Genomic DNA, 56702 nt, shown 5'->3' with positions numbered 1-56702 from the left:
ATACTGGATCATGTCCCAGTAAGGAGGGTGCCACCAGATCAGGTGTGCAGGCTCTCCGAGGAACGAAAGGAAGTCATCCCGCAACAGGTTGAACCCCTGATGCAAGTCTGTCCCTTTGAAACGGACACCAAGTTCATTGGCAACGTCGATGCTAGAGCCACCCCCAACACTTGGGTCTGCCACCAGCCCGTTCGGCTTTCTCATGTAAGACTCAATGAAGTCTTTAACGATAAAGCCCGAGCAGTTGCCTCGGTACTTGTTGTTTCCGTAAGGCCCCCTGTTTTCGTAGGAGCATACTGATGATTTGAACATGGCGTCCTCCATCATAGATGGGGCGCACCATGCTCCCATCAGGGGCCGGTTCGCCCCTGGTTAGGGATTAAGATCAAGCGTTATCTGCATACCACCAGCTAAGGCGATTGCAATCACGAAAGAAGGTTGCTTCATCAGGAGCCTTCATCATGACCACATCACCTTCGCAGTAGGTGCATAGCTCAAGCGTTGCTTCATTTTTCCAAAAGGCACTGCACCCCGATTCTTGATACACAACCTCCCATTTGGGATGTCGCAAGTACCGATGGAAGAAATCGAGAGTGTCACCATAAGGGAAGTTGAAGCGCTCCATCACTGAACCATTTTCTGTCAGTTCAGGTTTAACCTTGCCGGTTTTCAAGCGCTTCTTGATGATGCGCTGAACCCAACGAAGTCGTGCAAACAGCCGATTGGTGTCTTTCTCGTACCACTGGGGATTACGCTTGCTCCAGTAGAGCTTGGCGAAGATTTCCCCGGACAAATCCTTCATCTGGTTTTCGTTGAGCTCATCAAGAAAACGTCGAGAAGGTTTGTCGTAGTCAAGAACTGCTTCCAAAGCTGATAGGTTTTTCATAGGGACTCCTTATTGCGATTGCGGAGCCCCGTCCCCTCAGGGCTATCGGAGCCCCATAGGGTTAATTAGGGTTAATGGTTGAACGGCGATTTATCGAGGGTTGGTGAATCGAATGGCTTTACCAACGAAATCGGCCATCAGTCGATTCCCAGTAGAGCTGAAATAGCTCTGCCACTCTTTCCAACCACCAACGGATTCCACCGAGCTTGGAGACTCGAAGATACCCCAGATACGCATTTCACAACCTCGTTGCAACACTCGGTTTACCTGGTCAACCAAGTATTCCTTGTTCTGCAATGAAGAGAGGTTGCAAGGCATCTGCATGATCAGCTTTTCAGCTTGCTCGAAGTCGATTTTTTCAATCAACCCCGTGCGGGTATCCACAGAGAATGGAACCACCTGTTGACCGTGGTTAGACCACAACCAATGGGTGATATAGATCGGATTAACGCCAACTTCCGCTGGCACCAATACGCTGCCGCAAGACCGCAACAGCCAGACCAGACGTAAACCATCGAATCGATCCAGAGACTCCACATCGGTAGTGATGTCATCCTGGTAGATTTCAGGCAGCTTATGTTCGGCGGCGAGAGAGATCATTACGGATTTGAGATTGTTCAGATGAGACATGTGTGCTCCTTAAAGTAACTTGGGCACACAGAGCCTGTCAGGCGCAGTGCGCCCTTAGGCTGAGGTTGAATGCTGTTTGTTTTTGGCGACCAGCTATCGCACGTTTCGCCCTCAGAGAGGACAAAATTCACTTTCTCAGCAACCCTCAATGAAGGCCTCTGAGAAAGTGGGAGGGTATTCCCTCCTCACTTTGATTGTTCCACGAGAGCTGTGTGAACAGGAACGCTCAAACTGCCCTTTTCGGGTGCAAAGCTCAAAGACGCATCAACTGCCCCGTCTTTTCAGTTCTTCGACCAGATGTTCAGGCACCTTACTCGCAGTACAGGCCAGCAATACATCGAGGCCTACCGGCTTGTGAAAGCGCTTATTTGACCAGGAATCGCCAACTGATGACTTTGCCCAGTCGATTGCTTGCCCAAGACTGTGGAACTGCCGCCTGCCTGTGTATCCCATACGACTATCCAAAGTAACACCCTGGAACAGTCTCCAGTACATCGGAGGAATGCGCTTAGCAAGCAGTAAAAAAGGCGTCTCCGGCACTGTAGCCCTTCTACCTTTGTTCCGATGATACAAATCCAAAGATGAATGGAATTGGTTCATAGACTCTCCAAATAAAAACGGCCACCCCCGAAGGGATAGCCGTTTGTCGTTTCACTTCCTGTTAAGCTGCAAAAGCAGTCAATGACCGCTCCATCAACTTAAACAGTGTGCGTTGCAGAGCTGCCGCATCATCAATGACAATGTTCTTTTGGAACAGTCCTGACACTGCGGTAGTCTCTACCCCTATGCCGATCACCTCAACATCGCTTCGTTCACAGAGGTCAATCACTGAGCGACATGCCGGGGCGCTTTGAGGCTGCCCGTCAGTCACTACGATCAACATTTTTCGCTCTTCACGGGTCTTGGTGAGTTCAAAAGCTGCATACCACATAGCTTCCGCCATAGGCGTACCGCCAGTTGCTTTGAACCCAAACCGACCGGCCCGATTCTGAACCGTATCTCCATGCTTCACGACACTGAACACTGGCTGGTTCCGGTTGCCACCAAAAAAGGTGACTGCCGGGTTTACGCCGGGTATTGCTTCCAGAGCCATCGAAATAGCCAAGGACGCTTCCCGCGCAATGTCTTGACGCTCCTTTCCATTGGCGGCCTTGTAGGCCATCGAGGAGCTCATATCAACCAGGATGTGAACCGCCGTATTAGGGCGTTTCTTGGCTTCCGGCTTGAGGAATACGCGGGTATCACCCGTCACTACACGATGTAGTTTCCGAGCATCCACACGCTTCCCTGATCGTTGGTTACGGTGAGCAACTCGCTGGCTGGCCTGGACCAATCCGTAGAGCTGCGTTCTTATCTTTGAAGTGGTGCTCTTCACATCCCCTACCAGGCTTTTGCCAACAGCAGGGTTGTCCTGGGTGTTCACAGCAGAGCGAACAGTCATATAGCTACTGTCCCCCTTATCTTGAGCCACCCGGTTGAGCTCGGCTTTAAGTGCATCATGCGCGTCACCACGCAAATCACCGGCACCGGCATTCAGAACCTGCTGGAGCATTTTGGCCGCGTCTTGTTTCGCCGCGTCAGAATTGCCACCAGCCTGGCTTTGTCCTGCCTTGCTGCCACCATCAGTATCCGACTTGCCTTGGTCGCCCTGTCCTTTCGGATCAGATTTCCCGTTAGCATCGTCTTGCTTCTGGTCTTTACCTTGCTGATCACCACTATTGGCATCAGGCCCTTGGTTTTGATCGTTACCACTTCCGCCCTGACTGTTCTGAGGTTGGTTGCCACCAGCATTCTGCTGGTTGTTACCATCCTGACCATTCAGGGGCTTTTGCTCTTCTTTCTCCTTTTCCTCCTCGATCATCTTGATGATTTGGTCGGCCAAGGATGTCACCTCTGCGGTTGACTTAGTGTTCACAGCCTTACGCAGTAAAGCGTTCAGCCGAACAACAACACCCTGAGGGAACACGCGCTCGAATACGGGGGTAGCCGAATCGAGATAGGGTTGAAGGACGGATTGCCCTACAGCCTTGGTTTGCAACCAGTACAAACAAAACCCTGTCAGAATGGAGGCAGGGGCCTCTTTGTCTGTGACGTGCTCGTAATGACCAGCTTGAGCCATATAGCGAGCAACCTCATTCAGGGTCTGCGACGTACCGGGGAAGAGTTCCATCATGGCCCGTTCTATGCGGCAGTCCTCCAAAACGTTGGACAACTCAGCATGAAGACCTCTGCGGCGCTCAACACCAAAGTCCGTAAACCGGACATGGGCTGCTTCATGGGCCAAATACCCCCAGACAGCATCCATGTGAGGATAGTCGTCGGGGATATTCGGAACCACGATGGTCTTACCATCGGTGTATGCGTCATCGTTACCGATGGCGACTTTGACACCGAGTTTTTCACCATAGGCTGCGGCCACGATTGGTAGAGCGCTGTAAATGGTGCGTTTTTTGGACATATCTTTTCTCCTGGTAGGGAAGGAGATAGTCCACCCCTGGAGGGAATGGCTATCCCCTCCGGGTCGGTTTAGTTGAAGTGACTATTAGAAGAAATAGTCGCCATCGTCGTCAGTTTTAGGCAGCTCCTGGTTGAGAGGCTCCTCTGTCGGCTCCTCTTGGACAGGCTCTTGCTCTACCGGAGTTTCCTCAGGCAAAACCGGCTCATCCTCAACATCAACGCGCTCTTCTCGAACCACATCACCGGCATTGGATTCATCTTCCGATTCACCCTCGCCTCGTTCTGCAAAACTCTTGAAGAAGTTGTCGATGTCTTCATCCAGGTCAACAGCGTTACCACCGCTGTTAGTCTGTTCTGATTGAACAGATTCAGTACCACCTACCTGTTGCTGCTTGGTTTCGCCACCCTCTGTTGCAGGGATAAGCTCACCGGCTTTATCGCTTTTCTGTTCGGCCTTTTCATCTTTAGAACGGTCCCCCATCTGGGCTCCCGAACCGCCAATGTCATTAGCCATGCCCTCTACAGTAATCGAGCCATTGGCATACTGCTCGATGCGGTCCCTCTCGCTCATGATCAGCACTGCGGCCACGACCTGATAAAAGAAAGGCGCAACGATGTTTCGGCCATCGGCATGTTGCTCGTATCCCCGGAGGGTTTGGTCGAGCAGCTTGACCAGAGGGTTAAAAGCGCTGTTCAGGAAGCTAAGCCCATCCACCTTGTCGCGGATGTTACGGAGTGTCTGCCGAGTAGTGACCGCACATTGGTCTCGACCGGCCAAACGTTCCATATAGAACTTATTCGCTTCCTGAACCACTTCGGAGATGAGATCGTCACCCAAGCGCTCAACCTTGCGGTTAAGGCGTTTGGCGTTGGCCTCATCTTCGTTCACAGGCTGGATCATGAACACCTGGTACTCAAAGCCAATCCGCTCCTCGACCGTTTCCTTTGGAAGGGCTCCGGCACGGATAGCTCGTTCATACTCAGGGTTCTCCTGACACCATTCATCCACGGCTTTGTTGTAACCTTTGATGAAATCCTGTTTCAGTTGGTTAAACTGAAAGTTTATGTCATTCAGCTTGTTACAGATTTCATCGGTCTTGCTGACGGGTACGGCAAATCCGTTCATGAACGGCATACCGAATTTCAGCAGGAGGCGACGAGTTTCTGTTTTCAGGCGATGAAAGCCTTTCAGCTTAGCCGGATCACAGATCTTCTTACTTCCCAGTTGAGCTACTTTCTCAGGTGGAATTTCACCACCCTCGCCCAGCTTGAGATCAGATGCAGACAAACGGGTTTGTCCACTCCAGATGTCAAAGTCTACGTGGATAACACAGAGGCTTTGTAGATGGTTCACTTTAGTCATGATGCACTCCAAAAAGTTGGGGGCGCACCACGTCCCGAACCGGGCGGATGCGCCCGGTTGGGCTAGTAAATTAACGTTAATTTGCTGTTTGTTTTTGGCGACCAGCTATCGCACTTTTCGCTCTCCGAAGAGAACAAAATCTTGCTTTCCGTTGGAGACTCCCAGAATCCCCAAGGGAAAGCGGGGGAAAATCCCCCACTCACCAGTAGAACGTCTCTACTTCTTCCGGCAAATCATCAAGAGGAGCAAGCACGTCCTCATCAACAATGTACCGTGGCTTCACAGAGCCAGTAACCGTTACACGGCACCGCTCTGATGACTTCTCTCTGTACTGGTCAACATCCTCAGGCTTCACGCCTGACGCCTTATCAGCCAACAGCTTTTTGTAGTCTACCCGGCCAGCCGCTTTGTATCTCGTTACCATCACACCGCAGTAGTCGGCATGGAAGTATTCCCCCATGAGGGACTTCATGGTGTCGAGATGAGGCTTTTGCCTTTCTTGAAGCTCAGACAGTCGCTGTTTCAGCTCCTGAATCTCAGCATCATAGAGGCGGTATTCCTCAGCAGCAGCAATCCAACGGTTGACCTCTTCACCTTGCGGTATGTACAGGTCTCTCTCTGGATCTTTGTCGGGCTCCTTCTTGTCTACTACCTGTTGCCAGAACTTTTTAGCCTCGGCCAAGATTTCTTGAATCATGGCTTCGTCTCGGAGTATTGGAAACTCCTGAATCTGACCTTCAAAGTAGAAGACTAACCAGCCTTGCTTGGCCCCCGTTACCAGGAGCTGGTGTTGCACCTGCGGGTAATAAAGCTGGTATGCCTTGCTGTTTGCTTTCTCAGCACAAACATCTTCCCAGACAGTCGCACTCGGGCTTTTCAGCTCGACGGGCTCCCCGTTATCTCTCAGGCCATCCAGGGAGGCCCTCATGAGCGGGTATTGAACCGATTCGACACAGGCGGGGAGCAGCATGTCATCATACTTCTCCTCGAAAGCGCGTCTTGCAGCATCTTCGTTTTCTATCCCCCGGCGAACCAGCGGATTAAGACTCAGATCGACTTCACGCGCATACCCAGTCTTCTCGGCCCACAGTCTCCATCGTGTTTTGTACGGAGACCGATTGAGCAGGATAGCGGCGTCAGTGGCTGTTACACCTTGACGCCGCCAATCAAGCCAATCTTCCTCTCGTTGCGATAGGTTGACTATTTTCATGGACCTCTCTCCAATGGTTAGGAGGGAGATCTCCCCCAGCGGGGGAGTCCCCCCCGTTGGGGTTAGTAGTAACTGCCTTCCGCGCCCTCCTCTTCTGTAACAGGGATCATGTCCTCGTCACTCAAAGGCGGCATTTCTTCGGCACCAGGTTCAGCATTTGCAGAACCACCAGCGGCGGACTCTTGCTCGTGCGCTTCCTGGTAGTCAGGTTTCGGAGGCTCCATTTGATCCATCTCCTTGTCACGAAGGAATTGAGTCGCATATTGCAGTTCCGAACCTTCATACCGTCCCTTCACATACTCATGCGCCGCAGACCATGCGTTTTCAGCAATGGCGCGATTTGCGAGTTTGGTTAGGATCGGGTCAAGCTCTTTGTGCTCAATAGCCAAAGGCTCTTGGCTTTGAACTTGAGATGGTGAAGGGAGATTGGCAATAGCCGGGTTAATGGCCGATGCCTGCTCCATTTCACGGATGCGTTCAGCTTCATCCTGGTCATAAATACCAGAGAAACCAAATGCGACACGAGAACACTGGATCAGCGACTTGTGCCGGAGTTGACGCTTGGTGTGCGTTTGCCAGGGGCCATCAACAGTGTAAGCACCATTGCGACCTTGACCCTGAAACGGTTCACGGTACACCTCATCAATGAACTCCTTGATGCGGATAGGGCGAGATCTGTCCTTACGGTAAATCACGCATTCAATCCACTCAGGGCAGTCAACTTTCGCCCCCTGCATTCTGACCATCTTGTCCGAATACACGAACTCGACGCCATCATACTGGGGATGCTCGTTGATGATGCGGCTCCAACCATCAACACCTACTACCGGAATGATCCCATTTTGCTTGTCAGGAAACGCATAGATTTCCCGAGTGAAAGGGTTCAAACCGTACTGTTCAGCCACGATCAGGAGCGTCATCATCTGCTCATCGGTCGGGGCACTTCCATCTCGCTGCTTGAATGCGGTCGCCTTCAAAGTTTCATAGAACTTTCGGGTGTCCACGCCAAACCGGCTTGCGATACGGGTTACAAGAGATTTGTTATCAGACATGGTGTTTCTCCAATTCACGAATGAACGGTTTGAGGACACCATGACCCCCTCGGGGCATGAGTGCCCCCGTGGGGTTTAGTAAGAGTTGGCGGTGTTACCCGCCAGCCAAGTGGTGCAGCCGCATGAACGGGATGTCATCATCCCAGCCATCAGGAGCGGGACCATAGCCTCCGCCCATACCACCTTGCGGTGCTGATTGCTGCACAGGAGCAGATTGCGTACCGGCTCCTGTACGTTGCCCTTTTTGGGGCGCTGCACGTTGAGAGTTGTCCTGAGGTGCATTTCCACGACCACCAAGCATCTGCATTTCAACGCAGTGTACTTCGGTGGTGTAGCGCTCGATTTGTTGGCTGTCAGTCCACTTCCGGGTGCGGTTGCTCCCTTCGAGATAGACTTGGGAGCCCTTTTTCAGGTACTCACCAGCGACTTCTGCCAAACGACCTTTAAGCACAATACGGTGCCACTCAGTATGCTCTCTTTGCTCGCCAGACTGCTTATCGCGCCACGTATCCGTTGTTGCAACGTTGAAGTTGGCAACGGCAGTTCCGCTTGGCATGTAGCGAATTTCCGGGTCAGAACCGAGATTACCGACCAGAATTACTTTGTTGACGCCTTTAGACATCATGACCTCCAAGTTATTTGGAGAGGGCCAACGCCCCTTTCGGGGAGCAAGCCCCCGTAAGGGTTAAAAAAAGTGATCCTCTTGTTCGGCGTCGATCTCTGCCAGGCGAATCAGCTCAGATACAAGGCCAAGCCTTTCTGCATCTGCTCTTACTTCGTCGTAGCTGAAACCAAACCGTTCAATGAGGGGTTTTAGTGAATCAAAACGCTCGTAGTCGAAGGTATCACCCTGTTCATCACAGAATGCCACCAGCGGCTTCTCTACGTTTGAAAAGTCATCCGCGAAACGCTGTTGCAGGTAAACCAACATCAGCAGGGGTTTGTGACCATGTTCCGGGCGGAGTTCACCAGCGCCTTCCAGCGTAGCTGGATGGATAGTGTTTTCGCCTAGTCCAGTGCTAACCCCAAGCTCATAACCGCTGTCAGTACGCATCAGCACACTGGGTAGCAAGTCATTTGAGCCTTCGCTCCGAGCAACCTCAAAGCCGATTAAACCGGCTCCTTTGGCAAAAACCCCAGCAACAAAACCTTTGAAGAGGTTTATGTCACCTGGAGGTAACTCAGAGGGCGGAGATAACAGCCAGTTGAGAGATCCCAAGCTGGCTGTTTGTCCGGCTGAAACATTCCCCCCTTCCAGCACCGTCTGTGTCTCTGCGTTTACCAGCACCTCATCCAGAAAGGTGTACCCCTGGCTGAGAAACTGTGACACATACTGGCTTTCTTTGTCCTTGTAGGACATTGGGATCGTGTCTGGGCCGTTAGCTTCAAAAGGTCCTTCGAGCTTTGTCTCAGACCAATTTTCAGCTTTCCCATCAGTGACGGTTCGGCGTAGCTCGACCATCGTGAATTGGCCTGGCTCCGAGGAGCTGGGCTCCCGGAGCAACTTGTAGCCAATGAAGACTTCTATTGTGGTTTCGTCATTGCCCCACTCTTTAGCAGTGTAACGACGGCACAAACAGTCATTTTTCTTCATGCGTCACCCCTTAGCGCCATTGGTCCCCGAACACATCCTTCGCAACACGCAGGATGGCTTCACGCTCCTCTTTGGCCGCACGGATAAGCAGAGCTTGATCCAGGGCGTATTCAAGAGCATTTGGGGCACCACGGAACGCTAGAGACAGTTTCGCCCAACGCACCAACGTCCGAGTGGACATGGTGACGCTGATCTGACCATCTTCACCGTTTTCGCCAAGAAACAGTTTGCGGACCTGATTAGCAATCCGAACCATTCCCTTCCGCACATTTTCCGGAAGTTTCGGAGTAACACGGCCAAGAATGCTGAGTTCAGCTTCCTCATCCGCATACCCTACTTTGGTGAAACGATAGCGATCCATAGCTGCGAGGTTCTGCATCATCACCCCCTGGTACAAACCAGAAGCATCACCGGACCCCGTAGAGTTACCAGTAACGACCACACGAAACATCGGGTGCGGCTTGATGATTTCCCCGCCATTCTGAGCGATCACAAGGGGACGCCCTTCAAGGACATCGTTGAGACCAGCCAGCTCGGCAGGGTCGGCCAAATCCACCTCGTTGATGAGGAGCAGATGACCTTCACGCATAGCGACTGCCAGAGGTCCATACATGAACTTCATGACAGGTGGTTGACCAGGCTTTTCCGCGACCAGAGCGTGATGTCCAATCAGATCTGTCAGCTCCATCCGCCCGTGGGCAGTGATTTGCTGAACAGGCCAGTTGAGACGACCAGCGATCTCGGTGATACCTGAGGTTTTGCCAGACCCGGTAGGGCCGGTTACGAACAATGCGTCACCGCCAGGCTCTTTGAGATAGGCCAAGACCTCTCGCAGAAACTCTTTGCGGAAAACGTAGTTGGTATCAGTGGCAGGGATGAAAGGGTTTGAACCGTCAGCGTAGCCGATGGCCGTTACCTTCTCCGGAATGCTGGGCATACCGAAAACCTTGCTTACTGAGAATTGAGAGTATTGAGACATAGGTGCGCTCCTATTGTGACAGGCGCACCACGTCCCGAACCGGGCGGATGCGCCCGGTTGGGCTAGTAAATTAACGTTAATTTGCTGTTTGTTTTTGGCGACCAGCTATCGCACTTTTCGCTCTCCGAAGAGAACAAAATCTGCTTACTGATGGTATTCACCATGAGTAAGAAGACTTTTAAGGAGCGAGGAGAGTAGCCTCTCCTGGAGGCCACTCCCTCAATGGACGAACATCACCACATCGTCGTTTTGACCAATGACCCCGGTTTCTTTGGCCCACTTCACTGCTTCACTGTGCGCCTGGTAGGAGCTGGAATACAGTTTCGGATCAAATTTCACCTCGCGTCCATCAGCCAGATAGATGATGCCTGCGTGATCGTCGTAAACATGAAGATTCTGTTGCATTCGACATTCCCCCTGTAGCTTGTCGTCAAAGCCAACTGACACCAGAAGACTTTGAGGACAAGCCACAGAGGCTTGACCAGAAAGAGAGGGGTTGCCCCCTCCCTTTGCGTTGACTATCAGCAGTAACCGAACGATTCAGCGATTCTCACGAAAGGACGAGAGATTGCCCAACCAGTAGGGATACACAAAGCGATGATAGCGATTTCCATGATGTTGCTCCTAAGCAAAAAGGGGCAACATCCCCGTCGGGGTATGGTTGCCCCGATGGGTTTGAAAGTGTCGAAGATTACTCAGCGACAGTTATTACCAAACAAGTTCCTTGCCCTTACGAAGGTAAGTCGGGATTTCGAGATAATCCCAGTCAGGTTCTTGTTTAGCGACTTCTTGAACTTGAGTTACCTCAGGTTCAACGACTGCTTTGGCTTGTTCAGCCTTGGCAGCACGTTCTTTGATGACGGCCTGTACAGACCGCATTGCAGGAACTGCGAATTTGTTCCAAAGGAACAAACCGATACGCTGGAACACTTTAGCGAGAACGATGAAGGAAAAAGCAAATGCCTTCGCGCCTACGTACAGTGCGCCCAGAGATGCAAGCAGAACTACAATGAAAGTGATGATGTGCATGGTGTTGCTCCTATGTAAAAAAACAGGGGCAACACCCGAAAACCGGGAGAAGCCCCCGGCTTGGGGTTAAGTAATGCCATACGGCATAAGACTAGATGCTGTTTGTTTTCGGAGACCAGCTATCTCACCTATAGCCGCAGAGCGACTAAGATGATTCAAATATAGCTCACCTTTGCTAAACAGAAAACGCTGTAACTGTCCATTTTGGGCACTTCGAGAGGTCAGGTTACAGATTGACCGCATTTATCCTTTCCAGTGCGTTTATCTGTACCTCAAATTTAGGAGTATCTCTAATGGCAGAAGCACAAGTAGCACTGGACACAAACAACGACCGCAGCAACCACTACTCTCGCCCTGTTTTCAAGCAAGTTCTGAAAGTAAACAGCCTCCAAGCTCAGCGCGTCATGGAACGCAGCTTTGAGCGAGTTTCCAACTCCCTGTTCTCCATCGACGTGATCCTTCGCATCATCGGTGAGCAGGACGAAATCGACCAGGTTGAAACCGTCATCCTGGAACACATTTCCAAGGTCTCCGAAGACCTGGACAAAGCTACCGCCCAGCTCAACAAGCTGATGGAAGACAACGGCATCGACATGATGCCCGGCTACACCAACCCGAATGAATACACCATCGAGATCAACTCTCCTCAGGTTGCTCAGTTTGCACACCTGATCCGCAAACTGGATACCCTGATGGGGATCGTTGACACTCTCTGGCTGAACACCGTACTGACCAGCAAGCAGCGCACCGACGCCACTTACCAATGGCAGCAACGCCTCATCAAGCTGGCCGGTCGAATCATCGGCATCGAGAAACGGGCTCGCATTTCCGCCCACAGCAAAGGCAAAGAAGGTGAAGTGGCCGAAGCCGCTCCGGAATCTGCAACCGGCGACAAGGAAATCGCAGACGAAGCCGAGAAAACAAAAGCAGCATAACCCAGCCCAAACCTTTGCCCCTCGCCCGAGGGGCTTTTTTTTGTCTTTTATGGTTGCATTTTTTGATGCTGTGATATTATCGAAGTAAATCAGATTCAACTCAGGTAAGAACGGAGAACAACATGAAAAAGGCTTTAATCACCACCGTGGCTCTGGCTGTAGCAGCTCTATCTGGCTGTGCATCCACCAGCAGTTACGAACCCACAGCGTACAAAACCAATCACAGTCGCGCTTACAACATCGCGGAGGCCGGTGGCCTGGTAACAGGCATCCAAGACGCTTCTGTTCCGCGTGACAAGCTGGAGCGTCTGACCGACACCAAAACGTTTGGGGCAGCCTACGTGCTGTCTGGCTACATGTCCCCTCAGCTCGGAATGACCGACTGGCAAGGTGGCTTGGTCAACCTTGCGAACTGGGCTATCGGCCCCAAACAGCATGGCGCTCGCAATAGCTTGATCGCTTGGATGCCTGCTAACGAAGCAGTTTCACCGGCAGACGCTCAGGCCAAATTTCTTTCACATGTGAAAGTTTCCATTGAGTCAGCGCTGACTGATTTGGGTGCCAATTTCACGCTTCTGTATGACAAAGATGGTCGCCTAACCTATCAGTTCTACAAGAATGAATGGGGTTGCCCGACGTGGGTGAACGGACAAAGTAAGGTAGCTGACATGTGTTCCGTTAAGGTGAAAATCGTGGAGCCTCGCCTAGGGTCAGCTCCTAATTTTGTCTCTGGCGTTCAAGGTACAGCGTATGCCTTCACATCAGGCCATGAGACCGCATACAACTTTGTGAATGTCGGTAATGGGGCAGCAAGCCATGCTCCTCAGCAAGCGATCTACGCAGCTATTAGCAAACAGCTACCAGCTTGGGCCTACCTCTACCTTGCTCCAAAATCGGTTGAGCTGGATAATGGCGAAAAAGTTGCTTTCCCTTACCTTCTTGATCAGGGAAAAGCAGAGTTATTTGTTTACCCAGAAGCGTAATCAATCTACATGAGAAAGGGGCCGAAAGGCCCCTTTTTTTATCCACCACCACCAGTTGGCGCGCCTGTTTGAGGGTCTATGCTGTTTGTCGCCTCTTTTCGCTTCGCGTCAATATCAATCCCTTCCAACCGCTCCAACGCCCTTTCCTGAGCATTCTTCCGCGTCCCGTCAATATTGAAGTCATTCCCTGCTCCAGTCAGCGAGTCGAGATTTATTGAGGCCGGATCAGGGAATTTACCGTTCTGCTGTAATATCCCAAGCCACTCATCCAAATTAATTTTGCTCCAATCAATTTCGGCAATTTTATCTAGTGGAATCCCTTCACACTGAGGATTTTTGGGGTCTCCAAAGTTCTGCCCCAATTGAGGGCGAACCTGTTCTTGTATAATACGAGAGAGCGGAGAATTGAAGCAGCAATACGCTTCTCTTTTTTCAATACAAGCGCCCAACACCTTAGATTTACAATAAGAGCCTACATAGGTGCAATTCTTGAGCGCTCTTTTGGCGTTCATAGTGAACTCTTCTTCCTCGCACTTATAAATCATCTGGATCATCACCATCGCAACGACATAGACGGTATATATCGTCATGGCAGTGCTAAGCCATGTTGTCGCAGTCTCCATCATTGCTTCGGCAGCTTGTTCAGATGCTGCGGCAGCCGCCTGCTCTGTTGCTGCATCTTGGCCTGCTGATTTCATGACATCCATCATCACTTCTTTGACTTGCTCTTTGAGCTGGTCAATGAGTTGATCAACAAACTGCTCTACAGGCTGGAAGAACGAATCAACAGCACCTGAAACGTTCTCTATATAACTTGTGAACGGTTTTGTGACTTCTGTCCACCCTTGAAGGGCAGGTTCCCTAAGTACCTGATAAGCACCTTTAAGCGCATTACCATCAGTCAGCCCCATCACTGCGCCATCGAGCTTTGGAACGGCCATTATTAGGTTCAGATAATCGGCAAGAGATATATTGGTTGGCTTTTCACAGCAATCAGAAACTCCCCCAACAGCTATCTTGCATTCGCCAGCTTCCCCTGCAAAAGCAGAGCAAATAACGTTTTCATCCCCGGTAGGATTGTCATCCCCATCTTGGCCTGTGCAGCTCATATCCTGCGTCATGAATTGGGCTGCATTGAGCAACGCAGTAGCGCGAGCAAAATCAGTGCTTTGTGTTTTGGTCAAATCAAGGCAGTCATCTCCCATGCAGCGTATAGGCCCACCGCACTGGTACTCAGTTTCCTTTTCCAAGGTCGGAACAGAAACATCTGTACCACAGTCATAAGTATCCTCGTGGACGTAGCACGTACCAGAACTTCCCTGAGCACCATCAACACATTTGGAACTGATGAAGCCGCACTGAGGGTTTTCTTCATATTTCTGACAGCTATCGAGATTCCCGCCCGTGTTTACCGGACAGTGCGTTTCACCTTGAGGGTCTGTCCAGCAGTCCATTTGCCCCTTATAAAAGTCATAGTCAGCTTTAACTCGAACCTTTTTGCATAGTTTTGGAATACCAGGCAAAGGTGACGGCTTGAGTTGAGATTCGCAAACTTTGATCCCATTGATGACTGTGCAGCCCGTAGCATCAGTCGGGTCATCTATACATGTGATCTCGCCTTCCGCAAAACCATCTACAACCCCTTTGGCTGAATCCATGCAGCTCTGTGGAGCCCACTCATCCTTGGTAATGGCTTTTGATGGGTCATAGCGTAGCTTTATGCGGCCAAAACCCTCACCTGCGCCAGTTACTGAAACGCGGATCTTAAACGTAACAACATCACCATCTTTCACATTCTTGAAATAGGGAGTGACATCAATATTAGGGTTTCGCTCCCAACTTGTTGACAATTCACATCGGCCAGCCGTTTCTGGAGGGAAATTGCCGTCAGGGCCGGACCATACTTTAGTTTCCTGACCTGATTTACCAACCCAAACTTGCATGTAGTCATCCCACTTGGCGTACTCAAGAGTTGCAGACACTATGGCGTCTGGATTACTGACTTGGACCCGCGTGTATTCCTCATAAATCGAACAGTTGCCACTCCAGTAGTCGTTACCAACTCGGCCAATCCACAACTCAGTACAGCCTTCTCCACAAGATTTGAGGTTATATGGACCATCATAGTGCTTCACCACAGAGGCATCGTAGTCATGGACAACCTCACAGTCCGCGCTTTGATCTACAACACGCTGACACCGTTCATACTCTGGAATGTGGGCGTTGATAGTATTCTGATTGATGGTTGTTTCGGCAGAACAATCCCCAAAGCCACCTGCGATGAGGTCCATATCCTCATAGGTCTTTTTGCTTAGATTTAGTACAGGGTCATTACTGAAATCAGGGCGTGATCGATTAGAGGCATCGAGAAGAACCTTGTATGCCGCACCAGAGATTGATGGATTAGCACTATTGGCATCACTCCACAGCGACCCTTTTGCATTATTCCCCACGCTGTCCATGTCATCGCCAGAGTCGTAAATGCCTTGCAGACCGCCCACATCAGGTTTATTGGCATCAGGGAAGTAATAACTATCAGGTTTATTGTTGGTCCCGCTCGTTCCGGGGAATAGATCATTGACATTAATCTGACTCCCCCCGTTCATTTGGAATTGACCGTCTTTCAACGTCGGCATAGAGATTGTGCCATCTTGCACAGTCCCCGAGCTCGACTTGAATGAGTTTGAGAGGTTTTGTCCGAAAGCCTGGGCCTCTTTACCCACCGCTGTGATGTCCTGGTCTTGGCTACCGTTAGCGTAGGAATGTATCGGCAGCGCAGACATGGTTACTGTCAACAGCGAGGCCACAGCTTTCATAAAGTAATTATGACTTCGCATTGTGTTCTCCATTTCAACCTTCCCATGCTATCTGAGAAGACAAGGGCCACCTGTACGTGTAGTGGCCCTTTTGGGGCATAATCTAAAATGCCCGTGCAAATTCGTTAGGGTCTGCTCAATTGTTACAGCAATCATTCCATCGCCAGATGGTGTAAATAGGGTCTTGCCCAATTGCCGGTATAGTTCGCGCCAGACCCCACGTAAGAGTGGATTCGCCAATTACGTGAGATGAGTTTGTCTCTGGAACCGGATGCAATAGCGTGAATTTGTACTGCGTTTTGGGTAGTGTTGGGCTAATAACACCTCTACACATAGCCTCAGAACCCATTGTCTTCCACGCTAACCCCCGGCGATGCAAAGCAGCCAGAACCCTTGTGCTAAGAAGACTGCTATCGCGGATAACACCTTTTCCACCATTCTGGTTGCCACTAAATGGATACAGGGTGCCCCATGAACCAGCACACCAGAAAAGCTGTTTTAAAGGTTTTCCAGCGGTTGATGAGACAGCATCAGCAGTACACGCAGCCGCCGCAATTGGGTTTGCTACTGCCGCCGCCTCTGGATTGGTAAAAAAAGCGAGCTCATCATTGTTCCAGGTCGGGTCGAGCTCCGACATGTACATGATGTCGAGATCCATATACCCATCAGCATTACAGGTCTGCTTAATAAATAAATCGAGCATCACCAACAGAGGAAACGCATAGTAGTGATAGTGCATAAAAGAACCATCACCACCATCCATGTCTCCCATGCCATGATGCCCTTGGTTAGTCCTATCAAACGGGAACCTGACACCATTCAAGACAGATGAGCAGCCAGGCACTCTCTGAAATTCAACAAGCCGTGCTGGCTCCCACATAGAAGTGGTGACTCCAGGCCGAGGGACCCCTAGATTATCCTCGCACATACACAGAGGGTTGCTTACGGCTTCACTCGGGAATGATCCGCCTCCACCACTTATAGGAACCCCTGCTACTTTGATGGGAAAAATACAGCTCCAGCAGATGTCAGTAATCAGTTTTCCGCCGATTACTTCCGCATTCTGGCACCCAGGGTCAGCCGATACCGAACGAACCCAAAAGACCGCGCTAACGGCAATGACCCGTAGAATTTTTTGCATCATGGTAAGGCCTTTACGTAATTCAAGTGTTTCTCCATGACAGCAGGCTTCCCGTGATAGAAACCTTGTTGCCATGACAGTCCAAGTAATTTGGCGCTCTCCCCCAATGGGAAGCTCTCCACCTGCTCAGCAATGAGCTGTATGCCTTTTCGGCGGCAGTGGAGGATGGCCGAGTAGTCTTCAAGCGACCGCAGTCTTCTCGCGTCAAACTTGCAATAGTGCCAGTCATAACGACTCAGGCGCTCCAGCGAAGAGTTTTTGTCTCCATAGTCATCCAGCGCCAGCTCAACCCCTATTTCGGTAAGAGCCTCCCATCTCAATGCGAGAGAGGCATCCTGAATGCCCTCGGTAATCTCGATGACAAGCCGTGATGAGTGATTCTTAGCAATGTCGCGGACAACCCTCCACCACGCTTTGAAAATGACGTCTGATTGCAAAGTATGTTCAGAGACATTCAGAAAAAGAGCTGGGTACAGATCCAAGCAATAATGAAGGTTGTCCTGAATGAACCGTGCCATCTCCATATCCACCAGCCCCCAATAAGGAGGTGATGACAGAGAGGATGGTGTAAGAACCCGGCCTTCGTCGTACCAACGAGCCAGTACCTCAGCAGCGACAAACGAACCTGTGCCGACGTCTTTAATTGGTTGGAAAGCCGGGGCAAAAATCATTCACCGCCCTCCTCAGCAAGTTCGCGGACAACAAACTTCTTGCCTCTGGCAGTAATGACGCTCGGTGTGTGCTCCAGCTCGAACCGGGTAATCAGATCTGGCGTCAGCAGATATACCGGCGCGTCAAAGTTGTCGGTGACACTCTTGTAGGAATCCCAGCCTTTGTCTTTGTCGAACTCTGTGGCGATATAGGTAATCCGTTGTACGCCAGGTTCCTGCTTAATTTCAGGCAGCTTCTTGGCGAGCAGCTCCATTTGCTTTTTGTCCAGCGGGTCGAAAACTACGACCGCTTGGGTAAATGGCCGCGTTCCAGGCTTGCAAACTTCCTTCGGATCGCACAATGGGTTGATCACGTCACCCGCGTGAGCGAACACAGTGCCATCCGGAGTGCTGATGTCACTGGTGATCATGACGCTAGGGTCAATTTCTCGTGTTCGAGATTTTGGCGCTCTGGGCAGCTCATTGAAATTCTGCTTGGTCCAGAAGCGCTCTATAGCCTGTTTCTTCTTCTCTTCCCAGTCGATATTGGCAAGGCGTTTCTTGGCAACATCAATAAGGTCTGGCTCACTGATTTTCTCCACCGGCCCCTTAACGCCGAGATCGCCTTTTTCTCCGTTATCCACTTCCCGAGCCAACCATACCGGGTCGGACAACCCGGAGACCTGGGCGACGACGTTTGGTTGTTCGCCAGGCAGCGGCTCATCCTCCAGCATCACAATCGTGGGAACGGCTGTGATGTTGTACGTTTTGAACAACGTAGGGTTGATGATGATGTTCGGCACTGGGTCTTTTTTGGCCGCGAGCGCCTGAATAGCTTTAACTCCCTGCCCCAAGTTCATTCCTTCCGGGATGCCACGGAACACAATTACAGAATCAGGCTGGCCTGACACCGCCGTTAGGACGTCATCTAACCCCTGTTCGCCAAGAGACAACGAGGCGAAAACCAGTATCCGATGGTCAGAGTAGATACCCTTTTCAGCCTGTTTCCGGTGCATCTCCTTGAGCGTTGGGTTAGTAGTTTGGAGCTGCTTGAAAAATGCCTTGGCTTCGGCCTGAGCCTCGTCCATGTGTTGGTTTTGCAACAGAGATGGCATTTCCATCTTCTGGGCCTTTTGGGCAATTTGCTTTCCTTTCTCAATAAGCGCCTTATCCTGCTCTGTGAGCGGAGACTCTTGAGCGTATGCCCCGCCAGCCACAGAGAATATCAACGCCACCAGAACGCTCTTAGAACAGGGGATATGCGCGGCCAATGATCTGATCATTTTTCACAGTCCCCCAGTAACGTGAGTCGAAGCTGAATGGGCTTTTGCCCATAAACCAGTAGTTATTCTCTTTCAGCGTGGTCTTGCCGTAAAAGTGGCTCTCTGGCAGATGTAGTTTCCCTGCGAGCTGGAGCCCCTCTCCGACGACATCACCATTGACGGTGATCTTCCACTTATCGTTGATCTCGACTTTATCCCCCGGCATACCGGTGAGGATTTTGACCATGCGAGTCCCGTCCTTGTAGAAAGGCTGCATGTTCTTGGCTTGGAAGGCGTAAACAGCTCCCCTCTCCAGAGTTTGGTCGTTCAGATCAATGAGGAAGAAGGTGTAACCCGGCAGGCACTTCTCCTGTTGTGGATCAATGCCAATACGGTAGCGGCTGGCAAAGGCCGCACCAGCAGCCCAAAGAACCAGTAGTGTCACACCGGCCTTAACCCCGAAGCGCTTCCAGGATTCCTTTTTGACGAAATACTTCTTGAGTGGAAAATTCATTTCAGCACCTCATCAGGGAGGTACACGTCACTTGGAGCACCGACGACAGCACTTGCGTCAAGGACCAAATAACCTGCGTCTTTCAACTTCAAAATTGCGTCATTGGTCTTGACCATCAGTCTTTCAACTTCCTCCTGAGAGGCACCAGCGGGATACGCCGACGCCACTTTAGCGAAGTCAACCACGACCACTGGCGGGGTTTGATTCAAACGCTGATGGATGCTTGCCGTTTGTTCGCTCATCACGTAGTAGCTACCGCCGAAGCCACCAGCGGCACCGAGAATGGCGGCGATTGCGATTGATTTAATGTCCATTACTGTCTCCCTGGTTATGCAGCCTGCTGACGGCTTCGCATCACGGCCTTGATTGCCTCAGGAATGCTCATGCCTTGTTTCACAAACTGGTCGATGGCGTTAACGTCCACCGGATCGGTCGAATAAAGCAGCTTCTGGAAGTCGCCCACTATCAAGCGTCCGACGCCCATGCCGCTCTTCGATTTGATAAAGATTTCTGAGTACACGCCCTGGATGGTGTGTACCGTCTTGAGGGTGTGGAACCCGCCCTCTGAAAGGGTCAGACGACCGCTACGTTTAACAGATTCCACGGTTTCTTCGGTTTGGCCGAGCAAGTACATGCTGGCCGAGTTCTCCGCGATGGCGCGGCCCACTGCGTTCTCATAGAGGTCGTTGATGGACTGCGTTGCAATGACAACGGAGCCACCGTACTTACGGAATTTGCGGTAGGCATGTTCCATGAAGACCGAGACCTCGCCCTCTTTGAGCAGGTCCCAGGCCTCATCCACGATGACGACTTTCTTGCGGTTACGTTCACCCAGGAATACTTCTTGCTGGATCTGGTAAATAAGCTGGAGCAGTACAACCTGACGCAAGTGCTTACGCCCTTGCAGTTCATCGAGCTCCAGTACAGTGAACTGGTTCTGGAAGCTGACGTTGTTCTTGCGAGAGAAGTATTTCCCGTAGCTACCTTTCGACGTAAAGGCGTAGAGCTGCTGACCAATATCCTTGAGGCGCTGGTCGTTTTCTTCTTCCAGACAGCGCTCAGCGATGTCGTCAACCTTCATCTCTTTACCTTTCTCTTCCCACAGGCGAGAAAGGACCTGTTTCAGCGCAGAGATTTGCCATTCATCCAGCAAGCCTTTGGCCGACGCCATTGCACAAACGAGGCTGACAATCGCGTCTTCTTCGTCCTCGTAGTTCTGTATGAGCTCGAACGGGTTGAGGCAGACGTGCGTTCCTTCTTCAAAGTGAACGAAGTCGCCATTGAGCATTTCCGACAGCTTCTGGTAGGACTTACCGGCATCAATAACCCAGACCTGAGCACCCTCGGACAAGTAGGAAAAAATCAGTTCGTTGGTAAGGAACGATTTACCCGAGCCGGATTCGGCTGCGATCACCAGGTTTTTGTTGGTATTACTGTCGTGAAGAGACAGACTCATGAGCTGGCCGTTGCGGGAAATCAGCGCTGCATGATAGGTCCCGGTCCCCTTCCATTCCCCAAACACCGGCAGGACCACAGCCGCCTGCTCGGTTGTCATGGTCTTGTAGCGGAATAGGTCTCGCACTGCATCCCGGTCTGTACAGAATGGCAGGCAGTTGAGGAACATCGGCAGAGCAACGAACTTATCCTCCATCAGCTCGAACCGAGATTCACGCCAGATGTTTCGTGCGGCCATCGCCGCCGCTTCAACACGTTCTTTGGTTGGAGCAAATAAAACCACCGAGTAGGTGATCTTGACTGGCTTAGCCCCCTCTTTCATGGACTCATAGAGAGTGTCGAAGCTCTCCTTTTTGTCCGCCAGCACCGGCACGAATTTGAGCATCGGCCCGTAGGCTTGGTTTACAGTGAACTGGCGTTTGCGCTCCAGAGTGTTTTTCGTGCTTTCTGCCTCAGGGAAAAACACATTGGTCACAACCATGTAGTTTTCTTTGATGCTGGAGTTGCCGCCGCTGAGATCCCCGGCATAGGTCAACGCATCACCAAAGTAGAAAACGTCAGGCAGCTTTTTCGCTGACATGACTTTCGCGTGGTAGTCCCCCAGCCTGATGCCGTTCTTGCTGACTTCCACATCAGTGCCGTAATCGAAGATTTGCTCGCAGATGGGCTTATCCATCTCCCAATCCACAGAGTCATGTCGCCATGAAGCATCCGGCCCCCAATTCAGGATGGTGCTCATGATCCGGATGTAGTTCACCGCCGTCATTGTGCGGGGACGCAGACCAACGGTTTGAAGCGATGATTCGACCTTCGTGCGAAGCTGTGCGAGCTGCTGGAGTTCGCTTTCAGTCGGGTTATTGTTCTTGATGGGGACTTTGCACGTAACGAACAGCTTGAGGTCTTGGATCAAGCCATTGTCGTAGATACCTTTGTTGGTCTTGGCAAATATGCGTTCTGTCGTGTGGTGCTGGAGGAAGTTAATCCGTTCCTTGATGACAGATGTCAGCAGCTCGTGACGGAAGCCATCACGCAACCCCATCATCCGGTACATCTCCTGATTGATGTCCGGGGAGCGGAACAGAACAAACTGGAGCGTAGTCTTCGACGGGAACTCCTGATTCAGGAAACCGTTCATTCGCTCCTGAACTTTTTCATCGGCACCACACAGGGGCTCACACATGAAACCAAAGCCTGCACTGTGGTCATCCATAAGGAAGACATGATCGTCTTCGTCATAGGCCAGGACAGGAATAATCCCGGCAGCTCGCAAGTGCTCCGGGATCAACGTTTCTTCGAGTTTCTTTTTGATGGTTACGATCATTCAACACTCTCCAACCATGATTTCAGGTTCTTCGGACGTCCTTTGCTGACACGACCATCCGGAGCAACCACGAACGGAACGCCCTCAATCCCAATGAAATGAGCTGTCAGCAGCGTTTGATCGTATTGGCCGGGGTCGCAGGTTTCTTTTGAAGGAAGGGAACCCAAGGTGTTGTTCATCAGCGCATCGAGCGCGTGGGTTTTGTCTTTCGCGCAGTACAAGTTCTTTGCCAAGCGGTTGGACTCAGCACCCAGAGCAGGAATCACGATAAATTTAAAGGTGTAATCATCCACCAGCGATTTGGCATCACCCATGAGCTGATGGCAAACCGCGCATCTAGGATCGACAAAGACCACCACCTCTTTGTCACCACGCCCCATCGAAACGGTGTTCAGCGTGTCCACATCCATGCCCATGCTCTTGAAGTGGATACGCTCCGCTACATCCCTCATTTGGGACATCGTGTTGAGGGGCTTCTTGCTCCACAGGTCGTAGATTTGTCCTGAAATAACAAATCGCCCGTTTTCAGAGAGGAACATGATCTGCCCATCACTTTGGACGGCTCGAACCCCTTTGATGGGTAGCTCTACGATGTCCTCTATCTTCGCCGCTCTGGGATCGGTGATTTCCAATTTCGATGACGCATGAGCCGTGCCGGTAATAATCCCGAACACCATCAGCGCCCCGAGTAATTTTGTCCGCATGTCTATCCCCTAAGATTGGATTACTGGATGCTGGGCAGTGTATCCGGGGGAGGGAAATAGACTCGCCTCTGTAATAGCCCAATTTGGACAATTCCAGCGCGATACAAAAAAAAGCCCGGTCTGAACCGGGCTTTGAGAGGAATGAACCTTAGTTCATGGTAACAGCTTCGGATTTGCCACCAGAGTCATCGACCCCAACCAGAGAGATGGTCGGCATCGTTTCATAGGTGCCCTTGCTGATAGTCACTCGATCAGAGCTGATGCTCTGCAACTCACCGGCAATGGTCCATTCGTAGGACTTCATGCGGCCATCGGTATCTTCGCAGTTCGCATAAACGATCCACGACCCAACGGTCTCTCGTGAGCTCAGGCTACATGCAGGCAACTTGTTCTCTGCCACATTGATGTTCACCTCGCCCTCAGCTTCATGCCCCATTTCTGAGGTTATTTTCAGCTTGATGCTGTGCTCACCAGCGCCCAGAGTTGCTCTGCCGTAGTAACCGCTGCTTTCCAACGGCGTACCATCTACCGAGTAGACGCGAGTCGAAATACGGTCGCGTGGGTGGCCGCCAGAAATGTACGGTCGCAACAGCACATCCAGAGGCTCACGCTCGTATTTGTTCGAGCCAGAGTATTGCAGGTCGATAGCATAGGGCTCTGCCTGGCCGATCTTGAGCGGTTGCTCGATCACGGTTTCATGGCCGCGAGCATCACGGACAGTCACCTTGATGTTGTAATCGCCCGGCTCATTGATCACAAAGGACCGGACAATATCCTGCCGCTGATCCTGAATCACTGCGTCTTCCGGCAACTCCCACTCGTAGGTCGGTTCTTCCAGCTTGCCGTTGAAGGCAATTGGCCGCACTGACGCGGTGATCGTCGCAGGAGCCACGTCAGCGTTCTTCCTGACCTGCATTCCGAAGCTCGGCCATACATACTGCCACACGCGGGAGCGTAGGCTATGCGAGGCTTCTGCACCCTGATCTCGGTATCCTTCGATCCAGGTGGTGTACTTCGTTTCTACAGTAGCCTGGTTGAGGTCAGTGTCCGAAGGCACGTACTCAGCAGTATCACCCTGCACAATTGAGCCATCAGGCAGCGTGAAGAACCCGTTCAGCTTCACGTCCATCCCACGGTAAGGCAGGCTGGTTTCGGCTTTGAACACATACTTCTTACCGGTCTCAATGACTCGCGGCCCTGTCACGTAAGGACGGGGGGCCTTCACTGCTCGGAAGTCAACTGCCGTTTTCGCAACTTCATAGGCATAGCCGTCATCAGCCGGTGCAGTGGCAGAGCGCACACGAGCCCACAGGCGGTATCGGGTTTCTTCATCGCTCGAAAGCGTGATGCTATCCCCTGTCTGCGCGTAGGTTTTGCCACCGTCAGTAGACCACTCAACAATGGCATTGCCACCGGAGATTGGCTCATCGTTCAACGTCAGGTTCGCTGTGTACTTGCCTTCACTTCCGACAAACAACGTGGTCGGGCCGATAACAGCAATATCAGGTTTGTCGTAAGCGACAACACTGACCGCTTCGGTGTACTTTTCCGCACCTGAGTTGACGTTCACCACCTTGGCCCGAACCTGGTACTCCCCCTTGTCGAAGGTCTTCACAAGCTGATACTTGTATCGATCTTCTGGGATGAACTGCTCCCAGGTTTTACCGTCGTCCTTACTGGTTTCCCACACAACCTGGCCGGTAGCCCGGAGATCCTGACGGTCGTCCAAAGATAGCTTGAACACAGCAGTGAACGGAGCTTCACCAGACAACTTGCGAGCCTCCACGCCAGCACCGATGGCACCACCACGAAGCACTGTCAAGAAGGCAGGTCTGATAGACAACTCTGTGCGGTTGTAACCCTCAACAGGGCTTTCCAGAACAGCCTCAGCAGCGATACGGACGGAGGAAGTATCCACACCAGACAGGTCTACTGAGAACTGAGCTTCACCGTTCGATGCTTCCGCATAATCAGTGAGCGCAACCGTCTCGTTGTAGGCCTTTTGCTGGATCAGGCGTACTTTCCACACCCCCATCGTGTTAGCGTCATAGTCACCATCAGGTTTGTACTGATCACGGATGAGAACCCTAACCGGCAATGCCTGGGTGTCAATCGCGGTATCACCTTTAACTTCAACGATAGGACGGATACTGTCAGAAGGTGCAGAGATAGCCCGGTAGACAACCTCAGTCTTCACATCAGGCACCTTGTTGTAGGCCGCGTTCACCTTGTAGGTGGTCTCCTCCCACAACGCTCGCTCATCGGTATTGATGCGGCGATACACCTTATTGGTGGCACCCCATCCCGGAGTGAAGGTCTCAGACTCAAGAACATCAGAGTTGCGCGATATGGCAATATCCAGATCAGCTCGTTCAGAGTTGATAATGGCATCACCCAGGTAGTTACCTGTCATCGGCACCAAGTAGATGTTGTCTTTGAAGTTGTAGTCGGAGGCTAGTTCAACGGTCGGAGCTGGTGGGTCAACCGCTTCGACATTGAAAGTCTCGTCGTTCAACGTCACCCGAGTGCCGTTACGGGTGAAAATACTTACCCGCCACCCCAGAGGGTGATCACCGTTCTCGGCCAGGGAACCTGACAACGAAGGAGATTCCGATAACGGGTCTTGGACCAGTCCATCGGGGATCTGCTGCCACTCGAACAGACAGGTGCGGCTTGCACTGCCAACAGCTTTGTTCGCGGCCTCGTTTTTCGCACGGTCAGCACTGAGAGTGATTGAACAATCAGGACCTTTGCTCTGCTTGAAGTTCACATCAAAGTCTTCAATGACGCGATTCACCTGAGCAATGTCATCAATCGGGGTGTAACCAACAGAGCCATAGGCAGTAGTTACCGTCAGGTTCTGAGAGCCAGACCCAACTTTTACCTTGGAACCGTCACCACTGAACAGGTACAGGCTGTATTCGACAGGTTGTTCACCAATGCTCACAGCCTGCCCCACCAGCCCGGCAACTTTCATCCCGTTGTTGTCCTGCGTAGTTTGTTCAGCCTCATCCGGAGTTCTGTCCCATTGGAGCAAACACACCGGGTCACGAATTGGGTCTGCGGCCATAGCCACATCCTCTTTCGTGGTGAACCGGCAAGGCACACCCGACTCTGGCAGGGCATAGATTTTCACCGGGTCAATAACCTGGCGAATTGTCCATGATTCAGCCGAGAGCTTGGCCGTCCCTTTCCAGGTATTGATGTCCACAACCAAGATGGGTGAGTTCGGCGCGGAGGTCATGACAAGAAGACTGGAAGAGCCGACCACATCAGGAACAGCCGGTTTAACCGGAATGCTCAAACGACCACCTGACGCACCGAAATCATGTTGGCTCATGATCCCCATTGTCTGGCCCGGCTCGATACGCACCCCATTCACCACCAGCGGCACTTTCGCATCAGAACGGAGGGTCGCAAACACGTCGTATGAACCTGTCACGACAGCACCATCACTGAGCGTCAGCGGCTTGGTCTCGATGATCCGCTTGCCATCTGCATGAACAAATTCATGAGTGACAGCGGGGACCATAACCTTGCCATCCATCCCATCCGCCAGCATCACCTGACGCGGTTTGTACTCGAAGCCAACCGCCTTTTGAACCGCGTTGCCTTGTGCGTCCTCACCGGAAACAGTCAGCGTGTAAGATTCCCCTTCCTTCAAAGACGGGAACATTACCGGGTACTCAAGGCGGAATCGACCTTTCGACTCCTCACGCCAAGACAACTGCACCTTGTCATCGGCTGGGCCTCCGACGAGGGCAATAGAGGTCAGCTTAGGACTCGGGTCGGCAGTATCAGTCAAGGTGATTACAACATCATCCAAAGACTGGATTGGTGCTCCATCACTGATCGATACGGTTAGTGTCGGCGCTGAATTATCTATGCTCATAGCATATTGGGAGCCAGTGAATACCTGCTTAACCTCATTACCGAAAGCATCTTTAGCTACGAGAGATATGCCGGTATATGTGCCCTCTGACAGATTCTCAGCAGAAAATGTGAAAAACCAATCATTTGTGCTACTACGAAGAACTTCAGTACGAGACAACGGACGTTCTTCGCCAGTCGAGGTTATCGCAGACGCACTTGAGTTGTTAGAAATAACCCACTGGTTAACACCCCAACCGTCAAATGAATCAGGCTCACGGAAATGAGCTTTAAAAATCCGCCCATTTCGTTCTAACCCAGCAATTTCAGGAGGGTTAAGGTCATAGCAGAACGTTGCCCCAATCCGATCAGACGGAAGTTCAGGCTTCCCTTCCGGTCGAGACCAATATCCAGGCCATGAACATGAGCGCCCACTGAACGATATATCCGTATCCACTTCTGCATAAGAAGCATTTGCCGGAATTTTAGTAGTAGGCAACCAAGATCCCCATAACTCCTGAGCGTAAGGTCTCGGCTCAACATGAAATCTCAGTTTTTTATAATGGTTAACTGAGCTCATATTAATGGTTTCACCGCGGACCCACTGACCATCATCCCTAAGATATTCAACATACTTACCGATGGGAGCCAAGCTAACCGATGGATCAGCTTTCACACTGACGGATGTATTACCAAGAGAGTTCATAACCCAGTCGTAAATAATAAACGACTTAGTTTTTGTCCCATGTTGCTGGAATACATCAGCTTGCGTCTGCCGATAATCATATGTACCGTCTTCGGCAATGATATTGCCTTCAATACAGTTTTTATAATCACACCAGTTACCGCTTTGAGCACCGTAAGGTGAAGAAGGATAGGAGTTTGTTTTGGGTATCCGGTAGAGCACCCTGTAGGTATCGGAATAAATGGTCATTCCGTTCTGATAAGGCGCAAAACCTGATAGGGCCTGACCATTAACCTTAAAAGTTGAGGCCTGCGGGTTCTTAGGGTCATACACTGCTACTGGCTCAGGATTCTCTCCAGACTTTGCACCTACTGAATCCCAAGCAATAGGATAGGCTATTGACCCTTTGTTCCCTGCTTTATCCAGGGCCTCGAAATGAAGCGTATATAGATCCTCCCCATTAGGGAACACAGTGCTCCAGTTCAACAACTGGCCTTGGCCGTTGGCGTAATTAACCGAGACAACAGGACTCCTCTTGCCTTTGCTATCTACAGCATACGCCTGTATAGAGGAAACCGAAGAACCGGCATCAGATGCAGACACATCTATACCTGAAAATCGGTTAGGACCTCGCAGTAGCGTTCCATCAGAAAGCGCCCGGTTCCATTCCCCTTTTACTGTCACGTTTGCCAAACTTGGCGCTGTCGTATCGACTTGAAGCGGGTATTCATCAGTCTGAACGGAACTTCCGTCTGACGCCAGTATTTCGGCCCTTAGTTTGTAGACTCCCTCGGAAGGAGCCGGTAGTTGAAGTTCCGCACCATAGTAGGATTTTCCACCCACTGTGATGCGATCAGTAGCCCCAAGAAGGTGGCTGGTCGCTGTCGAAACCACTGTTCCATCCGACCGAATCACCGAAATCTTTACCTTTCGGTCGATACCGGCACTCAAGGCAAACGAGATATTGCCCGTTGGGTTGGCATAGTTGGCATTCGGAGTCAGAGACCGTTGCGTACCATCTGGAGCCTTAAAGGTGTATTCCAGCAGCTCTGCATGAGCAGCACCAGCGGTAAGAACCGCCAGAGCCCCAAGCATCGCCGGAATTTTAGGCTTGAAATTGATCATCGCATTCTCCATTCGTTTTGAGTTACAAGAACCCAATGCTGGAGGTTACGGGAGGGAGTGCATAAACATGGGCTGTGGAAGTGCCCTTTTTGAGCAAATAAGGAAATAGTTGGAATTTGTTATGACTGGACTTTTTGCCAAAAAATAAGGGCAGCTTTTAGGCTGCCCCTATCACCCGTTGATTAACGGCAAGGTGTCTTTTACACCCCCAGGCCATTGCTGAGTTGCACAACAGCCGGGATGACCTTCTCTGCATGTTCCAGAGTAGCAGACATGATGGATTCCACTACGGTCGGGGAGTTGTACAGGCCCATACCGCCACCGATACCCATAGCGAAAGCCATGAGGCTCTGGCGAGCGATACCACCAACAACACCGACCAGGATCATCGCACCCGCAACGATTCGACCCAAAGTACCTTGGGTCCAATCCTTGAGAGTTACCCATACGTCGTCAAACGCTGTACCACCAGTACCAGCGTGGGCCTGATCCGGCACGAGCAGGAAGGCTACCACCATCAACCCCAGGAAGAGGAAGAGTGCGTTGTTTTTACTTGAGGCATTCGCCAACTGATTTGCGTTCATCAAGAACATCTCCTATTTGGTTGTTTCAGACTTCGGTTCGTGTTGTACCGTTTGCAGCGGTCTCAAAACTGGCTCACTTTGCGGTGTGCCATCCCCAATCACCCACCTGCGCGGTTCGATTTCGGTATAGACATACCCTGTCACGATGAGATCACCATTGGTGTCCTCCCAGGGAGCTACCCAAATCCGCATAACCTGTGCTGGTGTACGAATTGGAATCGGGCGATCCGGAAGACGCGGTGCGACATAGTTGTCAATCACCGGGTCTCCGGAGCTAGATGAGTTCGCTGAAACGTTTGAGGAACCTTCGCCATCCGCTTCCGCTTTGGCCTCGACTTCCTCTGGTTTCATTGGGCGCGGGACATTTCCGTCATTGGTTGCGGCGTAAACGTCTCGCGCTGACATACACTGAACACCATTCGGCATTCCCGGACAGCTATACTCATCCTTGCCGATGTTGAACGTCGAACAGCCCGACAAAATAAGTAGCGCTGCACCCACCCCCAACATCTTTGCGGATCTTACTGCCTGTTCCTTTTGAGCCTCGCCTCTGGAACTGCCCTTTCTGGTCAAAATGTTCAAATTTTTCATTTCTTGGTTCCCCCGGTGGAACGAATTTGTAGCTTGGTTCCTTTGGTCACGATGATGTCTACCTGACGGCCAGCATCGACCTCGATAACGGGGAAGATGCCTTCGGCCATGTCGATATAGAACTGAGCGATGCGATCTAGCGCCTTACTGGCCCCCTTCACTGCTGCTCCCTGCAACATCTGGTCGGAGAACACAGACTGGTACTGGGTATTTGAGCCAGGGTTAGTGCTGACGACCGGCACAGGATTGACGTCAAAGGCTTCGGAAACGCCACCAAGGAAGCCTGCCATCAAGCTCTTGGCGATGATTTGCCCCTGCTTCGATACGACGCGACCACGGACACCGGCCTTACCGTCTTCACCCACTGCATAGGAATCCAGCTTCGCTTCTATGACCCCCCCATCATCCCGAACGCACGAGAAGGTCTCGCCACGCAGGTACGCTCGCTCTGAACTGAGATCTCCATAGCCTGAAACAATCAGGAAGCACTCACGAACATCCGCACGGAAGCGGTTAGGCAAAATAGCCTCTTTCTGAATCCTGAGGGTCGAAGGGAACGGATCTCGACGAGCACCTTGAGATGTTGGTGCGTCCATACCGTTGATGAGCACCCCTGTCAGGATGGAGCCAGAAGGTAGGTAGATAGACTCATCATCCTTGTTGTCCTTCTCTTCAACTTCTGGCGCTTTCTGCGAGTAGCTCACTATTTGGATGCCTGGTTTAGTTGCATCACGACCGTCTCCCTTGCCAGTTGCAGGAGCCCCACCCTTCGAGTCAGGAAGCGGTGCGTCCCGAAAAAAGGATGCTGGATCTTTGTAGTCGAGCTTTTTCTCCATGAACTGACCATCACCACCAGATGCACCATTAACATCGGCTCTGGCATCCTCTGATGAAGAGGATGTTTTTCCACCAGCAGCGCCGGTTTCGACTTTCTTAGCCAATTCCATGTTCTTCTGGGTCAGGCGGTCCAAATCTTGACGAAGGCGGGTCATCTCACGGCCAACATCACTGGATTTCCCGGCAGTGGTTTTGGTTTCCTCCAGCTCTTTCTTGACTCGTTCCAGCTCCTTTTTCAGGTCGGAGTTTTCACGAGACACCATCTTCACATCGGCAGACAACGAATCTATCCCGATCTCACGGGTGTTTTTGTCTGTGAGAACGTGCTTGATGGTTTCTTGGCGACCGCGCTTCTCTTCTTTCTTGGGTTCACCAGAGAACATTGTCACGACCGCAAAAAGAACGAAGACGCCGCCAGCGATAGACACCCAACGCTTCTTGTTGGGGTCTAACTGTGTCCAAAATCGCTTAATCATTGGGCACCTCCCAGCAGCGATGGACGCTTAGACGTTGGTGCGAGACCACGCTTCTGCTTCTTCGCCACATAGATCTCCGTCTTCTGGCCGGGCTCAAGCACGTTAAGCGGCCACGTAGTCACCGCAGCCACATCCCAGCTCCCACACAACGCCTCTTTGAACTCAATAGGCTGATCAGAGACGTTCAGGGCGACACCGATGAACACGTTAAGGTGGTGGCCCATCATGTATTGCCCCTTGCTAAAATCCACCTTTACCCCAGGATGAGCGCAGCTCGGCACCGCAGCACCAGCAGGGATGCGGTTCAACGTGTAACCTTGAGGGACTTCACCAAGAGCAATCTTTCGGAATACTGACCGGATGGTTTCGACATAAGGCTGGCTCTGTTCCCAGGTCTCAGCCTTGGTATTGGCAAAAGCACCAGTGATACCTACACCACCATCGAGCTTGAGAAAGACTTCTCTGGGCGGAATACGACGGGGAACCATCGTCAGGCTGAGAGCTTGGGATTCCGAGCCTTTTTCAGTAATGAACATAGTCACCGGATACTGCTTATCCGTGGCGACATAGACCACATTCTCTTTGATGCAGACCTCACCACACTGGCCGTTATCCGTCGCCCCGGTCAGAGATGTTGAAACGATCTCAGGATTGCTGAAAGGCGTGACGATTCGGTTCGGATGACCAACGGCTATCGGGATGATCTGGTTAACCCCCGGCTTCATCGTCAGTAAGGGGTTTTCATTCATGCTGCCCACAACCTCATGGGAGCTTTGTCCTGACGTCACAGGGGCAGGAACATCCTTTTTCATAACACTGGCCGGGACAACAGGAATGTCATCCGAGGCATAGGCCATTGAAGTTCCAAGCGCCAAGGACAGCGCCAGGAGCGAAAGTTTAGCGTTGTTCTTCATGCTTTCTCCGGTTTTCTTCTTTGCGCTGGAGTTGCTCCAAAACAGTTTTGGTGCGTGGCTTTCCTACATAGGTGTCGATGTAGTCCAGCACGGGCGCGTAGTTTGAAATCTTGATGGCGAACTCGTAGGAGCGTTCGCTACGCTCTTCGTTAGAAGAAGCCCCTTTGACGTAGGAATATCCGTAGACAAACACCTTGTCGCTCTTGGGCTCGTACTCAACAAAACGCGGCTCAAACCGCATGGTTACGCGGTCGTTCTTGATCTGTTGAGCTTGAATTTCGATGGCATCAATCACGTCCTGATAGATGCTCGGGGAGAGAAGCGGGGTGATCCGTTCTTTCACAAAGTCAACGGTTCCTGGCGTCACATTGCCAAGGAGCTGAGCAAAAGCGAAACCCCAAGCCTCTTTATAGGACTGAGAGGCGTTATTTTTCGTCACCCAGGCTTCTTCCGTGAGCGTGAAAGGCTGGATAGTGACGATGGTTTCCTTGCTGAATACTTGGACCACCAGCAGGAAAACGATAGCAATAAGACCACCCTGGAAGATTCGTCCCCACTTATTTTCTGTTTGGGTCCCTTCCCAGGTCTTGAGATACTTTTTCAGGTTCAAGGCAAATACCTCCGGACAAACGGATTCTTGAGAGATTTGGCCTTGGTCATGATGAACCCGGCCCAGTAGATCATGTGGAGCAGGTATCCATCCGGATGGTTATCCCTGAATCGGCGATAAAGGTTGGTTACAAGTAACCCCCCCAGAAAGCAGATCAGGGCCTTACCGATGATGACCCCTATCGTTAGCCCCAAAAGCATCGGGGCCAACTCATCTGCGCTCCACAACAGCAGATGCGGGGGCTCATCGACCCGGCGCGGTATCTTTACAGGCTTCATAGCAACCCTCTTCTTTTCCTAGTGGCCTGTATTCTCATTCAGGGTCACTGATTTTCTGCCACGGCTTCGCGCCCTTTTCGGGCACTTCCAGCGACAAATAAAAAAAGGCGGCCTAAGCCGCCTCAGACTGCTGACAAAGTCCTCGCTTTTTATTGAGGACTTTGATCTAATAAGGTTAGTGCAAATAATGAGCTAACCGATATGCTAAAAGAACCTTCTCCTCAACAATATCAGTTCGAAACTGTCACTCTTGATGAACTCGTTCCTGAAGACCATCTCGTTCGCAAAGTCGATGCTATTATGGACTTCGAATTTATTCGTGATGCCGTTGCCCACCTTTATTGCCCGAATAATGGCCGTCCCGCGATTGATCCTGTCCGCCTGATTAAAATGATGTTGTTAGGCTATCTGTTTGGTGTCCCATCAGAGCGTAAGTTAGTGAAAGAAATCCAAGTCAACATGGCTTATCGCTGGTTTCTTCGTATGGGATTAACGGAAAAAGTCCCCGATGCGTCAACTCTTAGCCAAAATCGTATTCGTCGTTTCAATGACAGTGAGATTTTCCAACAGATTTTTGACCGTGTTGTTGAGCAGGCCATTAGTGGTGGCATGGCGAATGGACGAGTCCTTTACACCGACAGTACTCACTTAAAAGCGGATGCAAACCCGCGCAAAGCCATTAACGAAGAGCGTCCCATTGCACCAAGTGAATATATTGAACAGCTCAATGCTGCCGTCGAAAAAGACCGGAAAAACCATGCAAAAAAGCCGTTACCCGACGCAAAAAAATCCAACGGAAACAGCGCCGTCAAAAACACTAAAGTGAGCACGACGGATCCTGAAAGTGGTTTTATGCATCGGGATAACAAGCCCAAAGGCTTCTTTTACCTCGACCATCGTACCGTGGATGGCAAACATGGCATCATCATGGATACCCACGTTACAGCGGGCAATGTCCATGATAGCCAACCTTATATTGGTCGATTGCAACGACAAATTGCCCGCTTTAACCTGAATACCGTGGCAGCAGGCGTCGATGCTGGTTACTTTACCGCCCCTGTTTGTCACCTTGCGAAAGAAATGAGTATCGCTCTCGTGCCTGGTTATCGACGCCCCAATAAAGGCCAAAATACGTATCAAAAGAAACACTTCCAATATGATGCGAAGCGCGATGTGTATGTGTGTCCCGCTGGAGAACAGCTCACTTACTGTACAACCGACCGAAATGGCTATAAGCATTACAAATCAAACCGTCAGCAATGCCAAGGCTGTGAACATCGTTCATCCTGTACGCAAAATCAGAAGGCCGAAAAAACCGTGACCCGACATGTCTGGGAGGAAGCGAAGGAATGGTCAAATGCGTTAAGACTGACTAAATGGGGAAAAAAAGTGTATGCAAGGCGAAAAGAGACGGTAGAAAGAAGCTTTGCGGATGCCAAACAACATCATGGTCACCGCTATGCGCGGTTCCGTGGGCTGAGTAAAGTTCAAATGCAGTGCTTATTAGCGGCCACAGCGCAAAATATCAAGAAGATGGCGCTGCTGGCGCTTCTTTTTTATATTTTTGGACACATGAAAGGTCAATTAGCCTTATATAGAACGAAATATAGGCCAAGACAAATATCGCCGATGGAATTTTAGAAAAATATCGCGATCGCGACCTTCGGTCGCTAAAACAATAAACCCCATGCTAAAAACATGGGGTTCGTCATCAATCTGAGGCGGCCTAAGCCGCCTTTTTTGCGTTTACTGGATCGGTTATTGATTTTGAGGAACCGCTTCCGAATGTTTTTCCGAAGCCGCAACGCTAACTTCATTGGCTGGTCGGGCCACCCCCAGAGTTTTCACTTCCTTGTTAGCATTGGCTTTAAACTTGAACATCAGACTGTACGCCGCCAGCAGGAAGAAGCTGAGAATGCCCCAGTAGGTCTGAACCGTGCCCAGAGCCTTGGCCGGGTCACTTGCAGCTCTGTTGGCCGTATCAGCAGCCAACTTAACCCACTGACTCCAGTCAAAACCTGCCGCAAAAGCAGACAGCCAAAACGCGACGGCCACTGGAACGATGAAGATGCACATCAGCACCGCGTTCATCAAAAACCAGAAAAATTGTTTATTAAGGTTCACACTTCCTCCCATTAACCTAGAAAATTGAATGCGTGTTCCAGGTTCATCCCTGCAACAACACCTATAACGAACATCACCTGCCAGACAAGGAACTGCCAGGAGATGAATGAACCAGATGAGCTTTCGCTTTCTCTGACGTGAGCTTGTGCGGACATAGACCCTCCAAATAACTTGTCGTCATCACGGAGTAATCGTCTCTTAATTGATCAATCTAGGAACAGTGCTGTTACGGCCCATTTTGGGCACTTTATGGAGGTTTATTCGAGGAGATGATAAGAGCGGGAGGCGAAAAACTTTCACATGTGAAAGTTCAAAGCGGCCAATGGCCGCTTGTTTCACACTGTTCTATTGTAACGGAGTTCTCGATAAGCATCCCATGCTTGCTCTGATGAGACACCTCGACAACCAACATCTGTGGCGCACTCAAGGTCCATCTTGTACTGCTTAACCTTCTGGTCTGCTGTATCGCCCCAGCTCATGGCTGATGGGTACTTGGAAACACTAAACACATTTTCAAGTTCAGCCTGATAGTCGTCGTTTTGTAACAGAGGTTCGGTTTCACCATCATCCCAGCGAATGTAAGCCTTACCCTGGAGAGCCTTCAAATGCAAAGGCACCAGTAAGGTGGAAATCACTTCGTCAGCCCTGATGTCTTTGTAAGCACACCAGTGAGGTTTAACGGTGATCACACCATTTACCAAAACGATGTCACACGCCAGTGTCGCTTCAACATTATCGTTAACATCCTGCCGAGCGTAGATCTCCACGAAACCAACCTGCTCTGGAACAACCTTGTCGATGAAGCTCCAAAAGCTGGGGTACGACGTTCCATCGCTGAGCGTCAACTGACCGTCATGCTCTTTCAGCATACGGTTCAGTTGTGCAGTGAAGAACTCTGCCGACACTTTTCTTGCCAATGGTTCCATATCACTCAGTCGTAGAGTGGCTCCTGCACCCCCCTCATACACCTCTCCAAAAAAGAAATCTCTCTTACGCATTAGACTTTGCCTCCTTTAATCGCTTGCTGGGTCAGCTTGATCCAGTTCAACGGGTTTTCACAGTCAACATGGTTGCCAGCGGCACCAACTACCGTTTTGTATGCCTCCGAGCCTGCCGCTGTGTGTACTGCCAGCATAAACGAAAACATAGGGTCATTTTGCATGGTGCCAATCATCATTGCACTGGAAGTGTCTTTGAGCTGGCAGTTTTCAACCCGCAGATTGAGTACATCTTTTGCCACCATCTTACAGTCGGGACACACCTTCTCAAGGTTCTTGAGCTTTGCGTCGTCATTGAGCACATCAGGAGCCGCGATGGCAGTACCGGCCATACACAGCCCCAGTGCCAGCAGTTTGAGTTTATTGGTTACTTTCATGGTTCCTCTCTATATCGTTCCAATTTCGTTTCGGTAAAAGAACAGTGGCCCAGTGACTGTTCTGAGTTCCGGCGTTACTTGCTTTACTCTTGAGCAAATATGCTGCTTGAAAAAGTTGTGGTATCCGTACAAAGCTGGGCGTGTAAAAACGGAATAGATAATGAGGGTGATGGCCGCACCAGCGGCCCACCCGATCACGTCCGGAGAGATAAGTCCTGGCACGTCTGAGATACGTTCTGGTTCAACCAAGCGGCACACCACCAGCACCCAGAACCACATTACCGGCATCACAAAGATCATCTTTCCGACGCAAGCAATGAGCACCTTCACCAAATTCAAGCTCTGCGCCCAGTAAAGCCACAACGCAGACAAGGATTGGCGACGTATCACCTGGTAGACGTTCAATGGGATGTCGCACAGATGCACCCCATCTTGATTTATAACGGAGTAGCTCATCCTCCCTCCCTATACCCGTTTCTGGAGGTTGCCGAACGTCAGGCCAACCAGGACACAGCACGTCATCATTGTCATCGGGATGACAACCGGATCGAGCGCTATGGGGATGAAGAACGCGATGAACAATCCGGCCATCAGGTACATCGTTCCGCGAACGCTATAACGATGGAGAACCGGACTCGCATAATCGAAGTTGGTCCGCTTAATTCGCCATGTCATCATCCCGTCATATACCGCAGGTACGAACAGGATCAGCATATAGGGAGCCCACGCGGCTAACAGCGCCAACCGTGTGTAGAACTGGTAAATGACGTTGACAAAGGCTTCCATGCGGCCTTTGACCCACACAAACCAGCCCTTGCCCATATCCTGCATCCCCTTGGACTTCTGGCGCTCCTCTTCTGATGGGATCAGCGTTTGGTACATCCCCTCATAGAAGCCTGAATCAATAACGCTCGACCTGAACCAGGTAGATGCTTTGTTCTGTATCCAGTCTCTTGCTTCGACACCAAGACTCTGTTCCACCAGCACGGATTCCCTTTTGATGGCTCTGTCTGTCCAGTCGCCAGGGATCAGCAGCAATATTGCCAGCAACTCAATAACCAGCAGCCATGCGACCAGCAACCACGGCTTCTTCATAGTCGGTTCTCCTTAAAACAGTTTTCACGCTCTCACAGGTGATGAGCTCATACAGCAAGCCACGCAAAGAGGTCTCATCCTCATGGGGCTGCGGGTTAATGGATAGTTCTCCTGGATGGGAAGAAAGCCACAGTGAGAACGACTCTCCTGAATCGACAGACCATGAATCACCGCCACTATCGACAATTTGCACTTCCAACGCCCGGCAGGTTTCGGTGATCAGGGTTTCCAGAAATGCCCCAATTCTGGCCGGGTCTTCATATTTCTCTCTCTGCTCATGAAACACGAGCTGGCTGTAGCGATGCAGAGCTTCTTCAATGATCGGGTAAATCACAGGCTCCTGATTAGCCTTAATCCCGTCTGTGATGTAGCAGCTCAGCTTCTCGATGATGGCCTCCGATGCAGGCCAGTCGAATTGGAGGATGCTCAGGATGTGAGCGTTCTTGCGGCCACGACTTTTCAATTCATTCATAACCCTGTCGAAAGGGTTCACATCGACCATGATGGCTACCTCGTAATCTCTATACTTCTTGTCACACATAGCTCTGCTCTTACTGGGTCAATATGGGCAGACGGCCTTTTACGATTGTTCCGCCTGAAATTTTGGCTATGTATTCCAGGTTCGGAAGCATTCCCAATAACTGGGCTGGGAACAGATCAGCTTCCTCCTCCATCAAACGCTCGCCTTGGTTGCCTCCGTGCATAATGGGCTCCTTGCCATCCGAGTTCTGGCCTTGAGTCCGCATGACGTACTTGAGCCGGGTCTTCGGCAGGTTATCCGCGATATACTCCTGGGTTTCACCATCGACGATACGCAGAGCAAACGTGTTGTTGATGTTCCCCAACACCTGGAGCGCTTTGTCTTTGCTACCCAGTCGAGCTGCGAAGTCAGCAAAAGTCTGAGTTGCAACGAAAAGACGAAGTTTCGCACCGCGACCTTTGTTCAGGAGCTGGATGAACGGGTCGTTGATCACCTCGGCAGCCTCATCAACAAAGATATTTACGGGTCTGTTGTTGACGCCGTAGTTGTATCTGTCACCGGCAACCGCTGTCAGGTCTGACAGGAAGATGGACCCCATAGCACTACCAACCATGTTGTCGGTCAGGGAGTCGAGCCCCAGATAAGCAACTTGAGCGTTGTTGATGATTTTTGCGGAATCGGTGATCTGGCGTTCGTCGCTCAGATCAGATGAGTCTGGAGACAGCAGAGGGCCTAGCTCCCCGGACGTCAGCATATTCATGATCGGCAGGAGGTTCGCCACCATCTTGGAGAAGTGGGTTTGGTCGTGCTGGAACATCGACAGCAAGCCTTCCAGGTCAGAGTTCGGGTGCTCAGGTTGGATGATGTCGTAGTAGAACTTCATCAACGCGAAAGCGATCTTCTCACGCGAACCGTTTTTGGCTTTTTCCAAGTAAGCCGCTGCTTCTGCCTCCCAGTCGGGCATAACTCGCTCTGAGTAAGCCTGAACGGCCTTGATGACCAAGCCAGCAGCGCCACCTTCAAGGAATCGGCGGAGCTTTGTCAGGTTGGGACGATCATGAGTGATGACCAAGCCCTGAGCGATGTTGTTCAGTGCCTGCCATCCAAATGATTTGAACGGGTCGGCCCCTGCTTCGGACGGGATCAACGCTGCCAAACGACTTGCGATTTCAGTCACGCGGGTGAAGTTACGCAGAGGGTCGATACGCACCGACTCTTCCGGGAATGCTGGATGAAATGAGACGAATCTTTCCGGCTGCCCCATAGCTTCACAGGCACGTCGGGCATTGTCCCGCATCTCCTTATCCCCTTTCGGGTCTATGATGATCACGGCTTCCCCACGCAGAATGGCCTGTGAAATCAGGATGTCGAACATACGGGTCTTGCCCGAGCCGGTGGTCCCAACGATCAGCGAATGCCCCTCAGTGTGCTTGAGTGGCTGCATCAGCTTCTCTTCTTTGGGCTCTACCCCGTGAATCCAGGGCTGGCCGATTGGCAGCTCCTTTTTCTTACCCTGTATCTTCCGGACAACCTTTTTGACCGTGGACTCTCTCCCTACGATGGAAGTCCAGTCGCGTTTCAGGATCTCAAACACGCGCTGGGCATGGCGGTTTTCCCACAGGAACCCACTACCAAGCCACATATCGTCCGGCGTGTCCTTGATGTACTTTTGGAGCTCCGCAATGGAAATAAACTCCAGATCACGCCCCTTCAAATGCTTTTGGAGCAGGTGAAGTTTGATAGCCTTGGGCAAACGAGCCATCGCCATCACGCCACAGATCCCCGTCATCCAATAGAATGGCTCCGGCGGCATCGTGCTGACTTGCTCTACGGCCAAAGCCGCGCCGGAGGCGGCAAGCCAGCCTGCTACAGCATTTTTTTCATAGTTGGGCCGCCACGGCATCTCGTAGGCGAGCGGGTCATAACTCATTGTCATGTTTCATTTACCTCTAAATACAATTTTCCCTGACGTTTCTTGAGCAAAGGGCGTCTCTGTGCCCGGCTCAGCATCCCGCAGAGGATGTGTTTGCTGATGCCGATGTTTTCACCGGCAATCATGTCGAAGGCTTTGTCACTGGTTACTAAGCAGCCATCCTCTTCCAGGACAGGTGTCACGAGCCATCGGCCCGAGCGTTTTTGGATCATGTCCTTGAGCATCTGGAGTGCTTTCTGAGGCGTAACACCAGACGGCAAGAAATCTTCCGCGTTGATGTCTTTCGGGTTTGTTTTCGCCTTAGGCGGCTCAAACTCCCTAACCTCTGGATCTTCCCTTTCTCGCACCTCGACGTGTCCCAATTCCTTCTCACGCTCAACTTTGGGCTCAGGAGCCACCGGTTGAGCCTCCCGCTTAGGAAGGCGAGCCACGTTCTGTTTTTCTTGGACCGGCTTGCGCTGTTGCTCTTCAACCGGAGAAGTAACATCGACCTTCTTCTCCTTCGGCTGTGGCTGGGAGTCCTTACCTTTCGCCTTTTGTTCAGGCGAGGCTTTACCGGCATTAACCTCAGGCTTCTGCTGCTGCGCCTTTTTTCGGCTTTGTTGTTTCGGTGCAGACTTATTTTTGCTTGCATCCAAGCCAGGGGGAGAGACGAGCTCAAAGGCATCCTGGTATCCACCCATTGACGCCTCGGCATCCTTAATGGCCGCCACGACTGCATCTGAAAGCTGCTCCGCCAGTACAATTGCCTTCACTCCGCTGAAATCACGAACTTTGCGACCTGGCATAATCGGGTCCGGAACAATCGCGTTGGCGTGGGACAGCTTCGAGAGAACCTCTGACGGCGCACCCAGCGACCGAGCGCCATCCGGGTACAAAATGACGGCTTGCCCCTTCATCAGGCATAGGACTTCGCCCAGCGTCGTTTTACCTTCCAAAACAGGCATGATCGCTTGTTCAAGCAACGCCGATGCTTCCCCGTATCCAGACAACATCTCAACGAGCAAGGTCTTTGCGTCCTTCTCATGCTGATTAACGTTGTCCGTATGCGGCATTTCTGGCGTGTGCGTTGGTTGTTCTGGTGCGTCAGTCAGCATAGGGAGCGGCTCAATCGCCCATGATGGCGGTTCATCAGAACCACCGAACATTGGAAAGTCATCGCCCTGCAGGGAGTTTTGTTCTTGTGGAACGAAGTCCTGTTTTGGCTGCTCCTCTTGCTTTCCGGGCATTGCCACATCTGGGATTTCTGAGTTTGTTGCGTCAGTGCTGGTTGTCTCTGCCGATGCGTTGAATGCGTCAAACGGGAAGTCGATGTCCCCCAGTCCACCCCCAACATCCTTGAGTGCTTGTAACGGATTGTCGTTTGCCAAAGGTGGTGCGTTTTTGGCAATGTCCTGAGGGGACAGATCCTCTTTTGCCTCTGGTTTATGGGGTTGTTTCTCCGTATCACTCTTCGGTTTTGCTTTGCCCGGTTTGCTCTGCGGCTTACCCTTCTTGCCAGCGTCAGGCTTAGATGATTCCGTTGGTCCCGCATCTTTTTGCTCTGGCTTCTCCTCGACAGCATCGGAGGTGCTTTTCAGCATCTCCATCGCATCACCAAAGCCAAGGCCAGCTAGAGCTTTCTCTGCTTCCTGCTCTGCGGCCAACATGTCATCGTTCAGAGCTGCTTCACCTTCCTCTTGGTCGTCACCGTCATCGGCTTCCTCAGGATCAACGAACTCAATCTCAGCGTCCTCAACATCACCAACAACTTCCGCAGCAACAGCCGCAGGAGGCTCAGTCGTAAACACCAGGTCGTTTGATTCGAGTCGGAGCATCAAGATCTTCACCGAACCCGCCGCCTCCTGGAGCATCTCAGGCAAAACTTCCCAGTAGCGGTAGTACGCACGTTCACCCTTCTCCTGCACCGTGTTTGGTACAGCAAAACCACGTTCGATGAGAATGTCGGCCAGTGTGTCAGGGTCTCGTGGGATACCGGGGATCTTGTCGTGGCTGATCAAGTCATAAAGGTCCCCAAGCTGTTTCCAGGCAATGAATACACCTTGGTTGAGGTGCCAGACTTTCGCGCCTGGCTCATTGACCTTCCATTTTCCGGTTTTAACCAGGCGGCGGATGGCATCGAACACGTAACGCTCGACGGGCACACCATAGGAGAACTCGTCCACATCGAGACGACTCTGGCGAAGGTCCCGTGAGACGCTCTCTTGGTCAGCGCGAAGCATCAGCTTGGTCACAGGCTGATTGACGCTGGTTCCTGAGATAGCTTCCAGCATCGCTTCCATGATGGACGGGCCAGACTTGGACAGAAACTCCCGAGTCTCAGCCGGAATAATTCGATCCACCGCCAGCAGCGAGAATTGCTCATGTCTTTTGTGTCGCTTGTCGCGCCACCGGATAAAGTAACGGTCGATTTCGTGACGGTGTGCCCAGTCATGAAGTGACTCCGAATACGGGTTCCATGTGATTGACCCGTCTTTGTCCGTAATGGACACATCCGAGAGCGGTTTACCCACATCATGCAGCAGCCCAGAGAAACAGCTCGCCAGTCTCCAACGCGGCTCATTGTCACGGCGTTCCCGAGGCGTCCCCTCGATGGAAAAGATAACTGACTCAGATGCCTGAGCTGCCCAGAAGGCCACTTCAAGCCCATGTCGGAACAGACCACCAGCGCCACGGTGGTGGTGTGATTCGGAAGCTGGCAACAGGTGAACAAACGCGGCATACCGCTGGATCACCGGCAAAACAAGCCGGTTGAAGTCGTCCACAGTGAAACCGAGAGAGTTCCGCACTTTCTCAATCAGTTCAGCTTGGGTTGCCAGTATCTTGTCTAGTGGGGCCACTGGCAGGCCCTTGGCAAAAGGTGGGTATCGAGGGATTTCTTCATCTTCCACGTCTTTAAGCGGCAACACTCTGGCGCTCGGCGCGGTCTCGATCACTCCACTTCGCCCACCAAATAACTTGTTAAGGGCTTTCAGCATGTAGGTTGACCATATTCCTATCGTATTTCTCGTCGCTACATGCTCTCAAAACACCTTTAGATCGCACACACGCCTATCTGTCCAATTTGGGCAGTTTGAGAAACCAGCTTTCCATCCCCCCCCTTTTAGAATGGGCTCATCGACAATTTTTGATGAGGAACGACACGATGAGACAACTGATAGCAATTCTGGGAGTGGCAATTCTGGCCGGGTGTGCCTCTAACGCCCCCGAGCAAAAGCCTCAGCCCCAGACTGCCCCTGCCGAAAATGACAAACCTGCCCGAGTTAGCCGGGAACTGTCGATGGCATGGGACAACATGGGGCGCGGTGGTGCTGCATTACGTCAACCTGGTTATATCCATGTGCTGGGCGACGGTAATGTCAGCGCAACGATGAACAAGGTCAAAGATGACTCCGCTGGTTCAGATAAAACTCCAGCAGGGATCAAGCAGCACGGGGATGTGAACGAAGCCATCAATACCTTCAAGTCCATGAATAAAGGCAAAGGCTACTCGCTGTACGAGTTGTCACGCTGGGAACGCTATTGCGATGGCGGCAAAGGTATGGACGAGCACGATTGGCGCTTTGTGGAAGCCGAGGGGACTACAAACATCCCCAAGGATGTTGTAACCGGCTGCATACCACCTACCCACACCTATCAAGATTATCTGAATGCCTGGACGCACTTTTGCACCAGCCAGGCTGTAACTGACGCAGATCGCCGCATTGTGCGCGAGTCCGTGCGTCCCTATTCAGTGGTGAACCCATGCAAAGCTCTGAAATAAGAAACCAGACAGAGCCAAGCCGTAAGGCTGAGCTCTTCGACGCTTTATCAATCATGCTCCAGGAGGCCGGTTCGAGGGGTAATTCCCGCGAAGCGGCCTATGTCATTTCTGGAGTCCTCGAAAACCTCTCCAGAGACTACCCCGAAGTCAAAGGTCTGGCCCAAAGCTGGGCTGAGCTGGCGAATCTGGAATCAAAGATGAGAGGAGCTGCTTAATGGACCTTTATATCTGCGAGAAGCCTTCTCAGGCCAAAGATTTGGCTGGCGTAATGAAGGCCTCCCAACGAGGTGATGGATTTCTCCATGATGGAGGAAACCGCGTTATTACGTGGGCGTTCGGCCACCTGCTGGAATTGTATATGCCAGACGATTATGACGAACGCTACAAGTCATGGTCACTGGAGACCCTCCCTATTGCACCAGAGTCATGGCGGTACAACGTTCGCAAGAGTGCGTTCAAACAGTACAAAATTGTTGAGGGACTGGTCAAAAAGGCGAGCACCATCTACATCTCAACGGACTACGACCGAGAAGGTGAGGCTATCGCCCGTTCGCTTCTGGATCGATTCCGCTACTCTGGCCCTATTCGCCGGGTTTGTTTGACGGCTCTCGATGAGTCAAGCATCAAGAAAGCGCTGAACAACGTAAAGGATGGCAAGGATACGGTCTCACTCTACTACGCCGCATTGGCACGGCAACGCGCTGACTGGTTGGTAGGCATGAACGTGAGCCGCCTCTACACAGTGCTGGCCCGAGATGTCGGCTTCAACCACACTCTTCACGTTGGCAGAGTTATCACCCCAACCGTCGCTCTTGTTTGTCAACGGGACCGAGAGATCGCCGGTTTCACCCCCTCACCATACTGGACTCTGGGTGTGAACGTGTCCGTACAGAATGGACAGTTTGCCGCCCAATGGATACCACCAGAAGAGTGCAGTGACGAGCAAGGCCGGTGCGTCAATAAGGCCTATGCCGAGCAGGTAGCCTCCCAGGTCAATGGTGCCAATGCTGTTATCAGCAAAGCAGAAACCAAACCAGGTAAAGAGTCAGCCCCCCTCCCCTTCGATCTAACGTCGCTGCAACAATACGCAAGCAAACGATGGGGATACACCGCTCAGCAGGTACTGGATGCAGCTCAAGCTCTGTACGAGACGCACAAAGCGACCACCTACCCTCGTACTGATAGTCGTTATCTACCCGAGAGCCAAAAGGAAGACATTCCGGACATTCTCCAGGCGCTCATTTTGTCCGATCAGAACGTCTCTGGGCTGGTGGCTGGCGCAGATCCTCATCGCAAGGCCAGGGTATTCAATGACGCCAAAGTGACCGCGCACCACGCGATCATTCCAACACCGGCCAGAACAGACATCAGTGCCATGTCTGAGATCGAGTTCAATCTTTACGACGCCATCCGTCGTTTCTACATCGCGCAGTTCTACAGCGAGTTCGAGTTCACCAAAACCTCCATCGAGGTGCAGTGTGGGCGTCACCTCTTTGCGGCCTCTGGTAAGACACCTGCCAAACAAGGCTGGAAGGTTTTGTTTGCTTCTGATAGTGAAAGCAGTCCCAAGGACGAGGGGGAAGACACCGACGCGCCGGTTGAACAAGAGAAGCTCCCCAGGGTTAGCCAGGGCGAACCCGCTTTGCTTAATGGTGCCGAGCTGGCAAACAAAATGACGCGGCCAGCACCGCACTTCACCGAAGCCACATTGCTTGCCGCGATGGAGAACATTGCCCGGTTCGTGACTGAGGAGAAGTTCAAGCAAATTCTCAAAGACACAGCCGGTTTAGGCACTCCAGCAACACGCGCAAGCATCATCCAGGGCGCTGTTGATAAAGGCTACTTCAAACGTCAGAAAAAGGTACTGCTTGCAACTGATAAGGCTCATGCGCTTATCGCAGTGCTTCCACCAGCCATCAAATCACCCGGCATGACTGCGGCTTGGGAGCAGGAGCTTGAGAAAGTCGCCTCCGGCTCCGGGAATATGTCTGTCTTCATGAAGCAGATTTCCACCTGGATCTGCCAAATGGTTGAGCAGCTCAAAGTGCCCGCACCGGTTCTGACCAAAGAAGGTGGCGCGATGGCTAAAGCCTTCGAGGGCGCTAAGCCGCCTTCACACGAATGCTTCAACTGCGGTGGAGAGATGCACCGGATCAAAGGGAAGAACGGATTTTTCTGGGGCTGCCAGAACGAGGCTTGCAAGAAGACGTTCCCAGACAACCGAGGGAAACCCGAGAAGCGTATCGCGGCTGAGGATTGTCCAGACTGCCCAGATTGCGGTAGCCCGATGCGTCTCAGGAAAGGAAAAGCGCCCGGCAAGAAGCGAGCTTCTAAGTTCTGGGGCTGCACCGCCTATCCCGATTGCAAAGGCACTATGCCCTTCAAAAAGTCGGACTTTATGGATTGATAGAGGAATTAAGTATGTTTGGAACAATCATTTTAACTGCGATGCTCACCACCAGCTCAGCCACTGCCGAAGATGCAGGGAAGAACATCGCCTCAGGCTTGGCGGCGGCATCCGCCAGCCAAATGGGGCAGGCCGTAATGCCAACTTTAGCTACCAGCTCGGCCATTGCAAAAAGCGCAGGTAAAGGCATGGTGTCAGGTTTGGCTGCGGCGACTGCCAGCTACATTCCCCAAGACGAGCTGAGCTTTACTCGAAGCTATAAGAACTCTGAGGCTGTGGATATGGCAAAGGGCCTGGGGACATTGAAAGAAGCGCCTGAGTTTCTCTACGTTGTTACAGACGTAAATGCCAACATGGCGGTCAAATGCAAGCGCGTCTGGGAGCCTCAATCTCTGGCTTTAAGTCCAGTGATTGTTGAGCTGGTGGAACTACGTAAGACGAACAACAAAGACAGCTACGAACAAGCACTATCCCACCTCGATTGTTCAATGTTCACAGACTAAAACAATTAAGGGGCCGATGGCCCCTAATTTTTAATAACCCAATTTCTTTTGATACCTGATTTTCCTACCAAGCACAGTTGTCATACACCATTCAATTCACATGGATAGCGAATACTTCAACCGGACAATCTCCAAAGTGCGGGTGCGTTATAACACTCCTTGAGAAGCCACGCCAAGGGCGAATCTCTATCCTGGACATATCTCCAGCCTTTGGGTAGCCACACTTAACATGGACTTCATCATACTCGCGCCCCTCTAGTCTTTTTATCCAGTAGTCTGTAACGAGGCGATATTCATCTGGTTTTTCTCCAGATTTGATCTGATCGAAGTAAATCTTTTTTACGGGCAGATGAAGTATTCTCTTTTTCATAATCACCACCTGATAGCCCATCAGACTATCTAACTATTCGACAAAACATCCCTTTTTCAATTTCTGTCTCTCTCGCCTCATGGGCCAATACAATATCCGCGATAACACGAATATTCCCTTCATAGTTGCGAATGGCCGCATCCCTCATCGTGTCTAAAGTGTCCTGACACTTCGCTCGCCTGAATTTAACGAGCCAACTTTGCCGATCTATCTTGTCCACACCAAATCCCATTTAGCGAACCATGTATCCAGCTTTTTTGGCCGCAGCATCAAGCTCGGAGGAGAAGTTAACGTCGGACTTTTCTGCCGCGTTATAGAGGGCTCCACACTTGGGCCATGAGCGTCCTACCAGTTTCATCGCCAACGCATCCGCCAGCATTTCTCGGATCTGTGTTTCAGCCTCACCAAAATCGGCCAGAGTTTCGTCTATGCCCGACTCTTCCATCAGCTCGATGAGCTGTGGTTGTTTGAGCCAGACGCCTGTTTGCATTTCCAACTGATCTCTTGCATCGGCCACCAATTGGCGTTCAAGGGTTACGCCATTCACGGTCTTAACAAATTGCTTTGGCTGACGCTTTACCTTTTTTGGCCTGGACACATCAGAGATAACCGTCACCGGCTTCCCACGCAGTTCACGCGGCAACGGTCCACTTAGCCCCAGAACTAAGCGACGAGCGTACTCATGCTCGTATGGTTTCAACCCTCGACCTTCACGGTACATTTCAGTATCCACCAGCAGATCACCGCGCAGCCTCGCATTTTTCCGCACTTGTTCGGACAAGACCGATTTACCCTTCCCGCTGGCTCCCATTACGAGCGAGTGAGATTCTACTTTGTTATCAAAAAACATAATTCCGCCCCCAAGGAGGTGTTGCTATAAAACATGGTTTGAACATCCGTATTTTCACGGCAATAACCGCCGGATAATGCAAGACTCCCAAACCTAAATAGGTCTCCAGGTGATGACATCGAAGTCATAGCTGACTTCCGAGTTGTCGTCCGCCGTTCGCCACGAACAATCATCTTCCTGAACATGGATCAAGTCGTACTCAACAATTTTGCCCGACCAACATCCTTTAAGCTGGCAATGAACAGGCACACCGACGACCGGCATCTTGTCGTTGACGCTGATCCACGGTTCTTGCTTTTGATCCAGATCCACCGGTTAGTCCTCTATGAACGATTTAATGGATCGCCCATCAAAAAACAGTTTCCCAGTTCCTGATACCGAATGTACTTCTGGAGCTGCCTTCCCTTTCAGGAGTTTCTGATAGCGCACCGCGTCTTTGAGCTCAGAGATCCTGACGCCAATGAGTGTGGCCGTCTCCTCAACTGTTAAAATACGGTCCCAAAAGCTGGTGGCGCTGTTATTGCGCCCACCGATACTCTGGGCAACGCACTCTGTTCTGGCCGCTTTTCCCTTTGCCATTGGCAATGTCCTCTTCATTCTTCTCAGCCCCCAGCTTACTCAGTATTTCAGCTTTTGTAGCGCGATGGCCGCGCATTAAAAGAGCATTCAGCAGGTATCCAGTGAACACCTCTGTACTCGGCATACGGTCAAGCAACTCAACATACTGCTCATCCGTCAAATCATGGATCTCACAATATTTTTCCACCGCCTTTTCGTAGGCTTCTGCGTAGCCATGAGTGGAAATCCTGAAAGCAATATCCCCATTGCCGTAGCCTGGCTTTGTGACGAGAAAACAAGGCGCGAAGTAGGTTCTCTTCACCCCCATCCGGCTCCGGTTCTCAATGCTGATATAAGCCCTCAGCCCCTCAGCAATGATGTTTGGCCCGGAGTTGCGTCGCCGCTTACAAGTCTTATTCTGACGCTTCACCTCTTCTGCCTCAGCTTCCCACTTTCGGTCCAAGCTGTAGGCCAGCCGGTGAGCTGTTGCGTAGGAATACTCTCTCAAGGAGAAGTATTCCTGCCGGTAATCATCCGCCACCCCAACTGTTCGTGCGACACGGAACCCGACGAAACCGGCGTCATGGGTTCCCTCGCCGTAGTAAATGACTGCCATTATCTACCTTCCTTACTTCTGATACCGTGCTGCACCACGGTATGGCGACCGCAATTCACATTCAGGTGATCCCGAACTGCGGCCATGACCGCTGAATGCAATCTGTAATCCACACTCTGCCCAAGCGTTTCTGTCGCTTGTTCTTTTGCCATCCACGAAACATCAAAGCTATCAGGTATCGACATCAACTCCTGAACCAGATCGACCGATGGCTTGTAAATGCGGCCACCGTCTTGGATGTACACTGCATCCTTTACCCCACGATCCTGAGACTTGAGGATGGTCGGGCAACTGGTGCTTTCTCTCGTCAAGAACGCAGGCATCCTGCGAGAAGTTGACTCTCTGGCCTGAATTGACTTCAACACTGTGACGTCAGCACAATCCCCGAGGTGCTTCTCGATCACCGGCCACAATCGTCCACCAGCTCTCTGCTCAGGTTTCGGTGGAACGAACCCAGGGAAGACCGACGCCACCATGTAATAGCGTTCTCGCCCCTGGTAAGCGCCGAAATCCAGACCGTTCAAGACCATCTCAGTGAGGAAGTACCCCATCCGCCGCAGTGTCGTTCCCATCATCGCCCCGGCTCCGGATGCTTTGAAGTTCGGGACGTTTTCCACCAGCACGACGGCAGGGTTCACGACCTCGATCTGTTTTAGTGCCGGGTAAACCATGTCGAGCATGGTGGAGAGATCCTCAAGAGAACGCTCTTTGTCCCTTGGACTTTTGGCGTTTGAGTGGTCATCACACCCCAACGAGTAATGGGCCAAACCAATTGGTGGGCACTCCGCCAGCAAGGCTCCAAGGCGATCCAGCTCCAGGTGATGAATGTCTTCATTCAGCAGGATACGCGGGGAGCTGTTCACCAGCGTATTGAGCGCATGTACTTCACTCAGGTTCCGCCCGGATGCTCTGTCTCTGGCTTCAACTGGACGATGCTCCAAAACAATCTCAGCCTTCCAGCCAAGCGCTTCCATAACATGAATGTCTACCCCGCCAGTCAATGCCACAAAGGCACGGAAAGGGCTGGTTTTTCTGAACCGATCCGCAATGGCAAAGGCTCTGTTTGCGACAGGAGTGAAGACTACTCGGCCTTTTCGCATTTCGACGTGGAAACGCTCTGTATAGCGAGGGAAGCACTTATCTATGAGCCCTTGTCCAGAAAACTCAATAACGGTTTCCAGCGGGTTGTTGGAGCGACTCTTTGGTTGATACCGGCGCTGATAAACCTGGTGTGTCTGTAGTTCATCGGTCGCTGGGATCACCGAAAAACCGCCCATCCCCTCCCCTGGCTCAACGGCGATGCCCATACCTGGCTTGAACCCCATAACATCCAAAAAGTTGGACGAAACCCTAACCTTGCGTTTATCGCCTACTCGATTGAACGCAAGTTGTTTGGTTACTACGGAGGGGGAGACGATCGGTAACATTGGTCAACCTCTTTTCTTCTTGTTTTGCTCGCGCTTCACCATTGCTCCAGCAGCTTTCAGAAGTCTCTGGTTCTCCGCCAGCTCCTCTTGGAGTTCCTGAGTATCCTCTTCTGTCTGAGGCTTTTTCAGCTCGGCCTCGCAATATTGGACCTCTTCCTGCAAGCTGACTTTCGCAAACTTGAGAGCGGCCAGTCGCGTCGTATAAACGCCAAAAGGCAATTCGCCACCTTCCCGGAACTGCTTCAAACACCAGCTCGGTATAGATGGCAACCAACCAAAGTCCCCATTCTTCCGTGACCTTTTCCCCCACGTAATCCCATCTAACTTTTGGGCAAGATTGACATAGCGTTGATCGCTGGTTGAGTTGCGTCGTTTCTGAATAGAGCGAACTATCCACTCTGTAACCTCGACCTTTGCTTTATCATCATCAGAGATGTAATAAAGGGCTGCGTACAACACAGCGCCTTTACGAATGACTGATGGTGGGTATGCCTGGGCTTTCATCTATCCCCCTATCGCTTTTTCTGTCCGACAAGACGGAGATGATCGGCGGCCAAGTCATACTGCTCGTTTTTGTCGCGGCGGCGGAATCTGTCAAAAAACTTCCCTCGTGGCAGGGTTTCTTCCATAGCGATCAGGCGGTTCAGCCACACTTCTTGAGGTAGCATCCCTGCTGGAGTCGGCCCGAGCTTACGTCCTTCCTTGACGTGCTCCATTGTTTGCGTGGCAGTAAAAATCGCACCACCAAACTTTCTCCACTTGAATTGCAGGGGCATATCTGGAGACTCATCCAGCATCAATTTCTTATTGGTTTGTTCTGTCACGACAATTACTCCACCATCCATTCTTCACTAAGCAGGAACGCCCAGCGCTCTTCTGCTTTTTCTGGGTTGTCTTTGGCCTGTTTGATCATGATCTCGGCGGCGTTAAAGCCTACCTCTCCACTGAACCGGCCCCATGAATGGCTATGCCACTCGCGCATCACACTTCGGCCAAGCGATGCAAGTTCTGGACTTACACCCTCATGGAGGGCATAGAGCTCCCAAGCATCCCACCCGTATCGTAATAGGTTGTGCCCTGGGGCGTTAAAGGCCTGAGCAGCCTTGAACCGCTCTCCAGGCTCCTTCCCTCTAACATCCACACCCTGGAGCACCAACCCCATTACCACTTCAATGACCGGCTCGCGTTGCTTCTTTGCCAGCTCGATGGCAGCCACCAGCATTGCTTTGGCGTCAGCAAATTTCCCATGCCCTTGGCACATACCGCAGGTTTCTTTGGAAGGGGAAAAGTCATAAACACCGGAACCAGCACAGAGGCGGCATGTCATGTCAATCATGGGCTCTTCTCTCCTCATACTCTTCGATGCGCTCTTTCAGACGCTGAACCACTGGTGCGAGCTCAGGGATAGCTTCCGCTTCCTCAAGCGTGTATCGCTTGTCTTCCTGGTAATCGACTATTTGAGGAGGCCTTGGCTGTTTAGGGAACTCAGCAAAGTCATTCAGCGACATCGAGGTAGGAAGTCCTCCTTCAATCTCACCTTTTTCGTTGAGTGACTGGGTGACGATAAGCTGTGTTCCGCCCACCTCGGTATCAAAGCGGTCATCAAAGCGCTCACCGATAGTCCAGCCGCCACGGCCAAGAACACAGGTCGTACTCATACGTAGGCGATTGAATGCTTTAGCGTCATCCCAGTTCAAAGGATTTTCATCCATGAGGAAAAAAGGCGCTTCGTCCCGAACGAACACCTTGGACTTGGCGTTATCGAAGATCGGCCCAAACACCCCCTGCTGGAGGTATGGTTCGACCTTCTCTGCAAGATCCTGGTGCCCTTGAGAACGCAGCGCCTCATAGAGCTGGGTGATTGTTTGTTTGCCGGTGCCCGGAAGGCAGGACAATACTGTCTGCTTTTCCTCGTCACTCAGGCTTACCATTCTGGACAAAAAGCTGACTACCAGCTCGTTGTGCCCATCGACCGTTTCAATGTTGAGCTTGTTCTCGTCCATCTTCTTCCTCAGTAATCGGTTCGATAAATTCAATGGAGTCCATGCTTACATGACTGATAATGGCTTTCAGGCCGCAGCAGTCGCATGGTTCAAAGGTCAGTTCTGATCCCTTGGGAGACTGATGCGTGACCGTTGCCACAGCCCCTAGAGGGATCACCCCCCAGCCGTTTTTTAGTACCCGAGTAGTTCTGACCAGCCGACCTTTGTACTCTCGTTTCAGTTTCGGATGCGGCACTACCGCATATCGCTTACTCATTTCGGTCCCCTTGTACCAAAGGCTCGACAACCAGCTCTTGAGCTTCGTCCCAGTCGGACACCTTTGCATCACCAAACGCAAAGGCAATTCGCATAGCCACTGTCGGCCTGCCTATTTTCATCAAGTAAGCCGCAGCACCGGCACACATCGACTCTTGTCCCGAAGGTGCATAGTTACCCTCTTCATCCCATTCACCACCTGACTTTGAATGCACGGTCTTGTGGCAATGAAACGTCGTCATGTCGTTTTCAACGATGTCGTTGATGATGCCTTCTAATCGCCCAGGGACCAGCTCGATAGCGCCCTCCTTCCGGAATGGACAGTTGGCGCAAGGTTTCTTCAAACGGAGATGATTTGCTTGCTTTGGCATACATATCACTTTTACAGTATCATTTTATGATTCTATGATATAGCCATATTCCGTGTAGTCAATATCTCACTAACAATTACTTTCTATCGGACGCTTACGCGCCCATTTTGGGCAGATAGACAAGTTATTTGGGCGTTTGGAGTGTGCGAGGTGGACAGCGGGGAGACTTTCACATGTGAAAGTTTTGTTTCTTGGTATCGTTTTATTGTCCCTTGATATTATTTTATGATGCTGTAATAATCATAAATAAGGGCCGCATCGCTCTTCGACCTTCGTTGCAGCCCTTACAACACAATCAAGCAATTAAGGAGCTTTGTTATGCTGCAAGGCAATACTAACACGAATAAGCGCATCCCGCTCGCGGCGTTCATGAAATGGCCGCTGGCGAAACGTCAGGACTTCATCGACCGGGAAATGTCCGGTTGCCCCGACTTTATCAAGACGTCTTTGCTTCGGCATTAAGGCGATCAGGCAGGAAAGCAAAGAACCTCGCTTCGGCGGGGTTCTTCGTTTCTACCTCTTGAATGTTTCGTCAGAACAAACTGGAGCGCTTATGTCACCAGAAACACAGCAACTTACATCCAAGGCTTTATCTCTCATCGAGCAGTCCCGATACAGAATGGGCACATCTCGGTTTGTTGAGGCCTTTATTGACCAGTGGGCATACTTGCAGACTGGCCTATACCCAGCCAAGGAGGAGATCCCGGAAGAACTTCAGCCGGTCGCCTTCGAGCTCTCTCACGTCCTGTCTGCCGCCATTAAGCGCGACCCCACCAGCGATGTTTTGGGTTACGTCCTAAGCATGTCTGGCTTCCACAAGAAGGGCACCAATTACTTCCCCACTCCTCCAGAGATTGGCCGCTTGATGTCACTCATTGTTGGCTCACAGTCTTCGGCAGACTTTTATGAGCCCTGCTGTGGTTCTGGCATCAACGCCATTCACTGGATGGAAAACCTGATCGAGAACCACGGTCCCGAAGCATTGAGAGAAGCCTCAATCTACCTGGAAGACATCGATCCGTTGATGGTGAAGTGCTGCATGATCCAGCTATTCCATTATTTCGAGTCCCGCAATACCACTCCCAAAACGCTGAGTATCGTCGGCATAGACACCCTTAGCAGACGAACCAAGAACATCGCCTACTACGCCGAAAAACCTCCAGCAACCGCCGCTACCGTGGCAGCATAAAAAAACCCGCCGATTGGCGGGTTTTGCATTCAATGCGCTGCTCTATGGCACCTTACAGTTTTCCGTACCGGTTCAAGAACGAAGACCTGTCTAAGATCCCCCAGTCTGTCAGCATGTAGTAGCCGGTGGCACCTCGTTCGCCGGTAGACTCCCTGACGAACAAGATATTCATTCCGAACTCATCACGCAGGGCAGACAACTGTCTCTTGATCGTTGATTCAGGAATATTTGTTGCCTTGTGAAGGTCTTGGAGACTTGGCTTCTCCGTTTTAGACAGGGCATTCACCAAAGCAAATTTTCTTTTCATGTCCTGTGAGATCTTCATATTCACCTGTTCTTGACAGGCCCAACCTCTCTGGCTGGGCCTCCTTTATTAGCCTTCGACACTCAGGAGTTCAATGTCTGACACAGGCACATGAACATGCTTTTCCTTGCCTTCGCCATCGAGCGTTTTAACCCAGACAGTAGACGGAACCAGAGCAACACGGTCGGTCATGATGACTCCACGTTTGGTCTCGCCATCCAGGTTAACGTTGACAGCAAAAATCAAACTGTCAGCCCGGACGTTCTTCCATTCCTTGTCCTTCGGCAGAGGAGGAAGAGCATCACCGCCTTCTTCATCTTTGTCCTTGCCGCTGTTATCTGGCTGCTTGACAGGATCTTTGTGCTCACCCTCTTCATCACGCAAAGGGTCTTCGTCATCATCGTCCTGACCATTGGAATTTTTACCCCCTTCCAGTTCCTCCTGGGCAAGGTTCAGGTCGTCATTCCCGGTTTGTTCCGACGTACCATCCCCACCCGAGTTGAGGGATTGCTCGTCGGTGTTGCCAGCGCCAAGCTCATCATTCTGGTGGGAGCCAGTCAGTGGGCCTTTTTCCATTTCGTCTTTGATACGTTTGGCATCATTCAGCAGCTCACGGCTTTGTTTACGAGTAATCCCGTCAGACATAGCCACCGCGCAGACGGCGCGACATCTTTCTTCATTCAGATCGAACAAGAGACGAAGGTTATTCAAGGTCTCTGTATCAGAACATACTTCATTATCGTATAACTCACGCACACAGTCAGGTAGCTTGAGCAACGACAGATGCGTAGATACGAAAGTGATATTCTTACCGAGCCGATCAGCAATATCCTTTTGCTTCCAACCTTCTTCAATAAACAGGTTTAACGCCTCGGCAATCTCTACCGGAGTCAAGTCATCCCGCTGGATGTTTTCGATCAGCTCACCAGCAGTCTCGTCCAAGTTGTTCTGGACCTTATCATTCACCACCAAGTCAATGGTCTCGATACCAGCGTGTTTACACGCTCTCCAACGCCGCTCCCCTTTTTGGATGACGAACTTGCCTTCTTCGTTCTTCGGGAACACGATGATCGGAGACTGCTGCCCTTCGGTCAGCAAGGTTGCCGCCAGCTCTTCAATGTTACGGAAGCGCTTACGAACCTGGACCTTGGATACAACGTCGTCAACAGGTACGGTAAGAACCTCTTTGCCTTTCTTGCCTTTGGCGGCTTTAGCAAGTTCGGACAGGCCTTTTAAATTGTTCAATGCCATCGCTTAGCCCACCTTCTCTAATAGTTCTTCCAACACCGCCTCAACTTCTTTGGCCGCGACATGTCCATAGCGAAGCTCCCAGACAGGGATGCCATCAGTCGTCGCCGTATCGAGCGGAGGCCGGTGCATAATTTTGTTCTCAAACAACAGATCCGGAACTGTGTTCTCCAGCGACTTGAGGGCTTTGTCGTGATTGACAGAGCGGTCCATGTCGTTGATCACGATGCCCAGGATCTCCAAATCTTGGTTGTACGCCTCGCGCACACCAATAATCGTGTTCAGGAGACCTTCTACGCCGTCCACAGCGAAGCCAGAGAGCTTTACTGGACATGCCACATGGGTAGACATCACCAACGCTGCCACCAGCTTTCTGCCGAGGCTAGGCGGACAATCAATCAGCACGTAGTCGTAGTTCTCAAACAGCTCAGCCAAATGGCGAGCCGGATTCATGGCCTGGTCAAGAGGCACAGCCTCCATCTCAAACAGATCCGGGTCGTTTTTCGGCGTATGAATGAGGTCTGCACCGCAAGGGCAGTGCATGACCTCAATGCCGTCCAGCTCGTAAGCGAACAGCTCTGCGGTTTTGGTTCCTGTGAGGATGGGCTCGTAGTCACCATCCTCAAGCTCTCGTCTGGGGGCCAGTCGAGAGGACGTGTTCCCCTGACCATCCATATCCAAGACCAGCACTTTCTTTTTCTTCTGTAACGCCAGATAAAAGGCCTGCTGGATACAGAGGGTACTCTTACCCACTCCGCCTTTCTGGTTGGCGAAGCTGATTACTTTTGCCATACCCACCTCTATTTTGGTTTCTCGCAGGTGATCAAGACCACCCCCAAACTTTCACATGTGAAAGATTGTAGCGATCATAAAATGATA

Annotated in this window: 61 protein-coding genes (1 of these 61 running past the window's edge); 9 read left to right on the top strand and 52 right to left on the bottom strand. The window is 51.4% G+C overall.

Translation table 11 applies throughout. The features are described 5' to 3' along the window. The 13 genes from P3L40_RS24325 to P3L40_RS24265 form a co-directional block, all read right to left on the bottom strand. On the bottom strand, positions 1-312 hold the 5' portion of the coding sequence (locus P3L40_RS24325; RefSeq protein WP_000477209.1) for a hypothetical protein. It extends 573 nt beyond the left edge of the window; only the first 312 of its 885 coding nucleotides appear in the window; its start codon is at positions 310-312; the stop codon falls past the left edge of the window. Positions 313-385: 73 nt separating this feature from the next. Then, entirely contained in the window at positions 386-886 is a 501-nt protein-coding gene (locus P3L40_RS24320) for a hypothetical protein (protein ID WP_000793769.1), read from the bottom strand. A gap of 90 nt (positions 887-976) precedes the next feature. Then, complete coding sequence (locus tag P3L40_RS24315) at positions 977-1516, bottom strand: hypothetical protein (protein ID WP_000018872.1); 540 nt, start codon at positions 1514-1516, stop codon at positions 977-979. A gap of 264 nt (positions 1517-1780) precedes the next feature. After that, the gene (locus P3L40_RS24310; RefSeq protein ID WP_001071288.1) at positions 1781-2116 is read right to left on the bottom strand and encodes a hypothetical protein; all 336 of its coding nucleotides are present in this window, start codon (positions 2114-2116) and stop codon (positions 1781-1783) included. 61 nt (positions 2117-2177) lie between these two features. After that, complete coding sequence (locus P3L40_RS24305) at positions 2178-3974, bottom strand: VWA domain-containing protein (protein ID WP_096043118.1); 1797 nt, start codon at positions 3972-3974, stop codon at positions 2178-2180. 84 nt (positions 3975-4058) lie between these two features. Continuing rightward, complete coding sequence (locus tag P3L40_RS24300; protein ID WP_000170086.1) at positions 4059-5336, bottom strand: DUF3150 domain-containing protein; 1278 nt, start codon at positions 5334-5336, stop codon at positions 4059-4061. A gap of 199 nt (positions 5337-5535) precedes the next feature. After that, positions 5536-6546, bottom strand: a complete 1011-nt coding sequence (locus P3L40_RS24295; protein WP_000706865.1) for a YqaJ viral recombinase family protein — start codon at positions 6544-6546, stop codon at positions 5536-5538. A gap of 62 nt (positions 6547-6608) precedes the next feature. Beyond that, positions 6609-7598: a phage recombination protein Bet gene (gene bet / locus P3L40_RS24290; protein WP_001282585.1), complete on the bottom strand. Its 990-nt coding sequence runs from the start codon at positions 7596-7598 to the stop codon at positions 6609-6611. A gap of 94 nt (positions 7599-7692) precedes the next feature. Beyond that, on the bottom strand, positions 7693-8223 hold the full coding sequence (ssb, locus tag P3L40_RS24285) for a single-stranded DNA-binding protein (protein ID WP_000987165.1): 531 nt from the start codon (positions 8221-8223) through the stop codon (positions 7693-7695). Between the two features lie 60 nt (positions 8224-8283). Then, on the bottom strand, positions 8284-9192 hold the full coding sequence (locus P3L40_RS24280) for a hypothetical protein (protein ID WP_000739139.1): 909 nt from the start codon (positions 9190-9192) through the stop codon (positions 8284-8286). A 10-nt stretch (positions 9193-9202) separates the two neighbouring features. After that, positions 9203-10171: an AAA family ATPase gene (locus P3L40_RS24275; protein ID WP_000085162.1), complete on the bottom strand. Its 969-nt coding sequence runs from the start codon at positions 10169-10171 to the stop codon at positions 9203-9205. Positions 10172-10390: 219 nt separating this feature from the next. Then, the gene (locus tag P3L40_RS24270; RefSeq protein WP_001186917.1) at positions 10391-10576 is read right to left on the bottom strand and encodes a hypothetical protein; all 186 of its coding nucleotides are present in this window, start codon (positions 10574-10576) and stop codon (positions 10391-10393) included. A gap of 303 nt (positions 10577-10879) precedes the next feature. Then, positions 10880-11200: a hypothetical protein gene (locus P3L40_RS24265; RefSeq protein ID WP_000547566.1), complete on the bottom strand. Its 321-nt coding sequence runs from the start codon at positions 11198-11200 to the stop codon at positions 10880-10882. A gap of 293 nt (positions 11201-11493) precedes the next feature. On the opposite strand from P3L40_RS24265, the gene P3L40_RS24260 reads away from it, so the two are divergent. Together P3L40_RS24260 and P3L40_RS24255 are read left to right on the top strand one after the other, a co-directional pair. After that, entirely contained in the window at positions 11494-12135 is a 642-nt protein-coding gene (locus P3L40_RS24260) for a hypothetical protein (RefSeq protein ID WP_000796664.1), read from the top strand. 341 nt (positions 12136-12476) lie between these two features. Continuing rightward, complete coding sequence (locus P3L40_RS24255) at positions 12477-13118, top strand: hypothetical protein (protein ID WP_223854615.1); 642 nt, start codon at positions 12477-12479, stop codon at positions 13116-13118. Positions 13119-13156: 38 nt separating this feature from the next. On the opposite strand, the gene traN is transcribed toward P3L40_RS24255, so the two are convergent. The 15 genes from traN to traL form a co-directional block, all read right to left on the bottom strand. Next, positions 13157-15967, bottom strand: a complete 2811-nt coding sequence (gene traN / locus P3L40_RS24250) for a conjugal transfer mating pair stabilization protein TraN (protein ID WP_001909286.1) — start codon at positions 15965-15967, stop codon at positions 13157-13159. 103 nt (positions 15968-16070) lie between these two features. Beyond that, complete coding sequence (locus P3L40_RS24245; RefSeq protein ID WP_000983283.1) at positions 16071-17078, bottom strand: TraU family protein; 1008 nt, start codon at positions 17076-17078, stop codon at positions 16071-16073. Then, the gene (locus P3L40_RS24240; RefSeq protein WP_001337754.1) at positions 17075-17746 is read right to left on the bottom strand and encodes an EAL domain-containing protein; all 672 of its coding nucleotides are present in this window, start codon (positions 17744-17746) and stop codon (positions 17075-17077) included. The genes P3L40_RS24245 and P3L40_RS24240 overlap by 4 nt, the downstream gene beginning before the upstream one ends. Beyond that, positions 17743-19008, bottom strand: coding sequence for a TrbC family F-type conjugative pilus assembly protein (locus P3L40_RS24235; RefSeq protein WP_000621288.1), 1266 nt, complete (start codon positions 19006-19008; stop codon positions 17743-17745). The genes P3L40_RS24240 and P3L40_RS24235 overlap by 4 nt, the downstream gene beginning before the upstream one ends. Then, positions 18971-19501, bottom strand: coding sequence for a S26 family signal peptidase (locus P3L40_RS24230; protein ID WP_001010738.1), 531 nt, complete (start codon positions 19499-19501; stop codon positions 18971-18973). The genes P3L40_RS24235 and P3L40_RS24230 overlap by 38 nt, the downstream gene beginning before the upstream one ends. Further along, a complete protein-coding gene (locus P3L40_RS24225) occupies positions 19498-19815 on the bottom strand; it encodes a hypothetical protein (RefSeq protein ID WP_000351984.1) in 318 nt (105 codons plus the stop codon). The genes P3L40_RS24230 and P3L40_RS24225 overlap by 4 nt, the downstream gene beginning before the upstream one ends. 14 nt (positions 19816-19829) lie before the next feature. Next, positions 19830-22277: a type IV secretion system protein TraC gene (gene traC, locus P3L40_RS24220; RefSeq protein WP_000637386.1), complete on the bottom strand. Its 2448-nt coding sequence runs from the start codon at positions 22275-22277 to the stop codon at positions 19830-19832. Beyond that, positions 22274-22981, bottom strand: coding sequence for a DsbC family protein (locus tag P3L40_RS24215; protein ID WP_001259347.1), 708 nt, complete (start codon positions 22979-22981; stop codon positions 22274-22276). Before P3L40_RS24215 ends, traC begins: the two co-directional genes overlap by 4 nt. Positions 22982-23129: 148 nt before the next feature. Continuing rightward, a complete protein-coding gene (locus P3L40_RS24210) occupies positions 23130-28661 on the bottom strand; it encodes an Ig-like domain-containing protein (protein ID WP_085281193.1) in 5532 nt (1843 codons plus the stop codon). 200 nt (positions 28662-28861) lie between these two features. Continuing rightward, positions 28862-29179, bottom strand: coding sequence for a TraA family conjugative transfer protein (gene traA, locus P3L40_RS24205; RefSeq protein ID WP_064754699.1), 318 nt, complete (start codon positions 29177-29179; stop codon positions 28862-28864). Positions 29180-29257: 78 nt separating this feature from the next. Then, complete coding sequence (gene traV / locus P3L40_RS24200; protein ID WP_000793435.1) at positions 29258-29836, bottom strand: type IV conjugative transfer system lipoprotein TraV; 579 nt, start codon at positions 29834-29836, stop codon at positions 29258-29260. Further along, positions 29833-31146 carry a TraB/VirB10 family protein gene (locus tag P3L40_RS24195; protein WP_024131605.1) on the bottom strand — a complete coding sequence of 438 codons (1314 nt, stop codon included), beginning with the start codon at positions 31144-31146 and terminating at the stop codon, positions 29833-29835. Before P3L40_RS24195 ends, traV begins: the two co-directional genes overlap by 4 nt. Then, positions 31146-32063: a type-F conjugative transfer system secretin TraK gene (locus P3L40_RS24190; protein ID WP_096043119.1), complete on the bottom strand. Its 918-nt coding sequence runs from the start codon at positions 32061-32063 to the stop codon at positions 31146-31148. Before P3L40_RS24190 ends, P3L40_RS24195 begins: the two co-directional genes overlap by 1 nt. Beyond that, on the bottom strand, positions 32047-32673 hold the full coding sequence (locus P3L40_RS24185) for a TraE/TraK family type IV conjugative transfer system protein (protein ID WP_001049716.1): 627 nt from the start codon (positions 32671-32673) through the stop codon (positions 32047-32049). Before P3L40_RS24185 ends, P3L40_RS24190 begins: the two co-directional genes overlap by 17 nt. Further along, positions 32670-32951: a type IV conjugative transfer system protein TraL gene (gene traL, locus P3L40_RS24180; protein ID WP_000805625.1), complete on the bottom strand. Its 282-nt coding sequence runs from the start codon at positions 32949-32951 to the stop codon at positions 32670-32672. Before traL ends, P3L40_RS24185 begins: the two co-directional genes overlap by 4 nt. 201 nt (positions 32952-33152) lie before the next feature. On the opposite strand from traL, the gene P3L40_RS24175 reads away from it, so the two are divergent. Next, the gene (locus P3L40_RS24175) at positions 33153-34592 is read left to right on the top strand and encodes an IS1182 family transposase (RefSeq protein WP_136135613.1); all 1440 of its coding nucleotides are present in this window, start codon (positions 33153-33155) and stop codon (positions 34590-34592) included. Positions 34593-34709: 117 nt separating this feature from the next. Here the strand turns inward: P3L40_RS24175 and P3L40_RS24170 are convergent, their stop codons facing one another. The 9 genes from P3L40_RS24170 to mobH form a co-directional block, all read right to left on the bottom strand. Further along, a complete protein-coding gene (locus tag P3L40_RS24170; protein ID WP_001052531.1) occupies positions 34710-35075 on the bottom strand; it encodes a hypothetical protein in 366 nt (121 codons plus the stop codon). Between the two features lie 11 nt (positions 35076-35086). Beyond that, positions 35087-35230: a hypothetical protein gene (locus P3L40_RS24165; protein ID WP_001275801.1), complete on the bottom strand. Its 144-nt coding sequence runs from the start codon at positions 35228-35230 to the stop codon at positions 35087-35089. Positions 35231-35410: 180 nt separating this feature from the next. Then, positions 35411-36073, bottom strand: a complete 663-nt coding sequence (locus P3L40_RS24160) for a hypothetical protein (RefSeq protein WP_001231463.1) — start codon at positions 36071-36073, stop codon at positions 35411-35413. Next, the gene (locus tag P3L40_RS24155; RefSeq protein ID WP_000869261.1) at positions 36073-36450 is read right to left on the bottom strand and encodes a hypothetical protein; all 378 of its coding nucleotides are present in this window, start codon (positions 36448-36450) and stop codon (positions 36073-36075) included. The genes P3L40_RS24160 and P3L40_RS24155 overlap by 1 nt, the downstream gene beginning before the upstream one ends. A gap of 241 nt (positions 36451-36691) precedes the next feature. Further along, positions 36692-36868, bottom strand: a complete 177-nt coding sequence (locus tag P3L40_RS24150; protein WP_169342285.1) for a hypothetical protein — start codon at positions 36866-36868, stop codon at positions 36692-36694. Positions 36869-36915: 47 nt separating this feature from the next. Then, positions 36916-37545: a DUF4400 domain-containing protein gene (locus P3L40_RS24145; protein WP_000743450.1), complete on the bottom strand. Its 630-nt coding sequence runs from the start codon at positions 37543-37545 to the stop codon at positions 36916-36918. Then, positions 37502-38047: a hypothetical protein gene (locus P3L40_RS24140; RefSeq protein WP_000228720.1), complete on the bottom strand. Its 546-nt coding sequence runs from the start codon at positions 38045-38047 to the stop codon at positions 37502-37504. The genes P3L40_RS24145 and P3L40_RS24140 overlap by 44 nt, the downstream gene beginning before the upstream one ends. A 49-nt stretch (positions 38048-38096) precedes the next feature. Beyond that, positions 38097-39962: a conjugative transfer system coupling protein TraD gene (traD, locus tag P3L40_RS24135; RefSeq protein WP_000178856.1), complete on the bottom strand. Its 1866-nt coding sequence runs from the start codon at positions 39960-39962 to the stop codon at positions 38097-38099. Continuing rightward, positions 39959-42937 carry a MobH family relaxase gene (gene mobH / locus P3L40_RS24130; RefSeq protein WP_001337757.1) on the bottom strand — a complete coding sequence of 993 codons (2979 nt, stop codon included), beginning with the start codon at positions 42935-42937 and terminating at the stop codon, positions 39959-39961. The genes traD and mobH overlap by 4 nt, the downstream gene beginning before the upstream one ends. A 167-nt stretch (positions 42938-43104) precedes the next feature. Between mobH and P3L40_RS24125 the strand changes: the two genes are divergently transcribed. Genes P3L40_RS24125 through P3L40_RS24110 form a run of 4 tightly spaced genes read left to right on the top strand, consistent with a single transcriptional unit; the run spans position 43105 to position 46632 of the window. Further along, entirely contained in the window at positions 43105-43722 is a 618-nt protein-coding gene (locus P3L40_RS24125) for a hypothetical protein (RefSeq protein ID WP_001249396.1), read from the top strand. After that, positions 43704-43937, top strand: coding sequence for a hypothetical protein (locus P3L40_RS24120; protein WP_001191892.1), 234 nt, complete (start codon positions 43704-43706; stop codon positions 43935-43937). Before P3L40_RS24125 ends, P3L40_RS24120 begins: the two co-directional genes overlap by 19 nt. Further along, a complete protein-coding gene (locus P3L40_RS24115; protein WP_000366822.1) occupies positions 43937-46129 on the top strand; it encodes a DNA topoisomerase 3 in 2193 nt (730 codons plus the stop codon). The genes P3L40_RS24120 and P3L40_RS24115 overlap by 1 nt, the downstream gene beginning before the upstream one ends. Before the next feature lie 14 nt (positions 46130-46143). Further along, the gene (locus P3L40_RS24110) at positions 46144-46632 is read left to right on the top strand and encodes a hypothetical protein (RefSeq protein ID WP_000468105.1); all 489 of its coding nucleotides are present in this window, start codon (positions 46144-46146) and stop codon (positions 46630-46632) included. A 91-nt stretch (positions 46633-46723) separates the two neighbouring features. Here the strand turns inward: P3L40_RS24110 and P3L40_RS24105 are convergent, their stop codons facing one another. The 12 genes from P3L40_RS24105 to P3L40_RS24050 form a co-directional block, all read right to left on the bottom strand. After that, the gene (locus tag P3L40_RS24105) at positions 46724-47002 is read right to left on the bottom strand and encodes a hypothetical protein (protein ID WP_014386427.1); all 279 of its coding nucleotides are present in this window, start codon (positions 47000-47002) and stop codon (positions 46724-46726) included. Positions 47003-47027: 25 nt separating this feature from the next. Continuing rightward, complete coding sequence (locus tag P3L40_RS24100) at positions 47028-47222, bottom strand: hypothetical protein (protein WP_213291358.1); 195 nt, start codon at positions 47220-47222, stop codon at positions 47028-47030. A gap of 12 nt (positions 47223-47234) precedes the next feature. After that, positions 47235-47852 carry a hypothetical protein gene (locus P3L40_RS24095; protein ID WP_000464631.1) on the bottom strand — a complete coding sequence of 206 codons (618 nt, stop codon included), beginning with the start codon at positions 47850-47852 and terminating at the stop codon, positions 47235-47237. 93 nt (positions 47853-47945) lie between these two features. Further along, the gene (locus P3L40_RS24090) at positions 47946-48164 is read right to left on the bottom strand and encodes a hypothetical protein (RefSeq protein WP_000362482.1); all 219 of its coding nucleotides are present in this window, start codon (positions 48162-48164) and stop codon (positions 47946-47948) included. Positions 48165-48369: 205 nt separating this feature from the next. Then, positions 48370-49026 (bottom strand): hypothetical protein, encoded by a 657-nt coding sequence (locus tag P3L40_RS24085; protein WP_000268551.1) that lies wholly within the window; start codon positions 49024-49026, stop codon positions 48370-48372. Further along, positions 49026-50453, bottom strand: coding sequence for a DNA cytosine methyltransferase (locus P3L40_RS24080; protein ID WP_000936896.1), 1428 nt, complete (start codon positions 50451-50453; stop codon positions 49026-49028). The genes P3L40_RS24085 and P3L40_RS24080 overlap by 1 nt, the downstream gene beginning before the upstream one ends. Before the next feature lie 3 nt (positions 50454-50456). After that, positions 50457-50957, bottom strand: coding sequence for a hypothetical protein (locus P3L40_RS24075; protein WP_000647189.1), 501 nt, complete (start codon positions 50955-50957; stop codon positions 50457-50459). An 8-nt stretch (positions 50958-50965) separates the two neighbouring features. Beyond that, positions 50966-51277 (bottom strand): hypothetical protein, encoded by a 312-nt coding sequence (locus P3L40_RS24070; protein ID WP_002210541.1) that lies wholly within the window; start codon positions 51275-51277, stop codon positions 50966-50968. A 5-nt stretch (positions 51278-51282) separates the two neighbouring features. Further along, entirely contained in the window at positions 51283-51789 is a 507-nt protein-coding gene (locus P3L40_RS24065; RefSeq protein ID WP_000566600.1) for a hypothetical protein, read from the bottom strand. Continuing rightward, positions 51782-52456 carry a thymidylate kinase gene (locus P3L40_RS24060; RefSeq protein ID WP_000344151.1) on the bottom strand — a complete coding sequence of 225 codons (675 nt, stop codon included), beginning with the start codon at positions 52454-52456 and terminating at the stop codon, positions 51782-51784. Before P3L40_RS24060 ends, P3L40_RS24065 begins: the two co-directional genes overlap by 8 nt. Then, complete coding sequence (locus P3L40_RS24055) at positions 52431-52712, bottom strand: hypothetical protein (RefSeq protein WP_000044824.1); 282 nt, start codon at positions 52710-52712, stop codon at positions 52431-52433. The genes P3L40_RS24060 and P3L40_RS24055 overlap by 26 nt, the downstream gene beginning before the upstream one ends. After that, positions 52705-53082: a hypothetical protein gene (locus tag P3L40_RS24050; protein WP_001125905.1), complete on the bottom strand. Its 378-nt coding sequence runs from the start codon at positions 53080-53082 to the stop codon at positions 52705-52707. Before P3L40_RS24050 ends, P3L40_RS24055 begins: the two co-directional genes overlap by 8 nt. 318 nt (positions 53083-53400) lie before the next feature. Between P3L40_RS24050 and P3L40_RS24045 the strand changes: the two genes are divergently transcribed. After that, positions 53401-53544, top strand: coding sequence for a hypothetical protein (locus P3L40_RS24045; protein ID WP_000939033.1), 144 nt, complete (start codon positions 53401-53403; stop codon positions 53542-53544). A 91-nt stretch (positions 53545-53635) separates the two neighbouring features. Further along, positions 53636-54271, top strand: coding sequence for an N-6 DNA methylase (locus P3L40_RS24040; protein ID WP_000074431.1), 636 nt, complete (start codon positions 53636-53638; stop codon positions 54269-54271). A 52-nt stretch (positions 54272-54323) separates the two neighbouring features. On the opposite strand, the gene P3L40_RS24035 is transcribed toward P3L40_RS24040, so the two are convergent. The 3 genes from P3L40_RS24035 to P3L40_RS24025 are packed head-to-tail and all read right to left on the bottom strand — an operon-like array spanning position 54324 to position 56615. Then, a complete protein-coding gene (locus P3L40_RS24035; RefSeq protein ID WP_000703827.1) occupies positions 54324-54596 on the bottom strand; it encodes a helix-turn-helix domain-containing protein in 273 nt (90 codons plus the stop codon). A gap of 48 nt (positions 54597-54644) precedes the next feature. Beyond that, a complete protein-coding gene (locus tag P3L40_RS24030) occupies positions 54645-55826 on the bottom strand; it encodes a ParB/RepB/Spo0J family partition protein (protein WP_001207227.1) in 1182 nt (393 codons plus the stop codon). A gap of 3 nt (positions 55827-55829) precedes the next feature. Next, the gene (locus tag P3L40_RS24025; RefSeq protein ID WP_001151304.1) at positions 55830-56615 is read right to left on the bottom strand and encodes a ParA family protein; all 786 of its coding nucleotides are present in this window, start codon (positions 56613-56615) and stop codon (positions 55830-55832) included. Positions 56616-56702: the final 87 nt, after the last annotated feature.

It is taken from the genome of Providencia sp. PROV040, assembly GCF_032706145.1.
GTDB lineage: Bacteria > Pseudomonadota > Gammaproteobacteria > Enterobacterales > Enterobacteriaceae > Providencia > Providencia hangzhouensis.
The sequence above is the reverse complement of the archived record's forward strand: the minus strand, read 5'-3'. Positions and strand labels throughout refer to the sequence as shown.

Bases quoted from the DNA above. Each gene is read 5' to 3' on its own strand.
- P3L40_RS24310 (WP_001071288.1), bottom strand. From the start codon at position 2,116: ATGAACCAATTCCATTCATCTTTGGATTTGTATCATCGGAACAAAGGT.
- P3L40_RS24225 (WP_000351984.1), bottom strand. From the start codon at position 19,815: ATGGACATTAAATCAATCGCAATCGCCGCCATTCTCGGTGCCGCTGGT.
- P3L40_RS24305 (WP_096043118.1), bottom strand. From the start codon at position 3,974: ATGTCCAAAAAACGCACCATTTACAGCGCTCTACCAATCGTGGCCGCA.
- P3L40_RS24275 (WP_000085162.1), bottom strand. From the start codon at position 10,171: ATGTCTCAATACTCTCAATTCTCAGTAAGCAAGGTTTTCGGTATGCCC.
- P3L40_RS24260 (WP_000796664.1), top strand. From the start codon at position 11,494: ATGGCAGAAGCACAAGTAGCACTGGACACAAACAACGACCGCAGCAAC.
- P3L40_RS24240 (WP_001337754.1), bottom strand. From the start codon at position 17,746: ATGATTTTTGCCCCGGCTTTCCAACCAATTAAAGACGTCGGCACAGGT.
- P3L40_RS24175 (WP_136135613.1), top strand. From the start codon at position 33,153: ATGCTAAAAGAACCTTCTCCTCAACAATATCAGTTCGAAACTGTCACT.
- P3L40_RS24270 (WP_001186917.1), bottom strand. From the start codon at position 10,576: ATGCAACAGAATCTTCATGTTTACGACGATCACGCAGGCATCATCTAT.
- traD (WP_000178856.1), bottom strand. From the start codon at position 39,962: ATGACAATGAGTTATGACCCGCTCGCCTACGAGATGCCGTGGCGGCCC.
- P3L40_RS24215 (WP_001259347.1), bottom strand. From the start codon at position 22,981: ATGCGGACAAAATTACTCGGGGCGCTGATGGTGTTCGGGATTATTACC.
- P3L40_RS24165 (WP_001275801.1), bottom strand. From the start codon at position 35,230: ATGTCCGCACAAGCTCACGTCAGAGAAAGCGAAAGCTCATCTGGTTCA.
- P3L40_RS24315 (WP_000018872.1), bottom strand. From the start codon at position 1,516: ATGTCTCATCTGAACAATCTCAAATCCGTAATGATCTCTCTCGCCGCC.
- P3L40_RS24035 (WP_000703827.1), bottom strand. From the start codon at position 54,596: ATGAAGATCTCACAGGACATGAAAAGAAAATTTGCTTTGGTGAATGCC.
- P3L40_RS24115 (WP_000366822.1), top strand. From the start codon at position 43,937: ATGGACCTTTATATCTGCGAGAAGCCTTCTCAGGCCAAAGATTTGGCT.
- traL (WP_000805625.1), bottom strand. From the start codon at position 32,951: ATGAAGCCTGTAAAGATACCGCGCCGGGTCGATGAGCCCCCGCATCTG.
- P3L40_RS24065 (WP_000566600.1), bottom strand. From the start codon at position 51,789: ATGATTGACATGACATGCCGCCTCTGTGCTGGTTCCGGTGTTTATGAC.
- P3L40_RS24280 (WP_000739139.1), bottom strand. From the start codon at position 9,192: ATGAAGAAAAATGACTGTTTGTGCCGTCGTTACACTGCTAAAGAGTGG.
- P3L40_RS24075 (WP_000647189.1), bottom strand. From the start codon at position 50,957: ATGAAAGCCCAGGCATACCCACCATCAGTCATTCGTAAAGGCGCTGTG.
- P3L40_RS24155 (WP_000869261.1), bottom strand. From the start codon at position 36,450: ATGAAAGTAACCAATAAACTCAAACTGCTGGCACTGGGGCTGTGTATG.
- P3L40_RS24085 (WP_000268551.1), bottom strand. From the start codon at position 49,026: ATGGCAGTCATTTACTACGGCGAGGGAACCCATGACGCCGGTTTCGTC.
- P3L40_RS24265 (WP_000547566.1), bottom strand. From the start codon at position 11,200: ATGCACATCATCACTTTCATTGTAGTTCTGCTTGCATCTCTGGGCGCA.
- bet (WP_001282585.1), bottom strand. From the start codon at position 7,598: ATGTCTGATAACAAATCTCTTGTAACCCGTATCGCAAGCCGGTTTGGC.
- P3L40_RS24145 (WP_000743450.1), bottom strand. From the start codon at position 37,545: ATGAAGAAGCCGTGGTTGCTGGTCGCATGGCTGCTGGTTATTGAGTTG.
- P3L40_RS24050 (WP_001125905.1), bottom strand. From the start codon at position 53,082: ATGCCAAAGCAAGCAAATCATCTCCGTTTGAAGAAACCTTGCGCCAAC.
- mobH (WP_001337757.1), bottom strand. From the start codon at position 42,937: ATGCTGAAAGCCCTTAACAAGTTATTTGGTGGGCGAAGTGGAGTGATC.
- traV (WP_000793435.1), bottom strand. From the start codon at position 29,836: ATGAAAAATTTGAACATTTTGACCAGAAAGGGCAGTTCCAGAGGCGAG.
- P3L40_RS24230 (WP_001010738.1), bottom strand. From the start codon at position 19,501: ATGAATTTTCCACTCAAGAAGTATTTCGTCAAAAAGGAATCCTGGAAG.
- traC (WP_000637386.1), bottom strand. From the start codon at position 22,277: ATGATCGTAACCATCAAAAAGAAACTCGAAGAAACGTTGATCCCGGAG.
- P3L40_RS24095 (WP_000464631.1), bottom strand. From the start codon at position 47,852: ATGTTTTTTGATAACAAAGTAGAATCTCACTCGCTCGTAATGGGAGCC.
- P3L40_RS24140 (WP_000228720.1), bottom strand. From the start codon at position 38,047: ATGGTCGATGTGAACCCTTTCGACAGGGTTATGAATGAATTGAAAAGT.
- P3L40_RS24125 (WP_001249396.1), top strand. From the start codon at position 43,105: ATGAGACAACTGATAGCAATTCTGGGAGTGGCAATTCTGGCCGGGTGT.
- P3L40_RS24040 (WP_000074431.1), top strand. From the start codon at position 53,636: ATGTCACCAGAAACACAGCAACTTACATCCAAGGCTTTATCTCTCATC.
- ssb (WP_000987165.1), bottom strand. From the start codon at position 8,223: ATGATGTCTAAAGGCGTCAACAAAGTAATTCTGGTCGGTAATCTCGGT.
- P3L40_RS24110 (WP_000468105.1), top strand. From the start codon at position 46,144: ATGTTTGGAACAATCATTTTAACTGCGATGCTCACCACCAGCTCAGCC.
- P3L40_RS24295 (WP_000706865.1), bottom strand. From the start codon at position 6,546: ATGAAAATAGTCAACCTATCGCAACGAGAGGAAGATTGGCTTGATTGG.
- P3L40_RS24245 (WP_000983283.1), bottom strand. From the start codon at position 17,078: ATGATGCAAAAAATTCTACGGGTCATTGCCGTTAGCGCGGTCTTTTGG.
- P3L40_RS24120 (WP_001191892.1), top strand. From the start codon at position 43,704: ATGCAAAGCTCTGAAATAAGAAACCAGACAGAGCCAAGCCGTAAGGCT.
- P3L40_RS24025 (WP_001151304.1), bottom strand. From the start codon at position 56,615: ATGGCAAAAGTAATCAGCTTCGCCAACCAGAAAGGCGGAGTGGGTAAG.
- P3L40_RS24080 (WP_000936896.1), bottom strand. From the start codon at position 50,453: ATGTTACCGATCGTCTCCCCCTCCGTAGTAACCAAACAACTTGCGTTC.
- P3L40_RS24030 (WP_001207227.1), bottom strand. From the start codon at position 55,826: ATGGCATTGAACAATTTAAAAGGCCTGTCCGAACTTGCTAAAGCCGCC.
- P3L40_RS24055 (WP_000044824.1), bottom strand. From the start codon at position 52,712: ATGAGTAAGCGATATGCGGTAGTGCCGCATCCGAAACTGAAACGAGAG.
- traA (WP_064754699.1), bottom strand. From the start codon at position 29,179: ATGGTGGTAGCCTTCCTGCTCGTGCCGGATCAGGCCCACGCTGGTACT.
- traN (WP_001909286.1), bottom strand. From the start codon at position 15,967: ATGGAGAACACAATGCGAAGTCATAATTACTTTATGAAAGCTGTGGCC.
- P3L40_RS24320 (WP_000793769.1), bottom strand. From the start codon at position 886: ATGAAAAACCTATCAGCTTTGGAAGCAGTTCTTGACTACGACAAACCT.
- P3L40_RS24105 (WP_014386427.1), bottom strand. From the start codon at position 47,002: ATGAAAAAGAGAATACTTCATCTGCCCGTAAAAAAGATTTACTTCGAT.
- P3L40_RS24045 (WP_000939033.1), top strand. From the start codon at position 53,401: ATGCTGCAAGGCAATACTAACACGAATAAGCGCATCCCGCTCGCGGCG.
- P3L40_RS24060 (WP_000344151.1), bottom strand. From the start codon at position 52,456: ATGGACGAGAACAAGCTCAACATTGAAACGGTCGATGGGCACAACGAG.
- P3L40_RS24160 (WP_001231463.1), bottom strand. From the start codon at position 36,073: ATGCGTAAGAGAGATTTCTTTTTTGGAGAGGTGTATGAGGGGGGTGCA.
- P3L40_RS24235 (WP_000621288.1), bottom strand. From the start codon at position 19,008: ATGATCAGATCATTGGCCGCGCATATCCCCTGTTCTAAGAGCGTTCTG.
- P3L40_RS24190 (WP_096043119.1), bottom strand. From the start codon at position 32,063: ATGAAGAACAACGCTAAACTTTCGCTCCTGGCGCTGTCCTTGGCGCTT.
- P3L40_RS24210 (WP_085281193.1), bottom strand. From the start codon at position 28,661: ATGATCAATTTCAAGCCTAAAATTCCGGCGATGCTTGGGGCTCTGGCG.
- P3L40_RS24300 (WP_000170086.1), bottom strand. From the start codon at position 5,336: ATGACTAAAGTGAACCATCTACAAAGCCTCTGTGTTATCCACGTAGAC.